At 66.3% G+C, this 54,155-nt stretch carries 62 protein-coding genes, 2 pseudogenes and 1 riboswitch (1 of these 65 cut by a window edge); of the genes and pseudogenes, 24 read left to right on the forward strand and 40 right to left on the reverse strand.

What is annotated here, in order from left to right:
- Both F1D05_RS19485 and F1D05_RS19490 read left to right on the forward strand, forming a co-directional pair.
- Nucleotides 1–276, forward strand: partial view of a DUF5919 domain-containing protein gene (locus F1D05_RS19485; RefSeq protein ID WP_185441635.1) — the 3' end only. The gene continues 573 nt to the left of window position 1, outside the view; only the last 276 of its 849 coding nucleotides appear in the window; the start codon falls outside the window, past its left edge; the stop codon is at nt 274–276.
- Nucleotides 273–1,082 (forward strand): inositol monophosphatase family protein, encoded by an 810-nt coding sequence (locus tag F1D05_RS19490; RefSeq protein WP_185441636.1) that lies wholly within the window; start codon nt 273–275, stop codon nt 1,080–1,082. The genes F1D05_RS19485 and F1D05_RS19490 overlap by 4 nt, the downstream gene beginning before the upstream one ends.
- 34 nt (nt 1,083–1,116) lie before the next feature.
- On the opposite strand, the gene F1D05_RS19495 is transcribed toward F1D05_RS19490, so the two are convergent.
- From F1D05_RS19495 to F1D05_RS19510, 5 genes are all read right to left on the reverse strand, one after another.
- Nucleotides 1,117–1,548: a hypothetical protein gene (locus F1D05_RS19495; RefSeq protein WP_185441637.1), complete on the reverse strand. Its 432-nt coding sequence runs from the start codon at nt 1,546–1,548 to the stop codon at nt 1,117–1,119.
- 150 nt (nt 1,549–1,698) lie between these two features.
- Nucleotides 1,699–2,223 carry a DUF5753 domain-containing protein gene (locus F1D05_RS40445; RefSeq protein WP_246485767.1) on the reverse strand — a complete coding sequence of 175 codons (525 nt, stop codon included), beginning with the start codon at nt 2,221–2,223 and terminating at the stop codon, nt 1,699–1,701.
- A complete protein-coding gene (locus F1D05_RS40450) occupies nt 2,192–2,548 on the reverse strand; it encodes a helix-turn-helix domain-containing protein (RefSeq protein ID WP_246485768.1) in 357 nt (118 codons plus the stop codon). The genes F1D05_RS40445 and F1D05_RS40450 overlap by 32 nt, the downstream gene beginning before the upstream one ends.
- Nucleotides 2,529–3,047 carry a DUF6879 family protein gene (locus tag F1D05_RS19505; protein WP_185441638.1) on the reverse strand — a complete coding sequence of 173 codons (519 nt, stop codon included), beginning with the start codon at nt 3,045–3,047 and terminating at the stop codon, nt 2,529–2,531. Before F1D05_RS19505 ends, F1D05_RS40450 begins: the two co-directional genes overlap by 20 nt.
- A 7-nt stretch (nt 3,048–3,054) precedes the next feature.
- The gene (locus tag F1D05_RS19510; protein ID WP_185441639.1) at nt 3,055–3,249 is read right to left on the reverse strand and encodes a hypothetical protein; all 195 of its coding nucleotides are present in this window, start codon (nt 3,247–3,249) and stop codon (nt 3,055–3,057) included.
- A gap of 95 nt (nt 3,250–3,344) precedes the next feature.
- Between F1D05_RS19510 and F1D05_RS19515 the strand changes: the two genes are divergently transcribed.
- The gene (locus F1D05_RS19515; RefSeq protein ID WP_185441640.1) at nt 3,345–4,001 is read left to right on the forward strand and encodes a hypothetical protein; all 657 of its coding nucleotides are present in this window, start codon (nt 3,345–3,347) and stop codon (nt 3,999–4,001) included.
- A gap of 2 nt (nt 4,002–4,003) precedes the next feature.
- Entirely contained in the window at nt 4,004–4,471 is a 468-nt protein-coding gene (locus F1D05_RS19520) for a hypothetical protein (RefSeq protein WP_185441641.1), read from the forward strand.
- A gap of 252 nt (nt 4,472–4,723) precedes the next feature.
- On the opposite strand, the gene F1D05_RS19525 is transcribed toward F1D05_RS19520, so the two are convergent.
- The 4 genes from F1D05_RS19525 to F1D05_RS19540 all read right to left on the reverse strand — a co-directional run bounded on the left by F1D05_RS19525 (nt 4,724) and on the right by F1D05_RS19540 (nt 11,056).
- Complete coding sequence (locus tag F1D05_RS19525) at nt 4,724–5,842, reverse strand: hypothetical protein (protein ID WP_185441642.1); 1,119 nt, start codon at nt 5,840–5,842, stop codon at nt 4,724–4,726.
- Nucleotides 5,843–6,085: 243 nt separating this feature from the next.
- Complete coding sequence (locus F1D05_RS19530) at nt 6,086–7,795, reverse strand: hypothetical protein (RefSeq protein WP_185441643.1); 1,710 nt, start codon at nt 7,793–7,795, stop codon at nt 6,086–6,088.
- 536 nt (nt 7,796–8,331) lie between these two features.
- On the reverse strand, nt 8,332–9,507 hold the full coding sequence (locus F1D05_RS19535) for a VOC family protein (protein ID WP_206685762.1): 1,176 nt from the start codon (nt 9,505–9,507) through the stop codon (nt 8,332–8,334).
- Nucleotides 9,508–9,670: 163 nt separating this feature from the next.
- Entirely contained in the window at nt 9,671–11,056 is a 1,386-nt protein-coding gene (locus tag F1D05_RS19540) for a glycosyl hydrolase family 18 protein (protein WP_185441644.1), read from the reverse strand.
- 153 nt (nt 11,057–11,209) lie between these two features.
- Between F1D05_RS19540 and F1D05_RS19545 the strand changes: the two genes are divergently transcribed.
- A complete protein-coding gene (locus F1D05_RS19545) occupies nt 11,210–11,725 on the forward strand; it encodes a DinB family protein (protein WP_185441645.1) in 516 nt (171 codons plus the stop codon).
- 15 nt (nt 11,726–11,740) lie between these two features.
- Nucleotides 11,741–12,454, forward strand: coding sequence for a pirin family protein (locus tag F1D05_RS19550; RefSeq protein WP_185441646.1), 714 nt, complete (start codon nt 11,741–11,743; stop codon nt 12,452–12,454).
- 321 nt (nt 12,455–12,775) lie between these two features.
- Here the strand turns inward: F1D05_RS19550 and F1D05_RS19555 are convergent, their stop codons facing one another.
- Nucleotides 12,776–13,099, reverse strand: a complete 324-nt coding sequence (locus tag F1D05_RS19555; protein WP_185441647.1) for an L-rhamnose mutarotase — start codon at nt 13,097–13,099, stop codon at nt 12,776–12,778.
- Between the two features lie 126 nt (nt 13,100–13,225).
- Here F1D05_RS19555 and F1D05_RS19560 point away from each other — a divergent pair, with 126 nt between their 5' ends.
- Together F1D05_RS19560 and F1D05_RS19565 are read left to right on the forward strand one after the other, a co-directional pair.
- The gene (locus F1D05_RS19560) at nt 13,226–13,993 is read left to right on the forward strand and encodes a VOC family protein (RefSeq protein ID WP_185441648.1); all 768 of its coding nucleotides are present in this window, start codon (nt 13,226–13,228) and stop codon (nt 13,991–13,993) included.
- A 72-nt stretch (nt 13,994–14,065) separates the two neighbouring features.
- Nucleotides 14,066–15,973, forward strand: a complete 1,908-nt coding sequence (locus F1D05_RS19565) for a penicillin-binding transpeptidase domain-containing protein (protein WP_185441649.1) — start codon at nt 14,066–14,068, stop codon at nt 15,971–15,973.
- A 58-nt stretch (nt 15,974–16,031) separates the two neighbouring features.
- Here F1D05_RS19565 and F1D05_RS40455 read toward each other — a convergent pair whose 3' ends face one another.
- Nucleotides 16,032–16,826: an AAA family ATPase gene (locus tag F1D05_RS40455; protein ID WP_246485769.1), complete on the reverse strand. Its 795-nt coding sequence runs from the start codon at nt 16,824–16,826 to the stop codon at nt 16,032–16,034.
- Nucleotides 16,827–17,127: 301 nt separating this feature from the next.
- Nucleotides 17,128–17,796: pseudogene (locus F1D05_RS42585) on the reverse strand (AAA family ATPase); the annotation flags it as partial.
- Nucleotides 17,797–17,932: 136 nt separating this feature from the next.
- On the opposite strand from F1D05_RS42585, the gene F1D05_RS19575 reads away from it, so the two are divergent.
- A complete protein-coding gene (locus tag F1D05_RS19575; protein WP_185441650.1) occupies nt 17,933–18,190 on the forward strand; it encodes a zf-TFIIB domain-containing protein in 258 nt (85 codons plus the stop codon).
- Here F1D05_RS19575 and F1D05_RS19580 read toward each other — a convergent pair whose 3' ends face one another.
- Nucleotides 18,191–18,505 (reverse strand): WhiB family transcriptional regulator, encoded by a 315-nt coding sequence (locus F1D05_RS19580; protein ID WP_185441651.1) that lies wholly within the window; start codon nt 18,503–18,505, stop codon nt 18,191–18,193.
- 212 nt (nt 18,506–18,717) lie between these two features.
- Nucleotides 18,718–21,111, reverse strand: coding sequence for an immune inhibitor A domain-containing protein (locus F1D05_RS19585; protein WP_185441652.1), 2,394 nt, complete (start codon nt 21,109–21,111; stop codon nt 18,718–18,720).
- A 235-nt stretch (nt 21,112–21,346) separates the two neighbouring features.
- On the opposite strand from F1D05_RS19585, the gene F1D05_RS19590 reads away from it, so the two are divergent.
- The 3 genes from F1D05_RS19590 (at nt 21,347) to F1D05_RS19600 (ending at nt 23,824) form a co-directional block, all read left to right on the forward strand.
- Entirely contained in the window at nt 21,347–21,817 is a 471-nt protein-coding gene (locus F1D05_RS19590) for a GNAT family N-acetyltransferase (protein ID WP_246485771.1), read from the forward strand.
- 197 nt (nt 21,818–22,014) lie between these two features.
- A complete protein-coding gene (locus F1D05_RS19595) occupies nt 22,015–23,070 on the forward strand; it encodes a DNA polymerase IV (protein WP_185441653.1) in 1,056 nt (351 codons plus the stop codon).
- Nucleotides 23,071–23,188: 118 nt separating this feature from the next.
- Nucleotides 23,189–23,824, forward strand: a complete 636-nt coding sequence (locus F1D05_RS19600) for a hypothetical protein (RefSeq protein WP_185441654.1) — start codon at nt 23,189–23,191, stop codon at nt 23,822–23,824.
- 164 nt (nt 23,825–23,988) lie between these two features.
- Here F1D05_RS19600 and F1D05_RS19605 read toward each other — a convergent pair whose 3' ends face one another.
- Genes F1D05_RS19605 through F1D05_RS19630 form a run of 6 tightly spaced genes read right to left on the reverse strand, consistent with a single transcriptional unit; the run spans nt 23,989 to nt 30,710 of the window.
- A complete protein-coding gene (locus F1D05_RS19605; protein WP_246485772.1) occupies nt 23,989–24,882 on the reverse strand; it encodes an amidohydrolase family protein in 894 nt (297 codons plus the stop codon).
- Nucleotides 24,879–26,393 (reverse strand): sugar ABC transporter ATP-binding protein, encoded by a 1,515-nt coding sequence (locus F1D05_RS19610; RefSeq protein ID WP_185441655.1) that lies wholly within the window; start codon nt 26,391–26,393, stop codon nt 24,879–24,881. Before F1D05_RS19610 ends, F1D05_RS19605 begins: the two co-directional genes overlap by 4 nt.
- Complete coding sequence (locus F1D05_RS19615) at nt 26,390–27,358, reverse strand: ABC transporter permease (RefSeq protein WP_246485773.1); 969 nt, start codon at nt 27,356–27,358, stop codon at nt 26,390–26,392. The genes F1D05_RS19610 and F1D05_RS19615 overlap by 4 nt, the downstream gene beginning before the upstream one ends.
- A 35-nt stretch (nt 27,359–27,393) precedes the next feature.
- Nucleotides 27,394–28,479, reverse strand: coding sequence for an ABC transporter permease (locus F1D05_RS19620; RefSeq protein ID WP_185441657.1), 1,086 nt, complete (start codon nt 28,477–28,479; stop codon nt 27,394–27,396).
- Nucleotides 28,476–29,576, reverse strand: coding sequence for a mandelate racemase/muconate lactonizing enzyme family protein (locus F1D05_RS19625; protein ID WP_246485774.1), 1,101 nt, complete (start codon nt 29,574–29,576; stop codon nt 28,476–28,478). The genes F1D05_RS19620 and F1D05_RS19625 overlap by 4 nt, the downstream gene beginning before the upstream one ends.
- A 36-nt stretch (nt 29,577–29,612) precedes the next feature.
- The gene (locus tag F1D05_RS19630; protein WP_185441659.1) at nt 29,613–30,710 is read right to left on the reverse strand and encodes a sugar ABC transporter substrate-binding protein; all 1,098 of its coding nucleotides are present in this window, start codon (nt 30,708–30,710) and stop codon (nt 29,613–29,615) included.
- A 151-nt stretch (nt 30,711–30,861) separates the two neighbouring features.
- Between F1D05_RS19630 and F1D05_RS19635 the strand changes: the two genes are divergently transcribed.
- Genes F1D05_RS19635 through F1D05_RS19650 form a run of 4 tightly spaced genes read left to right on the forward strand, consistent with a single transcriptional unit; the run spans nt 30,862 to nt 33,537 of the window.
- Nucleotides 30,862–31,557, forward strand: coding sequence for a GntR family transcriptional regulator (locus tag F1D05_RS19635; protein ID WP_246485775.1), 696 nt, complete (start codon nt 30,862–30,864; stop codon nt 31,555–31,557).
- A gap of 17 nt (nt 31,558–31,574) precedes the next feature.
- Nucleotides 31,575–32,423, forward strand: coding sequence for a fumarylacetoacetate hydrolase family protein (locus F1D05_RS19640; RefSeq protein WP_185441660.1), 849 nt, complete (start codon nt 31,575–31,577; stop codon nt 32,421–32,423).
- Nucleotides 32,424–32,471: 48 nt separating this feature from the next.
- Nucleotides 32,472–33,113: a class I SAM-dependent methyltransferase gene (locus F1D05_RS19645; RefSeq protein ID WP_206685763.1), complete on the forward strand. Its 642-nt coding sequence runs from the start codon at nt 32,472–32,474 to the stop codon at nt 33,111–33,113.
- Between the two features lie 22 nt (nt 33,114–33,135).
- Nucleotides 33,136–33,537: a VOC family protein gene (locus tag F1D05_RS19650; protein WP_185441662.1), complete on the forward strand. Its 402-nt coding sequence runs from the start codon at nt 33,136–33,138 to the stop codon at nt 33,535–33,537.
- A gap of 578 nt (nt 33,538–34,115) precedes the next feature.
- Here F1D05_RS19650 and F1D05_RS19655 read toward each other — a convergent pair.
- From F1D05_RS19655 to F1D05_RS19675, 5 genes are all read right to left on the reverse strand, one after another.
- On the reverse strand, nt 34,116–34,496 hold the full coding sequence (locus tag F1D05_RS19655) for a hypothetical protein (protein WP_246485776.1): 381 nt from the start codon (nt 34,494–34,496) through the stop codon (nt 34,116–34,118).
- Between the two features lie 55 nt (nt 34,497–34,551).
- Nucleotides 34,552–35,799: an alpha/beta hydrolase gene (locus F1D05_RS19660; RefSeq protein ID WP_185441663.1), complete on the reverse strand. Its 1,248-nt coding sequence runs from the start codon at nt 35,797–35,799 to the stop codon at nt 34,552–34,554.
- Nucleotides 35,800–35,876: 77 nt separating this feature from the next.
- Nucleotides 35,877–36,431 carry a histidine phosphatase family protein gene (locus F1D05_RS19665; protein ID WP_185441664.1) on the reverse strand — a complete coding sequence of 185 codons (555 nt, stop codon included), beginning with the start codon at nt 36,429–36,431 and terminating at the stop codon, nt 35,877–35,879.
- Nucleotides 36,428–37,195, reverse strand: a complete 768-nt coding sequence (locus F1D05_RS19670; protein ID WP_185441665.1) for a CbtA family protein — start codon at nt 37,193–37,195, stop codon at nt 36,428–36,430. The genes F1D05_RS19665 and F1D05_RS19670 overlap by 4 nt, the downstream gene beginning before the upstream one ends.
- A gap of 68 nt (nt 37,196–37,263) precedes the next feature.
- Nucleotides 37,264–37,467 carry a CbtB domain-containing protein gene (locus F1D05_RS19675; RefSeq protein WP_185441666.1) on the reverse strand — a complete coding sequence of 68 codons (204 nt, stop codon included), beginning with the start codon at nt 37,465–37,467 and terminating at the stop codon, nt 37,264–37,266.
- A gap of 50 nt (nt 37,468–37,517) precedes the next feature.
- Nucleotides 37,518–37,588: riboswitch (adenosylcobalamin (AdoCbl) riboswitch) on the reverse strand.
- A gap of 135 nt (nt 37,589–37,723) precedes the next feature.
- Here F1D05_RS19675 and F1D05_RS19680 point away from each other — a divergent pair.
- A complete protein-coding gene (locus tag F1D05_RS19680; protein ID WP_185441667.1) occupies nt 37,724–38,362 on the forward strand; it encodes a LysE family translocator in 639 nt (212 codons plus the stop codon).
- A gap of 2 nt (nt 38,363–38,364) precedes the next feature.
- Here F1D05_RS19680 and F1D05_RS19685 read toward each other — a convergent pair whose 3' ends face one another.
- From F1D05_RS19685 to F1D05_RS19700, 5 genes are all read right to left on the reverse strand, one after another.
- On the reverse strand, nt 38,365–39,768 hold the full coding sequence (locus F1D05_RS19685; RefSeq protein ID WP_185441668.1) for an MFS transporter: 1,404 nt from the start codon (nt 39,766–39,768) through the stop codon (nt 38,365–38,367).
- Nucleotides 39,769–39,833: 65 nt separating this feature from the next.
- The gene (locus tag F1D05_RS19690) at nt 39,834–40,202 is read right to left on the reverse strand and encodes a DUF1304 domain-containing protein (protein WP_185441669.1); all 369 of its coding nucleotides are present in this window, start codon (nt 40,200–40,202) and stop codon (nt 39,834–39,836) included.
- 76 nt (nt 40,203–40,278) lie between these two features.
- Complete coding sequence (locus F1D05_RS19695) at nt 40,279–41,190, reverse strand: phosphotriesterase family protein (RefSeq protein ID WP_206685764.1); 912 nt, start codon at nt 41,188–41,190, stop codon at nt 40,279–40,281.
- Between the two features lie 161 nt (nt 41,191–41,351).
- Nucleotides 41,352–41,537, reverse strand: a complete 186-nt coding sequence (locus tag F1D05_RS40465; RefSeq protein ID WP_246485777.1) for a helix-turn-helix domain-containing protein — start codon at nt 41,535–41,537, stop codon at nt 41,352–41,354.
- A gap of 3 nt (nt 41,538–41,540) precedes the next feature.
- The gene (locus F1D05_RS19700; protein ID WP_246485778.1) at nt 41,541–41,909 is read right to left on the reverse strand and encodes a helix-turn-helix transcriptional regulator; all 369 of its coding nucleotides are present in this window, start codon (nt 41,907–41,909) and stop codon (nt 41,541–41,543) included.
- A gap of 71 nt (nt 41,910–41,980) precedes the next feature.
- Between F1D05_RS19700 and F1D05_RS43055 the strand changes: the two are divergent.
- Nucleotides 41,981–42,549 (forward strand): annotated as a pseudogene (locus F1D05_RS43055) (DUF6069 family protein).
- A gap of 136 nt (nt 42,550–42,685) precedes the next feature.
- Here the strand turns inward: F1D05_RS43055 and F1D05_RS19710 are convergent.
- Entirely contained in the window at nt 42,686–44,224 is a 1,539-nt protein-coding gene (locus F1D05_RS19710) for a DEAD/DEAH box helicase (protein WP_185441672.1), read from the reverse strand.
- Nucleotides 44,225–44,792: 568 nt separating this feature from the next.
- Between F1D05_RS19710 and F1D05_RS19715 the strand changes: the two genes are divergently transcribed.
- Nucleotides 44,793–45,152 carry a DinB family protein gene (locus tag F1D05_RS19715; protein WP_246485779.1) on the forward strand — a complete coding sequence of 120 codons (360 nt, stop codon included), beginning with the start codon at nt 44,793–44,795 and terminating at the stop codon, nt 45,150–45,152.
- A gap of 3 nt (nt 45,153–45,155) precedes the next feature.
- On the opposite strand, the gene F1D05_RS19720 is transcribed toward F1D05_RS19715, so the two are convergent.
- Genes F1D05_RS19720 through F1D05_RS19730 form a run of 3 tightly spaced genes read right to left on the reverse strand, consistent with a single transcriptional unit; the run spans nt 45,156 to nt 46,752 of the window.
- The gene (locus F1D05_RS19720; RefSeq protein ID WP_185441673.1) at nt 45,156–45,824 is read right to left on the reverse strand and encodes a TetR/AcrR family transcriptional regulator; all 669 of its coding nucleotides are present in this window, start codon (nt 45,822–45,824) and stop codon (nt 45,156–45,158) included.
- Entirely contained in the window at nt 45,796–46,227 is a 432-nt protein-coding gene (locus F1D05_RS19725) for a DCC1-like thiol-disulfide oxidoreductase family protein (RefSeq protein ID WP_185441674.1), read from the reverse strand. Before F1D05_RS19725 ends, F1D05_RS19720 begins: the two co-directional genes overlap by 29 nt.
- A gap of 3 nt (nt 46,228–46,230) precedes the next feature.
- A complete protein-coding gene (locus F1D05_RS19730) occupies nt 46,231–46,752 on the reverse strand; it encodes a hypothetical protein (RefSeq protein ID WP_206685765.1) in 522 nt (173 codons plus the stop codon).
- Nucleotides 46,753–47,062: 310 nt separating this feature from the next.
- Here F1D05_RS19730 and F1D05_RS19735 point away from each other — a divergent pair, with 310 nt between their 5' ends.
- Complete coding sequence (locus tag F1D05_RS19735; RefSeq protein WP_185441675.1) at nt 47,063–48,499, forward strand: ankyrin repeat domain-containing protein; 1,437 nt, start codon at nt 47,063–47,065, stop codon at nt 48,497–48,499.
- 45 nt (nt 48,500–48,544) lie between these two features.
- Here the strand turns inward: F1D05_RS19735 and F1D05_RS19740 are convergent, their stop codons facing one another.
- Nucleotides 48,545–49,717 carry a calcium:proton antiporter gene (locus F1D05_RS19740; RefSeq protein ID WP_185441676.1) on the reverse strand — a complete coding sequence of 391 codons (1,173 nt, stop codon included), beginning with the start codon at nt 49,715–49,717 and terminating at the stop codon, nt 48,545–48,547.
- 72 nt (nt 49,718–49,789) lie between these two features.
- On the opposite strand from F1D05_RS19740, the gene F1D05_RS19745 reads away from it, so the two are divergent.
- Nucleotides 49,790–50,296, forward strand: a complete 507-nt coding sequence (locus F1D05_RS19745) for a GNAT family N-acetyltransferase (RefSeq protein WP_206685766.1) — start codon at nt 49,790–49,792, stop codon at nt 50,294–50,296.
- On the opposite strand, the gene F1D05_RS40475 is transcribed toward F1D05_RS19745, so the two are convergent.
- A complete protein-coding gene (locus F1D05_RS40475; RefSeq protein ID WP_246485780.1) occupies nt 50,293–50,463 on the reverse strand; it encodes a VOC family protein in 171 nt (56 codons plus the stop codon). The two genes, F1D05_RS19745 and F1D05_RS40475, sit on opposite strands and share 4 nt — an antisense overlap.
- A gap of 21 nt (nt 50,464–50,484) precedes the next feature.
- Between F1D05_RS40475 and F1D05_RS19755 the strand changes: the two genes are divergently transcribed.
- A complete protein-coding gene (locus tag F1D05_RS19755) occupies nt 50,485–51,354 on the forward strand; it encodes an SCO6745 family protein (RefSeq protein ID WP_185441678.1) in 870 nt (289 codons plus the stop codon).
- Here the strand turns inward: F1D05_RS19755 and F1D05_RS19760 are convergent.
- Both F1D05_RS19760 and F1D05_RS19765 read right to left on the reverse strand, forming a co-directional pair.
- A complete protein-coding gene (locus tag F1D05_RS19760) occupies nt 51,351–51,548 on the reverse strand; it encodes a hypothetical protein (protein ID WP_185441679.1) in 198 nt (65 codons plus the stop codon). The genes F1D05_RS19755 and F1D05_RS19760 overlap by 4 nt on opposite strands.
- Before the next feature lie 30 nt (nt 51,549–51,578).
- Nucleotides 51,579–52,166: a TetR/AcrR family transcriptional regulator gene (locus tag F1D05_RS19765; protein ID WP_185441680.1), complete on the reverse strand. Its 588-nt coding sequence runs from the start codon at nt 52,164–52,166 to the stop codon at nt 51,579–51,581.
- Between the two features lie 60 nt (nt 52,167–52,226).
- On the opposite strand from F1D05_RS19765, the gene F1D05_RS19770 reads away from it, so the two are divergent.
- On the forward strand, nt 52,227–52,451 hold the full coding sequence (locus F1D05_RS19770; RefSeq protein ID WP_185441681.1) for a hypothetical protein: 225 nt from the start codon (nt 52,227–52,229) through the stop codon (nt 52,449–52,451).
- Here the strand turns inward: F1D05_RS19770 and F1D05_RS19775 are convergent.
- Nucleotides 52,402–53,289 (reverse strand): LysR family transcriptional regulator ArgP, encoded by an 888-nt coding sequence (locus tag F1D05_RS19775; protein ID WP_185441682.1) that lies wholly within the window; start codon nt 53,287–53,289, stop codon nt 52,402–52,404. The two genes, F1D05_RS19770 and F1D05_RS19775, sit on opposite strands and share 50 nt — an antisense overlap.
- 72 nt (nt 53,290–53,361) lie before the next feature.
- Between F1D05_RS19775 and F1D05_RS19780 the strand changes: the two genes are divergently transcribed.
- Nucleotides 53,362–53,958 (forward strand): LysE/ArgO family amino acid transporter, encoded by a 597-nt coding sequence (locus tag F1D05_RS19780; RefSeq protein ID WP_185441683.1) that lies wholly within the window; start codon nt 53,362–53,364, stop codon nt 53,956–53,958.
- A gap of 29 nt (nt 53,959–53,987) precedes the next feature.
- On the opposite strand, the gene F1D05_RS19785 is transcribed toward F1D05_RS19780, so the two are convergent.
- Complete coding sequence (locus F1D05_RS19785; protein WP_206685767.1) at nt 53,988–54,140, reverse strand: hypothetical protein; 153 nt, start codon at nt 54,138–54,140, stop codon at nt 53,988–53,990.
- Between the last annotated feature and the right edge of the window lie 15 nt (nt 54,141–54,155).

The following is a 54,155-nucleotide window of genomic DNA, read 5'->3' on the forward strand; positions in this document are numbered from 1 at the left end:
TCCATCGGCAACATCAACATCATGAGACGTCTGCGCGAAGACCTGCCGCCAGAGGCCGCCGAGCGGCTTCAGCTCCGGATGTACGACGAGACGATCCGTTTCAACCTGATGTTCATCGACAACGAACTGGGCATCATGCAGACCTACCTACCGGCCCTGCGCGGACTCGACTCCCCAACGTTCATGATGCGGCCGACCGGTCCTGACGGCACCGACCTGTACTCCGTGTACGCCCACGTCTTCAGCTCACTCTGGGAACGAGGCAAAACCCTGTGACCGACCTCCCCGCACTCCTGGCGACAGCTAGCGAGGCCACCGACAGAGCCAGCACGATCATCAGATCCCGTCAGCCCGGCGACCTGACAGCCAAGGGCGATCGCGACATGGCCTCCGAGGTCGACTACGCCGTAGAACAAGCCCTGCGGTCCTTCCTAGCCGATGCAACGCCGGAGATTGGCTTCCTCGGTGAAGAAGAGGGCCGGACCGCAGGCAAATCCGATGAACTGCTGTGGGTTCTCGACCCGGTCGACGGAACCGTGAATTTCGTGCACGGCATGCCCCTGGTCGCCGTGTCGCTCGGCCTGGTCGCCGGAGACCGTTCGATCCTCGGCGTTATCGAGATGCCCTTCCTCGGTAAGCATTACGCCGCCGCAGACGGCCTAGGCGCCACCTGCAACGGCCAGCCAATCCACCGCAGTACTTGTGCCAGCCTCAGCGATTCCCTCATCGCCATAGGTGACTACGCCGTTGGAACCAGCGCTCCCGAGCGCAACCAAGTACGGCTCGCATTGACCGCACTGCTCGCTGCGAACGTCCAGCGCATCCGGATGCTAGGCACAGCCGCAACCGATCTCGCGTGGGTTGCTGAGGGCAACCTCGACGCCTCAGTGATGTTCACCAACAAGCCGTGGGACACCAGTGCGGGAGTCCTTATCGCCCGTGAGGCTGGCGTCCAGGTGCTCGACGTCGACGGATCGCAGCACACCTTCAATTCGACCGGCACAGTGGCCGTCGCAACTCCGCTCGCAGCCGAACTGATGGACCTCATCCAGCAAGCCCAGTCGGCGACAGTTCCGCACTGAGCGTTGGTTCGGCGTGGCGGCGTCGATGCAGGGATCAGGACGCCGTCACACCTGCTCTGTAAGACACCACCTCAGGCACCGCGAGCACGCGCGTCTTCGTGAGGCGCTCGAAGTGACGCTTGATCATCGGCGGCGGTCCGAGGACGGAGAAGTGCAGCATGCTGGGCAGCAGAACCGCGCTGACGCTGTCTTGCATCGCGTCGGCAACGAGTGCCTCGAACGCGGCGGGCCAAGTTTCGATTTGCTCGACGTACAACGTGCCAAGCGTGAAGCCTTCCACCCGGGCGAAGTAGGCCAGGCGTTCTTTCGCGTACCGGGCCTCGGTCTGTGTCATCAACAGGTGCTGGCGCATATAGCCGATCACCACCAGGCCGTCACGCTCGTCAGCGGTCGTCGTCTCGGAGACGCCGGAAGTGATCGTTGAGTCGCCGGAGCCATCGGGATAGAAGCTGTCGGAGTCGTTCACGCACTATCGCCCCGCCATGTCGCGTAGGCAATCGACAACCATCAGTACGGCGAGCAAGCCGGTTGCGATCGAAAGCACGACCATTTCCGCATTCATGGCATGAGCCTAGAAATTGGCGGCCGTCCACAGCTACGGAATCGCGATTAGTTGCTATGCGATCTCGTCAAGAATGCTGACAAGTAAACTTCTCGCCTCACGCCCATAGAGGGCGGGCAGGCGCAGGCGTTCGAACATGCGCAGATACAACCCGATTTCTTGTGGCTGGGTGACATCGATACTCGCGGTCGGCGTTTCGAGCTGCACCAGCTTGTCGTCATAGATCCAGAACCCTGTCGAACCGACGACCTTCCGGTCCGACCGCAGCGGCACAATCCCCACCGAAACATTCGGCAGGGACATCACGGACATAAGCCGGTCGAGTTGGCCGGCCATCGTCTCCGATGAACCGAACTGGGTCCGAACCGCTGCCTCTTCGAGGACCACCGAGAACCGCTTGTCGCTGCGGTAGAGCACCGATTGACTCGCCATCCGGGCTTCCACGGCGGCGTCTAGGTCGTTGCGGGTGTCGAGGAACTCGATCCAGAACGACAGCAACGCCCGTGCGTATCCGGCCGTCTGGAAGATCCCCGGGATGACGTTGTGCTCATAGACCAGGAACCGGCCCTGTCCGCTCATGACGGGCTGACAGGGAATGAATGAGCTGCCGCAGTCCGGCTCGGGTCTGGCGGCGAAGTTCCAGATACATCGACTCGACCGTGCGTGCCTGGGCGATGAGGTCAGGCACCTCGTCATCTGCGCCACAGGCAGCGCACCACATCCGGATGTCGAGATCCGACAGGCCTTGAACGCCGGTCTCCATCTTGCTGACACGCGTGAAATGCCAGCCTGTCGCGGCCGCGATGTCGCGACCGGACAGACCGGCATCCTTGCGCAGTTCCCTGAGCCGTAGCCCGAGAGCTTCCTGCGCCTGTTTCGCTGCGCTAGATGGGGTCGTACTCACTGTGAGGTATCGCCAGCGCCCATACAGCGTCGAACGCGGTACGGCATAGCTCGATGTCCCTTGAATCGGTCGATGTCGTGAACGCCGTGTTCAGCCCAGCTCCGGAATAGTGCAAGAACACGACCAGCTCGTCGTCGAGTAGATAGAAGTCGTTCCCCGGCAGACACGTCGACGAGGTTCGCCGTCGCGGAACCCACCGAATATCCTCACCCGCCTCCACCATCGGATGGGCGATGCTCCGCGACCACCGCTGATACTCACTCAACGGCTCAGACACGACCCTGGCCCGGCGCACCGACCGGCCAGCCTTCACGTGCTCCCGCAGCTCCGCACACCACTCATCCAGCCACGCGAGATCATCCGGCTCACCCGCAGCCCACTTCGCCATGTACGGAAGCTCGGTCATCGTGCCGTAGGCATCACGGGTCTCGAGGTGAGCCGAACTCTCCTGAAACGAGTCCAGCAGCCTGGAAAACTCGCCCTCCGAAATCTCGTGCACGATCCTCCTACTTGAAGAACTGAATCATCCGATCCGGAATCTCCACCGCCGACTCCCCAGCCGGAAGATTCAGCGTAGCCAACGCGTCCGGATCATCAATGACCCACCCCTGCACCACCCAACTATCCCGATCCGTCTTGTAAATCGTCGGCGAGTTCTTCGGATTCGACGCCGGATCCCCACCAACAAACGTGAGCTCCATAATCCCCAACCTCCCAATGAAATTGCACTTTGTTGACGCCAACCAGCCTGACGTCCCCAACAGTTGCCCGTCAAGAGGGATTGCGAAAAGTTGCGATGAACGATTTTGAGTTTGCTCACCATGGAGATACCTCGCGGCTGAGCAGAAAGGTACGGTCACCGCATATCGGCGCTCGCCCAGAAGCCAGGGTCCACTCAGTCATCGACTGGCGAGGCGGTAGCGTTCCAGCCATGACATTGATGGCGTGGTTCTCGGCCTGCTGGGGACGGTCGGTGGATTGGGGATCAGTTGCCGAGTGGGTCGGTGGACTCGGCACTACCGGTGCCCTGCTGCTCGGCCTTCGCATCCTCGCTCGCGACCAGAACAACGCCGAACGAGCGCAAATGGATCAGATCGGCTGGTGGTACGGCACGCACAAGGTCCGGTGGGGCTGGATCGTCGCCAACAACAGCACCCTTCCGGTGCACGTATGGTTCGAGCCATCCACGACCGAGACGCCCCTCTTCTTCAACGGCCCCGTATCCACGGGTGCCCTCGCCAGAACCGGACAGGTCGTCGGCCCAGGCGAAACCTTCGTCTTCTATGTTGCCGATGCTCAGGGCCGTCGCGACGCTAGCCAGAAGATGGCGAAGCGCTCAGTTGTCATAGACAACGCGGGTCGTCAGTGGGAGCACCAGTTCGGGAAGGGCTGGATCTTGCTGCCAAAACGCCGGTCCATCACGATTGAACTCGACACTGAAGTTGGGGGCTGATCGTGAACAGCAAGAAACACAGCGAGAGCGAAACAGCAGGCGCAGTCGCTGGGATAATCGCAGAAATAGCATCTAAAGGGACACCGGGTGTCGGGCCAGCCGTCGCATTGACGATATCCGCCGTGCTTAAATCTGTCCAAATCGCGCGGATCAAACGAATGTCAGAGACCATTGAAATAGCAATGGACCTGATGGATGTCGGACTTGAGATATTCGAGGAACGCGCCGCAGAATACGACTCCCGCCTAGAGTTGCTCGCGCAGGTTCTGGAGACCGCAACACACACCACAATGCCAGAAAAAATCCGCGCACTAAGCAAGATCTTGGCCCACGGTTTCTTGGATGACCAGGACGGGATTGCACGGGCGCGCATACTTGCTGCAGCCTTGGGCGACATTGAAGGACCCCACATCCGCGTACTTGCATTGCTGAAGTCGGAACCGCATCCCCGGCCCCGGCACGACTCATGAAGCGATCGCGACAATTCAAGACGGCGACCCCGAGCCCCCGCCCCCGGCTGGGTGGAACGTCGACGAACTCGGTGAACGACTCGCGCAAGACGCAGTGATAATGCCCGCGATACTGGCGGTACTCTCCGGCCACGGATTAGCGACCACGGGCGTCCCTGGGCCAGCGGAAATGTGGGAGATCGTCGCGACTTACCGAGTCACACCCCTCGGATCTCTTTGCCTCGACTTATTAGAACTTTAACGTCTGCGGAATCACTGCGGGAGGGCATTCAACCAGTCGACCAAGGCGTCAATAGTTCGCGGCATGAAGCAGTCAAGAGCCGTGAGCTCTGCTGAGACCTGCACAGCATTCCGGGCCGCCTTGTCCGTGATAACCGCGTCACAGTACGCGACGGCGACACTCAAAGCGTCGATATCGTGTACGTCGTTCACTTTCCACGGGTGAAGCGGGTTCGCGTGATATCTCGTCTTAATGCTGACAGCAACACGGGTCGAGGGCATCGATTCGACGAAGTTGCGGATTCGATCGCGCTCGATTGCCGGGTCACCTTCAAGAACGTCACCAATAGTGGTGGAGCGGCGAATCATACTGCGTGTCAACGCATCATTCCATTCGTGGATAAGTTCTCGGGCGGCCACCGCATCACGCAATCGGCCGGCGCGCCAGTTGGTGTCTTTATCAGCATTGAGAATCCTTACGAGTTCTCTCTCGAAGTCGACCCTCGACTCAGCCCCCTTGGCGATCTCCTCTGGTGCATAGCCATTCGCTCGAAGCGAAACGAGGTCTGCAGTCGACGGGCCAGCGAGGAGTGCGCGAGTCAAGGACCGCTCCGCAGACGCCAACATTCCATCGAACTGACCAGCGCCAATCGTGTTCCTCATTTCTTCAGTAACATCAGCTACACCCCGACGAACGCGGAATCCCCTTAAACCGAGTGCCGAACTAATTCCGAAGCCGACGAGTGGCACAGGCGCGAGTAAAGTACGCGTTCCTAGGATTCGATCAAGGACAGCTTCAATCTCCATCTCAGCAATCCTTGACCTGGTAGGAAGCGCATCGAAATCGCTGATGTCCTCCATAACTTTCGTCACGTCAGCGCGTTGTCGAGGGCTCCCGTTCTGACCCATTTCGATAAAATGAATCATAGAGAGCGGAAATCTGGCGCGGCCTGCTGCCTTTGCCCGCAAAATAGCGTCCAAGAGGTCGCGATAGACGGGCGGAACATCCGGATTGCCCTTAATTAGTTTTGCGAGATTGATGAAATGGTTCAGGTCTAAGTAGACGAGCCTGGCCGGACTATCGCGCTGGAGATCCGCCGGCCAAACGAGGTCGGGCGGTTGATCTGCGCCAGAACGACGGCTGCTAGACATTCTTTGCCCCCTGAATTCGGATCCTTGATTCTGACTGTCCGACGATCTCAAAGCAAATTGTTTTGCCTGAGCGAAGGACGAGGCCAACCACGACGCGCGAGCCTACGCCCAGCCGATAGCCCGCCGTCTCGTCGAACCGACCCTCTGGCGGCGGATCTGCCGACCCGACCGGGTATGAATGTGGGAGTCATCCGCGGCCGTGCGCAGCCTGCTAATGGCGCCATTCGACTCGCAGATTGTGAGTTATGGCAGCAGAGTATCGGCCGGATCATTGAAATCCTCGAGTCCCCACCCTACGGGCCGGGGCCATTCGTCACCTGATCCATTCCAGCGCTCAGGCAGATAGGTCCAAAAGCTCTCGGTGCCGTCCGGGACAACTTGGAGCTTGAATCCATCCGCCTCACCAGCCTCTAGCGCCCTGACAGCATCGGCCGCATTAGTGAGCTTGGTTCTCAGGCTGAATGTTCTAGCTGGGCCAAGCATAAATGAGTGTCCGAACATCTCGAATCCGAATATCTCATTCTCCATCATGAATACTCCCGCTTCCGATTCGAGAACAGTCCGCAGGCCATCGGAGTCGGCCCCATTTAGATGGACGGTGAGATTGTTCATGCGCGGAACAACGGCGCACTTCCCCTCGATCAGTAGGCGTGCACACCGGAGATACAGGCGATCTTCGCCACTCACATCTTCAGGCATTGGGAAATAGGATTCACAATGACGCTGTACGATATTGAGATCATCCGCAAAGAGTCGAAGGCGTTCGAAATCTGCTCGAGATGATGCCGGAATCAATGATCGCTGGCTATTCAGCATGATCTTTCCGAGCGAATTTCCATCAACCTTCATGGCGGCGACCACACTGTTCTCAAGCGCGTCGATGAGTTGGAGCATTCGCAGCACAGTGAACGGATCTGCGCCCTGGAAATCCAGCGACATCTTGATCTCGCCGCCAACGGAGGCGTCGTGTGGAAAGAGTAGGGTCAGGGTGATCGCATCGTAGAAACAAACGACGAGCGATCTGCCGCGTGTCGCTTCGGCCGCGGAGCGGGTCACTCCAGTGTGCGACGAGAGCGTGCCTGAGTTCGCGTCCTGGAACTCAAAGACGAACGGCAACCGAGGCGACTCAGCGGGATAGAGGGTCACTTCTACCCCCTCCCCGCGCCATGCGAGCAACTCTGGGCCTGTGACCTCGAATGAGGCGACGACATCAGGCGGAAGTGTTACGCGCTCAGTTATCCCGTAATCGACCTGGCGTCGAAAGATTGACTCAAGGCTCTTTTGGTCAGGGCCGAATGTGGTTGTCATATTAATGCCGACTGGGCTGACTTCGGCCGCTCGACTGTGCTTGGCGCGAATCACCTGGGTTACTTCGCCATTGCGGCTGCTGAAATCTAGCCCCCAGTTAAGGTCGGCATCATCGATAACGCTGTGGAGAGCGCGTATCCGCGCCTCGACGTCCGCAACTCCCCCTGTGAGGAGATCCTTCTCACGGTTGTAGATTAGCGCTTTTGTGATTGAGTCGTCTCGGGTGAAGTAGGCGACTATGTCGAGGTGTGCTGACAGTCGTTCGTTAAGGCGCGCTTGATCCACATAGTCGACTCTAATCTTTGAATCGCCCTTAAGACCATCCACGTATTTCTGCTCGGATTGCGTCAAGTTGCATGGTACTACCAAGATCCATTCATATGGCGCATCTTCTAATGCAGATGCGAAGGACCTTTTGATTTGGTCTCTTCGTTTGACATTAATTTTTGAGAAGCCTTCAGGGAAGTACTTTAATTGAATAATGCGAACCCGCCCGCCTTGCCTCACATATATGTCTTTTCCTCCGTCACCCCCTCGGCCGTCGTAGACACGAAATTCATCAGCACCGTCATACAGTCGGGTAAAGAGAGCCTCGACGATTCGGTCAAACTTATCCCGCCCGATCTTGGCCCACTCGATCTCCACGACGATCTCCCCTTGGATGGACTCATTAGGTGCGCTTATGTTTACACCATCCATCTGTCATACGAACAGATGCAACGCGGCCCACAAGTCTGGCCTCAATGCCCTCAGCCACGATCAGAACATCAGTCATACTCCGCGTCGCTGGTTGTCGGTTCTATCGGTTTCAGGAGCTGTCGGTGGCCGGATGGAGGTTCTCCGCCTCGCCACCCGGCGGGGTGATCCTTGCACTGGGGCGACCGTTACTGATGTCGTCAATCTGGCGAGCCTTCGCGCTCCGGAGGCACACCCTTAGATGAGGGCCACGCCCGGCGGCCCCTTCGTAAGAGATTGCTCCCCGAACTCCGGTGGGAATCACCGGATGACGAGGGTCTCAAAATGGGTCTCATTCGCCTCCGTACAGGTCCGTTCGCTGGGGTTCATCTCCCAGACCGGTTGCGCTCGGCGAGCGCTTCCGGTTCTCGCCAGACGCCAGTACGACGACCCACCGAGCGGCCGCAGTTCTGTTTTGTCGAGCTTGTACTACGCCCCGCGCGGGCTCATGCCCCGGTGACGATCACCAGTTCGTTGCCTTCGGGGTCGGCGAGGTGCCACCGGTTCTCTGACTCGTCGAGGAGCCGGCCGCCGGCTGCGATGGTTGTGGCGAGGCGGGTCTGCGCGAGGTCTGACGGCACAGCGAGTTCGAAGTGGATGCGGTTGCGCTGCCGGCGCCGCTCGATCTCCGAAGCGTCGAGCTCTTGGAATACCAGTACCGGGTTCAGCCGCCGCGGATCGTGGATGTCGCTGACCCCGGCTCGCCGGTCGTGGGTGTACCCGAGGACGGCGACCCAGAACGCGCGGACCGCGGCGACGTCGGAGGCGTCGAGGAAGAGCTGAGCGAAGCGCGGCAGCCCCGGGTCCGCAGTGGCCCCGAGTTCGCGGGCAGCGGTCTGGAGGTTTCCGGCGAGGTCGGTGAAGTCGAGCTCGAGGCCGTGGGCGTCGTCCTCCCACTGGTCCTTACCGCTGTCGATGATCACGAGCCCGGGGCGCAGGTCGACCAGCAGCGGGAAGCCCGTCTCGTCGGCCAGCGCCGCCGCTGCGGCGGCCAGGTCACGCTGCTGCGTCGGCGAGGTGATGCGGTAGCACGCCATCGCGCTGAACACCGCCTGCCAGTCGGCTGTCCCGATCTTCTCGCCGAGCACGTCGCCTGGCACCAGGTCGACCTCGTTGCCGTCGGGGTCGGTGTGACAGACCCCGTACGGTCCCGACGCCTCACCAAGACTCGCCTGCTCGACCGCCGCGGCCGGCCGCACTACGTCAAGGTGGATGCGGTTTCGCAACGGCCGTGGCTCGGTCGACTGCCGGATCCGTACTGCGGGGTCGCGCCGCAACGGATCCGCCAAACCGCCGTCCTCCCCAGGCGCGTAGTCGAGTACGCGCTGCCAGAAGCCCCTCACCACAGGCGGGTTCGCGGATTCCAACACGACGCTCAGGCGCTGCAGCACGGCAGGGTTCGCGGCCAGCTCGAGATCCCGCGCGGCCGCCGACACCGCCTCGGCGTGTTCGGGTGAGTCGAGGCGCACCTGCAGGCCTGTCGCGCGCAGGTCGACCAAGATCTCGGCCGACAGCTCCACGATGCGTCCGGCCAGCGCAGCCCCCTCGATCAGCGAAGGCGCGTCGAACCATGCCGTCGCCACGCCATCGACCATCCGCCAATCCGATCCGATCTCTGTCATGCCCGGCACTGTAGAGCCCATTCCGGACGATCTCCTTCCGGATGACGATCATTCGGAAAGATCCGCACAACCCGGCTGCGGCGAGCGGCTGTGGTTCTGTTTTGGGTTCTGCCTGGAGGCGAATAGGCGGGGCGCCAGACCTGCGGCCCCGCCCAGGGTTCGGTCAGCGGCCCTGGAGGGACTTGACGTTGTCGCCGAAGGTCCAGTTCTTTGAGCCGTCCCAGTTGATGGACCAAGTCATTAGGCCCTTGAGGGAGCCGTTGAAGCTGTTCCAGGACTGGGCGACCAGGGATGGGGACATGTAGCCGCCGCCGGCGCCGGGTTGGGCTGGGAGGCCGGGGACCTGCTTGTCGTACGGGACTCGGATTGTGACGCCCTGGATGACGAGGCCGGTGTTGAGACAGGTGGTTTGGGCTACGAAGCCCTGGACCGTGCCTGCGGAGTACGAGTCGCCTGAGCAGCCATACATGCTGCCGTTGTAGTACTGCATGTTCAGCCACCACAGCCGGCCGTTGTCGGCGTACTTCTTGATGATGGGGAGGTAGGAACCCCAGATCGAGCCGTAAGTGACGCTGCCGCCGGTGACGTAGGCCGTTTCGGGTGCCATGGTCAGGCCGAAGTTCGATGGCATCTGGGCCAGGACACCGTCGATGATCCGGATCAGGTTGGCCTGCGAGGTGGACAACTGGTTGATGTTTCCGCTGCCGGTAAGGCCAGTTTCGATGTCGATGTCGATGCCGTCGAAGTTGTACTTCTTGAGCAGCGGCACCACGGTCGCCACGAACCGGTCAGCGACGGTGGACGAGCTGAGGTCAATACCTGCGGCCGCGCCGCCGATCGACATCAGGATGGTCTGACCTGCTGCCTTCGCCTGACACATCTCGGCGGGGGTGGCGATCTTCACGGTCGCGTCCATGCCGTCCTCCCACTTCACCGTGCCGTCGGAGAGGATCACCGGGAACGCCGCGTTGATCACGTTGTAGCCGTGCTGAGCGATCCGCGAGTCGGTGATCGGGGTCCAGCCGAAGGGCGGGTGTACGCCGTTGGAGGAACCGTCCCAGTTCTCCCAGTAGCCGTGCAGCACCTTGCCCGTCGGCCGGGACTTCACCGCGCAGGTCTCCGGTCCAGTCGGCGGGGTCGTGGGCGGCGTGCTGGGTGGGGTCGTCGGCGGAGTCGTGGGTGGGGTCGTAGGTGGCGTGGTCGGAGGAGTCGTGGGCGGTGTGGGCGGCGGGGTCGTGGGCGGCGTGGTCGGTGGGGTCGTGGGCGGCGTGCCGTCGCAGGCACCGAGGTCGAGCCACAGCGACGCGGCCGCGACCGGATTCCAGCCGGCGCCGGGCGGCGCGGTGTGCGCGGTACGGGCCTCGTACGACCGGTTCAGGTAGGTCACCTTGGCGCCGACGGAGTAGCTGACCCCTTCGGCCCACGCGGGAGCGGTACACGCCACTTGTACCGACGACTGCTCGGCCTGGGCCGCCACCAACCCGGCCGACCCGAGAAGCAGTCCGGTTGCAATGGCACTCGCTAGCACAGTCCCGACCCGACGGTTCATGGCCACTCCCATCTAATACGCAATGACCTTTCGTTTATCCACGTTAGGGGGCCGAACCCTCACGCCGCCACGACATGTCGGAAACCCGCCTCAGGGCCGGGGCGCCGTTAATTGCCGTGCTAGGCGAGGTTTGGCCGGTTAGGGTCCGGCAGTATGACGATCTCTCGGGAGCGGCCGCCGTTCGTGGCTGATGAGCGGACTCAACTGGTCGGCTGGCTGGATATGCAGCGGGCGCTGGTGCGGCGGAAGTGCGAGGGCCTCGCCGCCGCCGATGAGCAGCGGGTGGTGCTGCCGAGTTCGCCGCTGATGACGGTGGCCGGGCTGGTTTCGCACCTGCGGTGGACCGAGCACTGCTGGTTCAACGTGCTCTTCCTGGGCGAATCGTTCGAGGGCAATCCGCAGTTCCAGGAGGAGCCCGAGGACCTCGACATGATGCCGGGCGACGTACCGCTCGCTCAGTTGCTGGACGAATTCGAGCAGCAGTGCGAGGAGTCCAACAAGATCATCGCCGCGCATTCGATGGATGACATCGGCAAGCACCCGGACTTCGGCTCCGCCAAGGCGACGCTGCGCTGGATGCTGATCCACATGGTCGAGGAGACCGCCCGGCACGTCGGCCATCTGGACACGGTCCGCGAGCTGCTCGACGGCGAGAAAGGCTACTACTGAGCCACACTGGTCCGCATGAGTGTGGATATCCGACGGGCGGCTGACCGATTCCGGACCGAGAGCGAGTGGCTCGATTCACACCACTCGTTCTCCTTCGGGCCGTACTACGATCCCGCCAACGTCGGCTTCGGCCTGTTACTGGTACACAACGACGAAGTGGTTGCCCCCGGCACCGGATTCGACACGCATCCGCACCAGGACCTGGAGATCGTCACCTGGGTACTGCGCGGCGCTCTGGTGCACCAGGATTCCGAAGGCCACAACGGCATCGTCTACCCCGGCCTGGCCCAACGCATGAGCGCCGGCAGCGGAATCCACCACTCGGAGAAGAACGACGCGGGCGAACCTGTCCGATACGTCCAGATGTGGGTCCGCCCCGACGAGGTCGACCTACCCCCGTCGTACCAGCAGGCCGAGGTCGACGACGCCCTATCCACCGGCGAACTCGTCCCAATCGCCTCCGGCCTCTCCAAACACGCGGGCACGACGGCCGTCCGCATCAACCAACGCAACGCAGGCCTGTACGCCGCCAGGCTCACCCCCGGCGCAAGCGTCGCCCTCCCCACGGCCCCTTACGTCCACCTCTTCGTAGCCCTCGGCACCATCACCCTCGAAGGTGCCGGCGCCCTCGGCCCCTCCGACGCCGCCCGCCTGATCGCCTCCGACGGACCCCAGGCCACCGCAAGCGCCGAGGGCGCAGAAGTCCTCATCTGGGAAATGCACCCGTAACCCGCCCGCCGTACCTCAGTCCGCCACTCTCCTCGCTTCGCGCAGACGCGGTGCTTCCCACCTCCTGTCGGGGTTACCCCATCGGTATGCCAGTGGGGGAACCCCCACACCAGGGGCGAACCCCCACATCAGTGGGTTGAGCACACCCAGCCGCTGCAGCGACGGAAGGTGGAGCGCGAGGCACCCGACGGGGCCAGCCTTGGCGGCGAGGAGCCCCTGAGCGGCGACGGGGAGCTGCGACTACGGGGCGACGGAGGAGCCCCTGAGCGGCGACGGGGAGCTGCGACTACGGGGCGACGGAGGAGCCGCGAGGCGTAGTACCTAGTCGGTTTGTTCGGTGAGGGTCCAGACGTGGTTGAGGGGCTGGGTGCCGTCCGCGTTCGTGGCGAAGGATTCTACGAATTGGCTCATGTGGGTTTGCCAGCGCTGGTCCACCGGGTCGTTCGCGAGTTGAGCGACCGCGGCTGGATAGTCATCGCAGTCGACCAGATGGAACAGATCGCGGCCGCTGCGCCAGATGCTCCAGTCGCGGATGCCGGCTCGGTTCATCACCGTGATCAGCTCGGGCCAGACTCGGGCGTGCTCGAGTTCGTAGGCCTCTTCGGTACCGGGGATCAGCCGGCTGTGCAGTGCTAGGCGGGTCACAACGCAGCAGAATACGCCCGGGGAGTGATCGAACCGTTATTCGATCTCAGCGTGATCGCCTCGACGTGGCTGATGCTCCCTGGCAGGGTTTGGGGGCTGTCTGGCAAACGACTTCCCGGAGGGTCGATGGTCGAGCGGAACACGCCGTGGCCGCCTGGTACGCCGAACTGGGTGGACCTGGCCGCGGACGACCCTGCTGCCGCCGCGGAGTTCTATGTCGGCCTGTTCGGCTGGAACTGTCAGCACCGGAGTTCCAGCGACTACTTCGTCTGCGGCCTGGACGGCGAGGATGTAGGCGGGATCGGGCCGAAGCAGCCCGGCATGGAGCAGTTGCCGAGCCGCTGGACCACCTACCTCGCCACCGACCAGGTCGAGCACACGCTGGACGTCGTACGGGCTGAGGGTGGGCGCGAACTGGTCGCGCCGCAGGACATCGCCGTACAGGGCCGGATGGCGATCGCAGCCGATCCGAACGGCGCGATCTTCGGACTGTGGCAGGCCGCTGAACACATCGGCTCCGAGCGCCGGTCCACGCCGGGGTCGCTGGTCTGGAGCGAAGCGCTCAGCCGGGACCACGCCACCGCCAGGAAGTTCTACATGGCGGTGTTCGGCTACCGCTCCGAGGAAGTCGGCGGCTACGACACGCAGTACGCCGCCCTGTACGCCGCCGACCGCCCGGTGGCCGGGACCGGTGAACTCCATCCGGACATGCCGCCCGACACGCCACCGCACTGGCTGCCGTACTTCGCGACCGCAGCCGTCGACACAACAGTGGCGCAAATCGTCGCCGGTGGTGGAGCGCTCATCGGCAGTCGGCTGGACACGGATTTCGGCCGGATGGCGGTACTCGCCGACCCGGAAGGCGCCCGCTTCGCGGTGATCCAGCTCGGCTGATCATTTTTCTTTGCATGGCACGCTGGTCACTTGTTCTGAGTGTGTACCCGTCGCCATGCGAGAGTGGAGAGCGTGAAGCGAACTGCTGCGATCGTCTGCCTGAGTGCCGTGCTCGTCACCGCCGGCTGTTCCGACAGCAAGTCGGGCAGCGATGGAAAACCCGACCCCAACAACGAAAAGCAGGCCTCCGCGTCGGCCGTCAAGGCCTTCGCCGCCGCCTGGGTCAAGGCCTGGGCGCCGGACGGCAAGCCGGACGAGGCGGCCGCGCTCACCGACGCGCCGACCACGTTCGGGCCACGACTGGACTCGGTCGACACCGCTCTGGTCGCACAGTCCGTGACCGTCACCCCACAGGGTGACCCGAGCTGTTCGGACGGCTCCAACTGCACCCAGGACCTCGCCGTCGAGGCGATCCTGCGCGGCATCGGCACGATGAAGTGGACCAGCAAGGCGACGGTGGTGAAGACCGGCGACGCGTGGAAGATCAAGGCGTCCGGCGACACGATCTACCCGGGTCTCGGCGACGCGAACTACCTGAAGCGGGTCCGCACCGTCCCCAACCGTGGCTCGATCGTCGACCGCAACGGCAAGCTGCTGACCTCGAACCGGCCGGTCGTGATCGTCGGGGTTGCCTCTGGCAACGTCGCCACCGCCGCGACGTACGCGGCCTTCACCAAGAACCTCGACGTCGACGGCGCCAAGCTGTGGAAGCGGGCCAAGGGGCTGCCGACCGGCCAGTTCGTCGACGCGATCACGATCCGCGCCGAGGAGTGGGACAAGCTCCGCGCCACGATGGGCAAGCTGCCCGGCATCCTGACCATGGGCGGTACGGCCTCCCTGCCGGAGAGCCCGACCTTCGCCCGGTCCGTGATCGGCACGATGAAGACGGCGACCGCGGAGACCCTGAAGAACGCGGGTCCGACGGCGTCCAGCTCCGACCAGGTCGGCACCACCGGTCTGCAGTACTCGTTCCAGCAGCAACTAGCCGGTACGCCGGGTGGCACTGTCACGCTGCGAGACGGCAAGACCAAGATGGCGGTCAAGGAGGTCTTCAAGCAGACCGGCAAGCCCGGCGCCGCCGTGAAGACCACACTCGACACCACCCTGCAGCACTTCGCCGAAGCCGCCTTGGCGACGAGCAAGCTGCCCGCGTCGCTGGTCGCGGTACAGGCTTCGACCGGGCAGGTCCTGGCCGCGGCGAACGGCCCGACCGCGACGAACTACAACCGGGCGTTCCAGGGCCACTACGCGCCGGGGTCGACCTTCAAGATCGTCACCTCGGCCGCGCTGCTCGGCACCGGTGAGACGCAGAACTCTGTGCTGCCGTGTACGAACACGATCAACGTCTTCGGCAAGACCTTCAAGAACTACGACGGGCTCGCGCCGTACGGCAACGGCACCATGGAAAAGGCGTTCAACCAGTCCTGCAACACCGCCTTCATCTCCCAGCACGGCAAGCTGCCGGCCGACGGGATGACCAAGGCGGCCGCGATGTTCGGGATCGGCCAGGAGCTCAACCTCTCGATTCCGGCGTACGGCGGGGAGGTGCCGGCCCCGAAGGACGATGTCGCCGAGGCCGCGTCGATGATCGGCCAGGGCACCGTCACGGCGAGCCCGCTCGGGATCGCGCTGGTCGGCGCGGCGGTGAAGAACGGCACCGCGATGAAGCCGGTTCTGGTGCCGGGCAAGGATCCGGCCGGACCGGCTGCGGGAGCGTTGCCCCCGGCAACCACCAACGCGCTCCGGGCGATGCTGCGGAGCACCGTCACCAACGGCACCGGACACATCCTGGGCGGCAGTGGCGTCGTCTCGGCCAAGACCGGTACGGCGGAAGTCGTGTCCAACGGCAAGGTGATCACCAACGGCTGGATGGTCGGCTACCGCGGCGACGTGGCCTTCGCCGTCATCGTCGAAGGCGGTGCCTCCGGCGGCAAGGCGGCCGGCCCGATCCTTCAGAACTTCCTCAGCCGCTTCAAGTAAGCAGCAAGAAACCAAGAACCCTCGTCCGGCCGGACGAGGGTTCTTGCTGATTCCAGGATCAGAAACTCAGGATCTCGGTGCTGGCGGCGGTGAGGTCGGGCATGGTGATGGTCACCAGGTCGAGGTCGGTCGGGTGGCCCGGAGACTGGAAGAGGCGCAGGTCTCGGTGTTTGCCGGCTGATTCCAGCATCGTGCGGATGAAGCGGGCGTTGCCGAGTTCGTCGATCCGGCCATCGGAGCAGACCTGGTCGAGGACCCCGGTGAGTGCGGCCACGCCGTCATCGGTGAGGTGGTCGCCGTTGTTGTGGGCCAGCCGGAGCGCGATCTCGCGGAGCTGGTCGGCGGTGTAGCGGGGGAAGTCGATCCGGGTGGAGAACCGGCTGCGCAGACCTGGGTTCGCCTCCAGGAATTCGGCCATCGGCTCGGAGTACCCGGCGACGATCACCACCAGGCGGTCGCGGTCGTCCTCCATCCGCTTCAGCAGGGTGTCGATCGCCTCGGTGCCGAAGTCGTTGCCGCTGCGCTTCTTCCGCAGCGCGTAGGCCTCGTCAACGAACAGCACGCCGTCCAGCGCGGAGTCGACGACCTCGTTCGTCTTCACCGCCGTCTGGCCGATCCACTCGGCGACCAGGCCGGACCTGTCGGTCTCGATCACCGTGTCCGCGGCGAGCAGCCCGAGTGCGCAGTACAGGCGGGCCACGACGCGGGCGACGGTGGTCTTGCCGGTGCCGGGTGGGCCCGCGAAGATCAGGTGGCCGCCGAGCTTCGCGGTCGGCAGGCCGCGCTCGGCCCGCATCAGCCCGGCCCGGACCTGCGCGGCGACCGCGGACACCTGACGCTTGACGTCCTCCATCCCGACATTGCGGTCGAGCTCGTTGAGGATGCCCTGGACGGCGCCCCAGTCGGGCTGGCGGTGCAGGGTCGGCTTGCTCGGCTGACCGCGACGGATCTGCGGCGCGGCCGGGCCTGTACTGCGGGGTGCCGGGCGGGTGTCGAGTTTCAGGTCCGAGTCCGCGAGTGCCTCGGCGACCTGCCGGTGCGCGTTGTTGCGTTCGTAGACCCACTCGAACTGGCGGAGCGCGTTCTCCTCCCGGGCCGGTGCCGCGGTAGACGAATCCGAGGTAGTACTCCGCGTCGACCTGCACCAGGTGGTTGAGGTGCTGGCCGGCCGCTTGCCGCAGTACGGTCTCTGCTTCGCTCCACTGCTCGACCGTGGCCAGCACGACGCCGAGCCGGAGCATCGCCTCGACGCCGATGTGGCCGTCCGGCGGGACCTGCCGCAACTCGGCGATGGTGACCTCGTACTGCTTGCGCAGCATCGCGACGGTGCTCTGCAGGAAATGCCTGCGGGTGTCCTCGATCACCTCGGCGACGGCTTTCGCAGTACCGTCCGCATCTCCCGCGGCGAACCGGCGGAGGGCCTCGGCGTGCCAGACGTGGTCCGTGGTCTCCAGCGAGTGGGTGAACCACCAGCCCGCCTGGAAGTTGGAGCTCAGCCGGCGCTTGTCCGCGTCGCGTTCCTCACCGAAGCGTCCGACGCCGGCGACCAGCTTGTCCAGAGCCGTCTCGTGATCGCCGCCGGCCGCGTGGAATCCGAGCCAGGCATCCGTCATTCCCGGGTCCAGCTCCACCGCCCGGGTGAAGGTGTCGAGCGCGGCCGGCTTGTCCGGCGTCGCCGCCTCCTCGCCCGCCTTGGCGAAGCCGAGCTGCTTGGCGCCGCGTACCCACAACCCCCGAGCCCGCCGTCGCCCCAGCAACCCCGCCGACTGCTCCGCCATACCGACTACTCCCTGTCCGAGGTGAGACCCCGAGCATCCTCTCATCCGAGGGGTGCCGAACGGGCAGGGACGGACAGGTTGAGGAGTAGCTGAGAGTTCGCTCAACTGACGGTGAGACGGGGGATTTCGTCACCTAGAGTTGCTGAATGGAGACCCTGACCTGCCCAAGTGCCAAGGCTCGATGCGGACGTACGAGCGCAGCGGCATCACCGTCGACCAGTGCACGGAGTGCCGCGGCATCTTCCTCGACCGGGGTGAACTCGAGCGGCTCGTCGACGCCGAGGTGGCCTTCAACGCCCCGGCTTCAGCCCCTCTACAGCAGCAGCCGCGGTACGAGGAGCGCAAGTACGATAAGGACCGGCGCGACGATCGGAGCTACGGCAACCAGCAGTACCCGCGCAAGAAGAAGAAGTCCTTCTTCGAGGAACTCTTCGACTGATCAGTGCGGCCGGCAGTGCAGCGCCGGTTCGCGTTCCTCTTCGGTGCTGCCGCCCCACACGCCGTACATCTCACCGACGAGATCGGCGTGCCGCCGGCATTCCCGGCGTACCGGGCAGGTGCCGCAGAGCGACTTGGCGAGCATCTCGCGGGCATGTTTTCGCATCCCTCGCTCGGACTCGGCGGCGAAGAACAACTCGGGGTTGACGTCCTTGCAGGCGGCGTGATCCTGCCATTCCCAATGCTCGACAAGCGGGTAGGGCAGGCCGTCCGGCGCCTTCGTGACCGCGCCTGCGGGCGGCTTGCGCCGGGTCATGGGCGGATCCGGAAGAGCTGGGCCATCGACAACACCTCAGACTGATCGACAAACCCCACGGCTGTCTGCAGAACCGCGGGCTCCATCTCTGGTACCCGCTCACAAACGTCTTCACACCGGCTCCAACCAGGCTTCACCCACGGTGACGGGGCCGGAAGACGGCAACGAAAAAGGGGCCCAAGGCAAGCGCCTTGGGCCCCTGGGTGATCAGCTCACTTGCTGATCAGGATCCGCATCGACGTGCCCTGCTGGGTGACGACCCTGATCTTGACGCCCGCGTGCGGTACCTTCACGCCGTACGACGGGACGTCGGCCGACCAGAAGTCCAAGCGGTCGTCGAAGACCGGCACCGCGGCCGCACCACGAACGTAGTTCTTCTGACCGTTGATCGTCAGGTTGAACGAGTCCGACTTCTGCAAACCGAAGGTGGAGTCGTAGCTCTGCACCGCCGTCTTCCAGAACGCGCCGGTCAGGTTCACCCGCAGCGTCGGGTTCGCGTCGATCGGCAGCCACTGGCCCTCACCCGGATGCACCGCTGTCTCATTGTCCTTCTGCGAGGTGTCCCAGTACGAGACGAGCAGGCCGTCCTCGTACGGGTAGTGCTCCACCCAGTCCGGCCGCGGCGTACCGACGAAGCTGTACGGCCCGTACTTCAGGTACTTGTTGAACGAGCTGTAGGTGTAGTTCGACGCCAGGTAGAAGTTGTCGTACTCGTTGGTGACCGAGTCGCCGACCGCCTGGAACCCGGTCGCGGTCCAGCCGTTCGCACCGTTCTCGGCCCCGTCGTCGACGAGAGTCTGCCCACCCGCGGTGAGCTTGATGTCGTCGGCGAAGAATCCGAGCCCGTGGGTGCCGGCGTCGGTCGCGTACCGCAGGCGCAGGTCGATCGTCTTGCCCGCGAAGGTGGACAGGTCGAACTCGGCCGGCTTCCAGCCCTTGCTGTCACCGTCGATCCCGTTCGCCTCGGCGGCCTTGGTGATGCTGCCCGGGACGGCCTTCCAGCCGGACCCGTCGTTCACCTCGACGTAGGCGTAGTCGCAGGGATCGGGTCCGCAGTCCTCGATCTCCCAGTTCGCCTGGAAGGTCAGCGACGCACCCCCGGGCGGCAACGTCACCTTGCGGCTGAGCGTGTTGTTCAGCTTGTCGTCGGCGCCGCTCCACCACGACTTCGTGCCGGTGACCGGCTTGGCCAGCTGGGTGGTGACCTTCTTCTTGGGCAGCACCACGACCACGCCCTGGGCCTTCTTCGAGTTGAACTCGTGCGGGCCGAGGTCGATCGACCGGGTCTGGCCGGCCTTCACCGTCTCGTAGTCGAGCCAGCCCAGCTGCAGCTTGTCCCAGGTGCCCAGGTCCTGCGGCTTCAGGCCGATCCCGATGTCACCCTTCGCACCGGCCCGGTTCTGCGCCATCACGCTCCACCAGTTCACCGGGTTCTGGCTCGGCTTGCCAGAGGTGTCGTAGTGGTCCGGCAGGCCGAGGTCGTGGCCGTACTCGTGCGCGAAGACGCTCATCCCGCCGTTCTCGGGCTGCATCGTGTAGTCGCCGATCCAGAGCCCGGTCGAGCCGACCTGGACGCCGCCGAGTTTGTTCGCCGACGGGCCACTGGAGTTGTTCTGGAAGGCGTACCAGCGGTGCGACCAGATGGCGTCCTCGCCTTGGTGCGGGTCCCCATTGGCCTGGTCGCCGCCGGAGTGGACGATCTGGAAGTGGTCGATGTACCCGTCCGGCTCGTTGAAGTTGCCGTCACCGTCGAAGTCGTAGCGGTCCCACTGGTCGTACGACTTGAGGGTTGCCTTGATCTGGTCGTCGGTCTTGCCGGCCTTCTGCTGGTCAGCAACCCACTGGTTGACCGCGTCGGCGATCAGGTTCCAGGAGTTGGAGCAGATGTTGCTGGCGCACGGCGTCCCGTTGCTCCGGCCGTAGCGCGCCTCGTTGTAGGGCACCTTGACCCAGTCCGAGACGGTGCCGTCGACGGAGTAGCGACCCGAGGACTGCTTCTCGTAGTACGTCTTCACCGAGTCGCCCTTGCCGAAGTACAGGTCCCGGTAGTGCGCGGGAGAGTAGTCGGCCTGCCAGACGGTCGAGTTGTCCTTCGACCGGTCCGGCGCCGGGATCGCGTTGTGCAGCGGTCCGTCGTACGTCGAGGGGCCGTCGGTGTTCGGGTCGGTGTCCTTGTCCGGGAAGTCCGGGTGCCGCTGGTTCCCGAACTCGGCCAGGATGACGAAGATCTTGTCGGTCTTCTCGCGGGCCAGCTCGACGTACTGGTTCTTGCCGATCCCGGCCGCCTTCAGCTTGCCGCGGGCATCGCGGGCAGCCGGCCTGGCGACCTCCTGGCCGACCTTGACGACCTTGCTGGTCCCGCGCTGCTCGACCTTGGCGGCACCGGTGAGCACATTGGTCATCGCCTCCTGCCGCAGGTCGCGCCGCTTGTCCTCGAGAGCGTTCGGCAGCTCGTCCGGTCCGGCCTTGACTGCCGCCGGCCCTGTCGGCGCGCTGCCGTCGGCGGGCGCCGGGCTCGCGACTGACTGTGGCACCTGGCCCAGCCCGGCTACCAGGGCGATCCCCAGTACTCCGAGGGCCGTCGTACGTGCGGGCTTCAGGCGCACGGTTCCTCCTCATCGGTTCCGCCGAGCTCCCCCGGCGCAGCAGCGTCTCCGGCAGGAGGTAGCCAAAGGCAACGACCTTGCCGGAGACGTAGACGCTGTGACACTAGGCGAGTGCGGTGGGTGTTCGGAAGACTCGTCGCCGCGGGTTAACCCTTGAGCTGCCCTTCGTGGTGAAAACGCGACGAGACCGCAACGAAACTGCCATTTCGACCCCGTCGCGGTTATCGTCAGGCGGGTGAGCAACGCACCGCAGATCACCCTGCGCCTGATGACCGATGAAGAGCTCGCCGGCTGGCGCGAGTACACCGAGGTCGGTTACGCCGACGCGATCGGACCGGCCCGGGGCCTGACGCCCGAGCAGGCACTCAAGCAGTCCCGCAAGGAGATCGGCGAGCTGCTGGCGGAAAGGGAGACGGCCTCGGAGCACCTGATCTGGTCGGCCTGCAGCCCCGACGGGACCGTCGTCGGCAATCTCTGGATCCGGGCCAGGAAGCCGGTCCCGTTCGTCTTCAACATCGAGGTGAACGAGGATCAGCGCGGCCACGGCTACGGCCGGGCGATCATGCTGGCCGGCCAGGAGGAATGCCGCCGGCTCGGTTTCGATCGCCTCGATCTCAACGTGTTCTACAACAACCAGACGGCAGTCAACCTGTACACGTCACTCGGGTACGTCGTGATCTCCCAGCAGATGCGCAAGGAGCTTTAGCTCCCGGCGGCAATCTCCGCTACTGCGTCCAGGTGCTTCGGCTCCCAGCCGAGTTCGCGCCTGGCCGATGTAACCGGATCCTCCGGTCAGAAATACCTTCATGACTTTCACTTTCCTTCCTTTTCGACGCTTCCACTCTGCGTTCGTGACGTCGCGTGGTCCAAGACCTGATCGGTCGGCTGTGATACCCCTGAGGTATGAGCCGCCGGTGGGTCCTGCACGTGGACATGGACCAGTTCATTGCCGCGGTCGAGGTCCGTCGCCGACCGGAGTTGCGTGGGTTGCCGGTGGTGGTCGGCGGCTCGGGGGATCCGAGTCAGGCCCGGCAGGTCGTCGCGACCGCGTCGTACGAGGCCCGTGCCTTCGGGGTGCATTCCGGGATGCCGCTGCGAGCGGCCGCGCGGAGGTGCCCGGACGCGGTGTTCCTGCCGACCGACCCCGCGACGTACGACGCTGCGTCGGCAGAGGTGATGGACACGTTGCGCGAGTTCCCTGTGGTGGTGGAGGTCTGGGGCTGGGACGAGTGTTTCGTCGGTGCGACCACCGACGATCCGGAACGGCTCGCTTCGGAGCTGCGGGCCGCCGTACTGGCCAGGACCGGACTGACCTGCTCGATCGGGATCGGCGACAACAAGGTCCGCGCGAAACTCGCCACCGGCTTCGCGAAACCGACCGGGCCGCCGGCTGTCGACGACGTCGCGCTCTATCGGCTGACTGCGGACAACTGGGCCGAGGTGATGAACCACCGTGGAGTCCGTGAGCTGTGGGGTATCGGCAGCCGGATGTCGGCGAACCTCGCCGAGCTGGGGCTGCACACCGTGGCGGAACTGGCGGCCGCCGATCCCGACGTACTACGGCAGCGGTTCGGGCCGAAGATGGGCGGCTGGTACGTCGCGCTCGGGCGTGGTCTCGGCGACACGGAGGTGACCGACGTACCGCGTGAGCCGGTGTCGCGCAGCCATGAGGTGACCTATCCCGAGGATCTCGCGGATCCGGTCGAGATCGCGGACAAGGTGCGGGAACTGGCGATCGCGCTGACCAAGGAGGTGGTCGCCGAGGGGCAGTCGGTCCAGCGGGTGCACGTGAAGGTCCGGTTCATCTCGTTCTACACACCGATCAAGAGCCGCAAGCTGAAGGAGACCACCCAGGACCCCGAGGTGGTGGCCGCGGCGGCGCTCGCCGTACTGGCGAAGTTCGAGCTGCGGCGGCCGGTCCGCCTGCTCGGCTTGCGGGTCGAGTTCGCCCGGTCCTGAAGGGTCTTTGACGTCGGTCAGGGCTGGAAAGTTGGTGGCGAGATTCTCTGAACTTTCGTTGCGGGCAACGCATCCAAGGCTACGTAGTCAACCGATCTGAAGCCATGGGGGCGTCACCATGAAGTTCAACCTCACCCGCACCGCCGGCCTCGCCGCCGCCGTCGCACTCCTCGCCGGTGGGGGGCTCGCCACCGCCGCCGTCGCCAGTACTTCTGGTCAGGCCAACGCCACGGTCGCGAACACGCAAGCCGCGGTCCCGGCGCTGAAGCCGGCACAGCTGAGTTTCGTGGAGAAGAGCTGGGGTGACCCGAAGACCGACGTCGGCGTGATCACCCTGACGCCGAAGGGCTGGGCCATGGTGAAGCTGTCGACCTTCGAGGCGAAGTTCACCAGCCCGAACAAGCTGTGGAATCTGCGCATCCACGGCAACGCCGCCTCCACGCCGATGAAGCAGGCGGTCGCCGCCAAGCTCAAGGAACTCCATGCCGTCAAGGGTTTCCAGCTGATCTCTCAGACGAACAGCAGCGTCAAGTCCACCAGCCCGTACATGGAGGGTGAGACGTACACCTACGCGACGATCGTCTACTCCTACCCAGACGGCCAGCGTGGCACCCGCCTGGTAGTCGAGCGCATCATCTCCACCTACGCGAACACGCAAGAGTTCGAACTAGCCGCCGGCGGCCGCCCCCAGGACCGCCCCGGCCTAGAGGCCACAGCAAACGCCGCCACCCGCGACTACGTCCGACTGCCGTAACCAGCCCCGGGGGCTGCTCCACGGGGGATGGTCACAGGCCGGGGCCGCGACTCGGGGGAGGTCGCGGTCCGGGTCTGCGGCTCGGGGGGATGGTCACAGGTCGGGGGGCCGCGACTCGGGGGAGGTCGCGGTACGGGGGGCCTGTGGCCAGGGGGCGGGGGGCGTTAGAGGTTGTAGATGCGGCGGGCTGTGGTGGTGAAGATTGCGTTTTGCTCTGCGGGGGTTAGGGCGGCTGTGAGGGTTTCGGCTGCTTGGACCACCTCGGGGTAAGAGGCGGCTAATAGGCAGACCGGCCAGTCTGAGCCGAACATCACTCGGTCGGGACCGAACTCATCGAGGACTACATCGACGTAGGGCTTGAGGTCTGAGACTTTCCAGTCCGGCCAGGATGCCTCTGTGACCATGCCGGATAGCTTGCAGGATACGTTCGGGTGAGCGGCGAGCGAGCGTAGTTCGGTTGCCCAGGGCTCTGGGTCCGCACCGATCACCGGCTTCGAGATGTGGTCGACCACGAAGGTCAGCTCCGGCAGCGCGGCCGCTGTCTCCACCGCGGCAGGCAGGTGCGGCGTCTTCGTCAGCAGGTCGTAGACCAAACCGGCCTCCGCCACCGCCTTCAGGCCGGCCCTTACGTCGTCCCGGCAGAGCCAGCGCGGATCCGCCTCGTCGTGCACCTGGTGCCGGATCCCCTTCAACCATGACCCGTCCGGGCGCTCCTTCAACCCGCTCAGCGCGTCCGCGACCTCGGCCGAGGTCAGATCCACCCAGCCGACCACACCGGCAACCAATTCGTTGCTAGCGGCAACTTCAAGGAACTCGTGTGTCTCCTCCAAGAGGCTGACTGTCTGCACCACCACGGTCGCGGTCACCCCGGCCGCTGCCGCCAACGGCGCGAGATCCTCGACGGAGAAGTCGCGCCGGATGGGATCCAGCTCTGCCCCCACCATCCAGGCCTGCTCCCGAACCGACAGATCCCAGACATGATGATGCGCATCAACCCGCCCACCGCTCCCACCACCATCGACTCCCGCGCTCATGCCGCCATCGTCCTCCGCGCTCATGCCGCGGTTGTTCCTTCTGCGTGGATCAGGCGGATCACCTGTTGGCTCATCGTGTCGTAGTCGTGGTCGTTCGCTACCTCGCCCTGGACTCGGTGGTCCCGCATCACGACCACGCGGTCGGCCAGCGTGATCATCTCGGGGAGGTCCGAGGTGATCAGGAGGATCGCCAGCCCGTTGGCCGCGAGGTCCCAGATCAGGGTGTGGAAGGCGTCCTTCGTGCGGACGTCGATGCCGACCGTCGGCTCGTCGATGATCAGGATCTCCGTCTTCGCCGCCAGCCATTTCGCCAGCGAGACCTTCTGCTGGTTCCCGCCGGACAGCGTCCCGGCCAGCTGCGCGGGCGACGCGATCCGGATCCCGAGTTGCTCGACGTAGTCGGCGACCATCGCCGCCTCGGCCTTGGCCGGCACGTAACCGAGTGCCTTCCGGAGCCGGTCCCAGACCGTCACCGCGATGTTGCGGCTGACCGACTGTTCGAGGAAAACCCCTTCCTCCTTCCGGTTCTCCGTGACATACCCGATCTTGTGGTTGCGCAGGGCATCCCGGACATTCCGGATCCGCACGACCTGCCCGCGCACCTTGACCTCACCCGCGGTGATCCGGTCCAGCCCGAGCAAGGCCTTGGCGAGCTCGCTCCGGCCCGCGCCGACGAGCCCGTAGAGGCCGACGATCTCCCCCGGCCGGACGCTGAGATCCACGTCGGCGTGACCGGTCGCAGTACTGACTCCGGACAACTCCAGCAGCGGAGCTGACTCGGGGACGGTTCGCGGCGGCAGCGCGAGCGCCTCGTGGACGCGGCCGACCATCAGGTCGACGACCTGGTCGCGGGTCAGGTCGGCCAGCGGTCCGGACTCGAGCACCGAGGCGCCGTCCCGCAGCACCGTCACGGTGTCGCAGATCTGGAAGACCTCTTCGAGCTTGTGACTCACGAACAGCACCGAGCGGCCGTCGTTCTTGAGCTTCGCCACCACCCGGAACAGCCGCTCGGCTTCGTTCGGCGTGATCGAGGCGGTCGGCTCGTCCAGCAGCAGCACCCGGCTCTCCACTGACAGCGCCTTCGCGATCTCGACCAACTGCGCCTGCGCGACGGACAATTCGGTCACCGGCTGATCCGGATCGAGGTCCAGATCCAGCTCGGCGAGCCAGCGCGCGGCTTCCGACCGGATAGCACCGCGATCGACGAGCCCACGGGACGTCGGCAGCTTCTGCAACAGGATGTTCTCGCCGACCGTGAAGCCAGGAATCAGATTCCGCTCCTGGTGCACCACGCCGATCCCCGCCGAAGCCGACTCGTGCGGCGACCCGAACTGAACCTCTGAACCGTCGAGAACCAGCCGGCCACCGTCAGGTTTGTAGAGCCCGGTGATGACCTTGATCAGCGTGGACTTGCCCGCGCCGTTCTCACCGAGCAGCGCGTGCACCGACCCGGCTTCGAGCTTGAGCGTCACGCCGTCGAGCGCGCGCACGCCAGGGAACAGCTTGTCCACCCGATCAGCGAGGAACAACGTCATGACACACCTCCGGCCACGGCCGCGTCCGGCGCTTTGACGACCGTACGCCGTTCCTGTCGGCGGGTGCGGACCTGTCCGAGCACCACCGACCCAAGCACCACCGCACCGACCACGAAGTTCACCCAGCTCGGCTCGAGCGAGAACTCCGCTCGGGCGGTGTCGACGAAGCGCACGATGAAGGCGGCGAGCACCGTCCCGAGGACGACCGCGGATCCACCGGTGAGCAGCGCTCCGCCGATGATCGGAGCGGCGAAGCTCGGCAGCAGCCAGTCGCCACCGATGCTCTTGTTCACTCCGGGCGACGACGCGACGGTCAGGATCGCCGCCACGCCGAGGATCGCACCGGACAACGTGTGCGCGATGATCACCGACCGGTCGTTCGAGATCCCGGAAAGCCTTGCTGCGATGGGATTCCCACCCGAAGCGAGCAACTGCCGGCCAGGCACTGTACGACGCAGCATCACCGCGAGCAGCGCCGCGACCACCAACGCCACCAGGAAGATCAGCGGCAGCACCCCGAAGACGGCGTACGAGCCGAAGCTCTTCAGGCCCTGCGGATAGTCGTCGACCGTCCTGGTGCCGACCACGCGGTACTGCACGCCGAGGAGGACGGTCATCGTCGCGAGCGTGACGATGAACCCGTTGATCCGCGTCAGCACCACGAGCAGCCCGTTCACCAGCCCGGCGGCCGACGACAGCAGGAACCCGATCAGCAACGCCAGCGGCACCGGCACACCGTGCTCGGCCATGAGCACGCCCATGGAGACCGCGGCGAATCCACCGATCGCACCGACGGCCAGGTTGAGTTGTCCCACAGCCAGAACCACCATCTGAGCCAATCCGATCAGGACAGGCACAGCAAGGAACTGAAGCAGCACTCTTAGGGAATTCGCTGAGAGCAGGTCACCGTCGGAGGCGATCACCAGCCCGACGAAGAACACCACGCAAATCACCAGCAAGGTCATCTCGGTCGTCCTCGCAAACGTCGAAGCGAAGCGTTTCATCGTTTCCGCACCCCCTGCCGGTCGGAGAGCACCGTTCGGATCCGGTCGGTGGACAACGCGACCAGCAGGATCAGGCCCAGGTAGATGTTGAGACTCTCCAGCCCGACGCCGAGCAGGTCGAGGCCCTTGCGGATCACCGTCGTCAGCGCGGTCCCGAGCAGTGTTCCCCAGACCGAGATGAACCCGCCGGCCAGCAGCGTTCCGCCCAGAATCGGGCCGAGGAACGACGGCAGCATGAACTCCTCACCGATGGTCGCCTTGATAGACCCGGTACTGACGGCCAGCATGAACCCGGCGAGAGCCGCCAGGCAGCCGGACATCGCGTGCGCTGTGATGACACGACGAGCGGTCGGGATGCCGGACAGCTCAGCGGCCTTCACCGACGTCCCCGTCATCAGCAACTCACGGCCGAGCTTGGTCCGGCTGTAGATCCAGCCCACCACGACCATCGCGATCACCGCGAACATCGTCAACTGCGGGACCGCCGGCGAACCGCAGACATTGCCGATGCAGACGTCCGCGAGCGAGTAGTTGCGCAGTTCGCGCATCCCCGGCGGCTTGGTGACGAAGGCCGCGTTGTCGGTCAGCCCCGTGTAGACGAGCGGGATCAGGCCGAGCAGCAGGAAGTCCAATGCCAGCGTGACGACGAACGAGTTCACCCCGGTCCGCGCGATCACCCAGCCCGCGAGGGCGCCGATCGCGGCTCCAGCGACGAGGCCGACCAGCAACCCGGCGTACAGGCTGAAGTGCCACAGATCGTACGAGATGCCGGTGATCATCATCGAGAAGGCGGCCATCCGGCCGACCGCCAGATTCATGTGGCCGATCGAGAGCACGCACAACTGGGCCAGCCCCACGACGGTGAACATCGCGATGTCACGCAGCAGCGGGAAGACGACCAGCTGCTGGTTGAAGAAGGCTGGTCGCAGGATGCCGAACAACGCCGACAGCGCGACCACCAGGATCAGCAGGCAGACCCGCTGGTTCGCCCACCACGGCGTCCGGCCGCCGCGCGGCTGCTCGGTCGGAGCATCCGGCTCCTGCAGCGCCTGGGTCGCGGTCTCCGAGACCGGTGCGCTCACGAGACCCGCCGGTCGTCGATCGCGTCGCGGTCCCAGTCGATGCCGAGTCCCGGCTCGTCCGGCGCGACCGCATGCCCCTCGACGATCTCCATCTCCTGGTGCGTGATCGCGCGCAGCTGCGGGATGTGCTCGACGTACCGCCCGTTCGGTACTGCGGCGGTCAGGCTCACGTGGATCTCCATCAGGAAGTGCGGGCAGACCTGCAGGTTGAAGGTCTCCGCCAGATGCGCGACCTTGAGCCACGGCGTGATGCCACCGACCCGCGCGACGTCCACCTGGACGATCCCGGCCGCTCCGGAGGCGACGTACTCGCGGAACTGCGAGATGGAGTACATCGACTCGCCGACCGCGATCGGGATCGAGGTGGACTCGGCCAACCGGATGTGCCCGGTCAGATCATCGGCCGGCAGCGGCTCCTCGAACCAGGTCAGGTCGATCGGCTCGAAGGCATGGGCGCGACGCTTCGCCTCGGCGTACGTCATCGACTGGTTCGCGTCGACCATGATGTCGAGGGCCGGACCAACCGCGTCCCGTACTGCGGACAGCCGCTCGACGTCCTCGTGGACACGGGATTTGCCGACCTTCAGCTTCACCCCTGGCCAGCCGGCTTTCTGCGACTCGAGCGCGCCCGCCACCAGCTGGTCCGTTGTCAGGTGCAACCAACCGCCCTCGGTGTCGTACAGCGGCACGTTCCGGCGATAGCCACCGGCCAGCCGCCACAAGGGTTCACCGGCTCGCAGACAGCGCAGGTCCCACAGCGCGGTGTCGACCGCGGCCAGCGCCAGCGAGGTGATGGCGCCGACCGTGGTCGCCCGGGTCGAAGCGAACAGGTCGAACCAGATCGCCTCGATGTTGCGCGCGTCCGCGCCGACCAGCCGCGGCAGCAGGTGATCGCGCAGCATCGCGAGCACCGCACTGCCGCCGGTACCGATCGTGTACGAGTAGCCGAAGCCGGTCAGGCCCTCGGTGGTCTCCAGTTCGACGAAAACCGTTTCCTGCTTGAGGAACGACTGGACCGCATCGGTCCGGACGGTCTCGACCTCCAGATCGACTCCGAAGGCCTCGGCGCGGGTGATGGTGGTCTTGGGCAAGCTCATCGGTCCGTTCATCAGCGGGAAGGCGGTGGGTTCGGACTACTGGCAGCTCAGCTGAGCGGCGAACACCTTCTGCAGATCCGCCGTCTTCGCCTTCCGCTCGGTGTCGTAGCTGTCCACGTTGGCCTTGGTGACGATGAAGGAACCGGAGTCGACGGTCACGCCGGGCGTTTTCATCGTGCACTGCTTGGAGCCGAGCAGGGCGAGCAGCCAGCCACCGACGTACGCCTGACCGACCGGGTTCTGCGCCACGGTCGCGGCCACGCCACCACTCTTGATCCCGGCCAGGATCTTGGCGTCGTCGTCGATCGCGACCACCTTGATCGGCAGCTTGCTGCTGGCCACTCCGTCGGCGGCGGCGACGGCAGGGTTGTACGCCGTGGTGACGATCCCCTTGATGTCCTTGCCCTTGGACGCGAGCAGGTCGGCGACCGCCTTCTGCGCGGTCTGCAGGTCCTCGTCGATGTCGGTGACCACGGCCAGCTCGGTCACCTTGCCACCGGTCTCGGCGATCGCCTTGCGGACGCCGGCGATCCGGCGCTGGGTGTTGGAGTCGACGTTGTTGCCGGTCAGGTGCACCAGCGCGCCCTCGCCGCCCATCGCCTCGATGGTTGCCTTGGCCGCCTTGTACGCCGCTGCCTCGACATCCGTGGACAGGCAGAAGTCGGCCGAATTGGTGTCACCAGCGGGGCAGGACGCCAGCGAGCCGACCACGAAGCCCTTGGCCTTCAGGTCCTCGAAGGTCGAGTTGATGTCGGTCGGCGACACGCCGAAGATGCCGAACGCGTTGTATCCCTGGGCCGCCAGCGAGTTGAGCACGTTGTTCTGCTTGCCCTGATCCCACTCGCCGGTCTCGTTGAAGGTGGCGCCGGCCAGCTTGAACTCGGTCTTGTCCTGGTCGGCGGTCGTCTTCCAGGGCTGGAAATAGGGGTGCGCGCCGCCCGGGACCAGCGCTAGCTTCACCTTGGAACCGTCCTTGAGCACCACCGGCCCCGCCGACGTACCGCTCGAGGCGTCGTCACCGGCGGTTCCACCGGTGGTGTCACCGGTGTTCTTGGTACTGCAACCGGTTGCGACCAGCGCAACGAGGGCCAGCCCGGCGGCGGTCCTGCGATACAGCGAAGATGGGGTGCTCATGGGCCGACTCCTCATAGATCCTATAGGATATTGCGTAGCTGATGCTGCCGCTTCACACTGGTGCCGTCAAGGGTTACGCCGGCAACGACTGTGTATACCCCCGGCCGGCTGCGAGTCGGGCAGAATGAGGGCTTCGGGAGGAGGAGCGACTGTGACAGATGCTCATGTGGGTCTGGCGGGCCAGCTCAGCCGCCTGCCCCAGCGCCAGGTTCTGAGCGACGACGTCTACGAGACCGTCAAAGGCCTGATCATGGACAGCGTGGTGGAGCCGGGGACCCGGCTGAACATCGACGCGCTGACCCGGGAGCTGGGGATCTCGCAGACCCCCATCCGCGAGTCACTGGCCCGGCTGGAGTCGGACGGGCTCGTGATCAAGGAACCCCTGCGCGGCTACCGGGTGTCGTCCCGGCTGACCCGGGCCGAGTTCGAGGACCTCTTCGAGTACCGGCTGCACGTCGAGCCGTGGGCCGCCGGCCGGGCTGCCGAGCGAGCCGGGGCTGAGGACCTGGTCCGGCTCAAGGACGAGATGCTCAGCTACACCGACGTCCCCGACCGCCCGGACTACGACAGCTACAAGGCGATGGCCGCCCACGACCAGCGATTCCACGACCTGGTGCTGGAGCTGTCCGGCAACGACACCGCCCGGCAGTCCTTCGCGCGCACCCACTGCCACCTGCACCTGTTCCGGCTGTACTACGGCGGCGGGATCGCCACCAAGGCGCTGCGCGAGCACAAGACGATTGTGACGGCGGTCCGCAAGGGCGAGCCGGAAGAGGCGATCGCGACGATGCGGTCGCACATCGAAGCCTCACGGGCGCGACTGCGTCCCGTGTTCGACCAAGAGTGAATCCCTGAGGAGTTTTTGTGGAACTGCTGCGCCTCGGCGCGGTCGGTGAGGAGCGCCCGTACCTGCGCGACGCCGATGGCACCGTCTACGACCTGAGCTCCGTCACCGCCGAGATCGACGGCGCCTTCCTCTCCTCGGACGGGATCGCCCGGGCCCGGGCCGCGCTCGCGGCCGGCTCCCTGCCGGCGGCCTCCGTCGACGGCCTGCGGATCGGCGCCCCGATCGCGAAGCCCGCCGCGGTGGTCTGCATCGGCCAGAACTACGCGGCCCACGCGGCCGAGTCCGGCTCCGAGCCGCCCACCCACCCGATCGTCTTCTTCAAGCACCCGAACACGGTCGTCGGCCCGTACGACGAAGTACTGGTTCCGCGCGGCAGCACCAAGACCGACTGGGAGGTCGAGCTGGCGGTCGTGATCGGCAAGACCGCCCGGTACCTCGAGACCGACGAGGAGGCACTCGCCTGCATCGCCGGGTACACGGTCTCCAACGACGTCTCCGAGCGGACCTTCCAGATCGAGGTGTCCGGCGGCCAGTGGTCGAAGGGCAAGTGCTGCGAGACCTTCAACCCGCTCGGGCCGGCCCTGATCCCGGCCGACGAGGTCGACCCGACGAACCTCGGACTCAGGTCCTGGGTCAACGGCGAGGTCCGGCAGGACTCGAACACCCGGGACATGGTCTTCTCGGTGGCGGCGCTGATCCGCGACCTTTCGCAGTACATGACCCTGGATCCGGGCGACCTTCTCAACACCGGTACGCCGGAAGGTGTCGCGCTGTCCGGCCGGTTCCCGTATCTGTCGCCGGGTGACACCGTCGAGTGCGAGATCGACGGCCTCGGCAAGCAGAAGCAGGCTCTCGGCAAGGCCTGAGTTGCCTGGGCGCCGAAACTGTCGGTGCCCCGTTCTAGCCTCTGCGAGGTGACTTCCTACCTCGACGAGATCCGGGTTTCCTACGACACCGTCGCGACCGACTACGCCAAACTTGTCGGCAGCGCCGGGTCGTGGGAGATCCCGTTGCTGACGAACTTCGCCACACTGGTCGGCTCGACCGGGGCGGTTCTCGACGTCGGCTGTGGACCCGGGCGCGTCACCGGGCTGCTGCAGTCCCTCGGCCTGCCCGCCTTCGGCATCGACCTGTCGCCGGGAATGATCGAGGTCGCCCGCCGCGACTACCCGGACTTCCGCTTCGAGGTCGGCTCCATGACGGCGCTCGACCTGCCCGACGGCGAACTGGGCGGCATCGTCTCCTGGTGGTCCAGCATCCACCTTCCGCCGAACGCGTACGAGACCGCCTTCGCCGAGTTCCACCGCGTGCTGAGACCAGGTGGACAGCTACTCGTCGGCTTCCACGAAGGAACTCAGACCAGACACGTGACCTCGGCGTACGGCGGTCACCCGATGTCGATCTACGTCCACCACCGCACCCCCGACCAGGTCGCGTCCGTCGGTACGGCGGCCGGGTTCACCCCTCACTCCACCTTCGTCACCGACCTGGACAGCACCAGACGAGGCGCCTGCGTCTTCTTCCGCAAACCGGACAATTCGGTGGCAGAGAGCTAGCCGCTTGCAGGAGACTCCGCAGATGACCTCCAAAGTGCGCACAGTCACGTTCGACACCCAGGACCCGCACACGCTGGCAACCTGGTGGGCCAAGGTGCTGAACGGCAAACTCGGTGACGACGATTTCCCCGGTGATCCGGGCGTCTCGGTCACGACCGACTCGATGACCCTGCTGTTCTGGCAGAACCCGGACCCCAAGGCCGTCAAGAACCGCCTCCACCTGGACCTCGAACCAAACACCACCCGCGACGAGGAAGTCGAGTGGCTCCTAACCCTCGGCGCCACCGTCTACGACGACTGGCGAGCCCCGGACGAACGCGAACCAAACGCGCCGGCGGGCTCCGGCTACGTTGTCATGCTCGACCCCGAAGGCAACGAATTCTGCGTCCTCCGAGGCACCAGCGAACGCGCCACCACCAGCTAGCACTACGCCCTCCCCGGCTCCTCCGTCGCCGCCTCGGGTCGCTGAGGTGAGCCGGGCCGGTGGTGCTCCGGCGAGGCGAGCCGCGTTGGTGGCGCTCCGGCGAGGCGAGCCTGGTTTCGCGGTCTCCCGCGGAGAGGAATGAGCCGCCCGGGCGTCGTTGGCTTAGCTGGCTGGATCCTGGGAGGTGAGCGCTGCTCGGGGTGGGCGGTCAAGTCGGCCGAAGGCTTGGGGGAGGCGATCGTGGTCTTGTTGCTGGGGGCAACTGCTGGTGGGGTGGGTTTCGCGCTAGCTGGAAACCTTTTGTCTGCAGGTGCAAGTTTGTTTCCACTGAGGCGCCACGCAGGCCGATTCGGGTCCGATTCGGCCGTGATCGGGTTCGTCGAGAGCGACCCCGGCTCATTTCGGGGTGGACCGGACCGCCAGCAAGGCAGTCGTCGGCCAGTAGCCGACCAATACCCAGCCGGCCACGCTCATTCCCGCCTGATCCCGACCAATCCCGCCTCGGCTCGGCAGCCGTTTCGAGACGACTGCCTGGCTGGAGGTGCGGTCGGCGGACCAGGAGGTGGCATGGGGCGGGGCTAGGCGGAGTACGGGGTGTCGCCGGTGAAGGTTATGCGCCAGTCGGTGAGCCAGGCGTGGACGGCGACCGTGTAGCCCTCGCGGGTGGCTGCCAGGCGGTGGTGGCCGGCTTCCTGGGGGGCGATCTCGGTGGTCCAGCCGCGGGCGGTCAGGGCGGAGGCTGCGGTGGTGATGGCAGCCGCTGGGTCTGGAGTCACGTCGGGTTCACCGGTTTCGACGGTAATTGAGCAGATCGTGGCCGGGCCGCGGCCGTCGAAGAGGGCGCCAGGGTTGATCGGGCCGGGGTCGTGGGTGATGACGGGAGTTTGACCCGGTACTACGGCTGCCGCGACTGCGAGCAGTTCGGTACGGAGCACCTCGCGTGCTTCGGGCAGTGTCATCGCGTCGGCTCCACCGCTCGTGCGTCGGTGGAGGTCGACCCCAACGCACACGCCGTCATCGGCTTGGCCTTTCTGGACGCCGCGTATGGGCGCGGCCTACCGGCTTCGACGGGATTCGGCCGGGGCGGCTTCCGTCTGCGTTCGCGCGTACCTGGTTCGGGTGGGAGCGTTTGGTCAGGGACACGACTCCGTCATACACCTTGCCGGCGGCTGCCGCGGCGCTGTTGAACGGGTCGGCCCAGGAAACTCCCAGTGCCAGCTTCGACTCCTGTGACCGGCTGGTGTCGGTGGTGGTGATGTGCGCCAGGTCGCCGCGGACCACCCGGCCGATGTTGCGGAGCGCCTCGCTGTTCTGGCGGTAGTACTCGTTGTGCCAATGCACCGAGACGGCCTCGTCGTTCGTCGCCATCCGGATCGCGTCCGGGAAGGTCGCCGGGTCCGGGCCGTGCCACTCGCTGTAGGACACGTAGTCGCCGGGCGCGCGTTCGACGTACAGTCTGGTCGGCTCCGGGACGAAATCCGAGGCCTGGTTGACGAATTTGGTGATTCCGGGGCTGCCGGTGAGTACCACCCGGTCCACCCGGACGCCCTGCATCATCCCTTGACCGACCACATCTGTACCGTAGCTGTGCCCGACCAAGGTGACCTTTGCCTCCGGCAACCTCTCGGTGTCCAGGCCGGCATTGAATCGGCGCAGCGCCGGCCCAGCCTGAATCGCGGATCGCTTACTCGCCGCCTCCCGCAGACCCTGCGGCGAGTCGTAGTCGAGCCACAGCACCGCGGCCGTACCGGGCCCGGCCTCATGCCGGATCAGATCGGCCCGATCCACCTGCCCACGCAGCGTTTCGAGGTTGTTGCCCATCCCCGGAACCAGGACGGCGATGTTGCGCGCCCGATCGAGATCTCCCAGTACTTCGACCGCCCGGCCCTGCCCGTCCGGCTGGATCGCGAGGAACTGACGGTCCCGGAGCACCTTCGCAACGTTGCCTGAAGCATCTACCTCGGCGCTCGCGACCGGCGTCAGCAGCTCGTCAAGGGTCTCCAGCCGCTTGCGCTCATGCTCCCCCACCGGCCCCGCGGCCCGCAGCCGATCGCGGGCGTCGACGAGCCGGAGGTGGTTCGCGCGATACCGGAGTACGGCCGGTGCGCCGTCGAGCGAGCCGACCTCGTCGGGCCGCGTCTCCGCGAGCCGAAGCGCGACGTCAGGTGCCAGCGAAGCGAAGTACGAACGTGTCTCGTACGCCGCTACCTCGGCGGGCAGCTCCTGCACCCGCCGGACCAGCAGCTCGAACTCGTCCGCCATCGCGACTCCCCGTCAGCGCTCCGTGACTCAAAGGTCTCCGAAGTCTGACATTGGAACTCTCTAACGGGAAGACCCGATTATCCGAAGACGAGTGACCAAGCTCCGGTGTGGGCGGACAGGTGGACCACCGAAAGCGGTCGCACGTCGACGTGCCGGAGGGATTCAGCCGGCGCTTCGAGCACGTACAGAACCGCCGCTCGGACCACCGCCGGATGCACGACCGCGACCACGTTCTTGGCGCCATCCTCGGAGGCCGAGGACAAGTCACCCAGCCAGTCGGCGACCCGGATGAGCACGTCGTTCGCGCTCTCGCCGCCGGGCGGTGCCGTGTGCGGATGCTCCAGCCAGCCGCCCACCTGCTGCGGATCCGCGGTCAGCAACTCCTCCAGGCTGCGCCCGGTCCAGTCGCCGTACTCGCGGTCCCGCAGCGCCACCTCGACCTTCGGGGTGAGTCCGAGCGCCTCCGCGGTCTTCACCGCGGCCGGTTCCGGCCCTGCGAACACCTCGTCCGCGTTCAGCTTCAGCTCGCGAGCAGCTTCGAGACTGGCGGCATCCGGCTCGGCAGCGCCGCCGAGGACAAGCCCTCGCAGCGCCGGAGTGAGCGCGTGGGCGACCAGAGTCAGTGCGGTCAAGCGGCGACCACCTTCGAGTCAACGGCTACCGGCGTACGACGGTCGACCGCCGCAGCGTATCCGATTCCGAGCAGCGTCCACAGCACCGTCTGCGTCCCCAGCGAGGCGAGTCGGAACTGCCAGAGCAAGGTCGCCGGGAAGGTGTCGGGCACCTCGTTGATCTTGGGCAGGATCAGGTACCCCACCACGACGGTCGCCACCAGCGCAACGCCACCGCCGGCCAGCCGGATCCACGGCAGCTCGCCGAACCGCTGCACCCACCGCGACGCGGTGACACCGGCCCAGACAGCGAGCAGGCCGATCACCAGCGTGAGCAGGTACGTCACCGTTCGCTTGGTGATGGTGTCCGGATCACCGACCGCGGGCGGGTTCGGCGGGTACTTGAAGAACGGCACGAGCACGATCCCGATGTAGCCCGCGGCGGCCAGGCCGAGCGCGGCGTACGTGTCGCTCTTGGTCCGCAGCTTGCGCCGGAGCAGGGTGAAGCCGACGGCGAAGATGCCGCCGAGCGCCACGCCGTACAGGGAGGTGGCGAGGAAGAGTCCGGCTCGCTGACCGTCACGGCTGACGAGTGGCTTCTCCCCCTCCGCGTGCTCGTGCTCGGCGCCGGTGTCATGGGAGTGCGCGGACGCGTTGGCCTCTTCGATCGCGATCGCGGAGTCGATCCGCGGCTCGCCCGTCACGTAGGCGAAGGTTCCGGCCAGCAGGCCGGCGAAGAGTCCGACGATCAGTCCGCGCACCAGGAGGGATCCGAAGGTACGCATGGCAGACCTGTCTTTCCGAAGGCCCGAGTCCGGGCCGAGGACGTACTGAGGGTGGTTAGACAGAACTGCTAGTGGCAGGGCACGCCGAGCAGGTGGCGGCCGTCGTGCATCAGCTCGTGCATGTACATGCCTGAGCGGGACAGCGCGCCCTGGTCGAAGCCGACCAGGTAGGCGAGCATCAGCGCCAGGCCCACGGTCAGCAGGGCGAGTGCCAGCAGACGCGGCGAAAGAGCCGGTACGGCGACAGACGTGGCGGAAACAGGTGTGTTCATCTGGACCTCCTAGGGAAGTGCGCGTCCCCTTCGAAAGGCTGCTGGTGTCCGAGCGTCCTGACTTACGAGCTGAGCTCGCTCACAGTGGCGCGGCCGTACCGGACTTTCACCGGTTTCCCTCATGGCACCGCAGGTTGTCCCCCGAACCGTAGCCGTCGCGTTCCGTCAGGGTCAACGGACCGCGGCGCGGCGGGTGATGTTTCCCACCCATCGAAACCCAGCTGCAAAGTGCTGCGACGGAGCTTACGGTTGGCAGATGCCGTCAGCTCACCACCTGATCGCCTTCGCGATCACCGCCCTGATCATCATCATCGTGCCGGGCCCGAGCGTGCTGTTCATCGTCGGCCGGGCGCTCGCCGTCGGCCGCCGTGAGGCGGTGCTGACCATGCTCGGCAACACCGCCGGCGCCTCCGTCATGCTGGTCGCCGTCTCACTCGGCCTCGGCACCCTGATCGCCGCGAGCGCGATCGTGCTGACGATCGTGAAGCTGGCCGGCGCGGCGTACCTGATCTATCTCGGCGTCCACGCCTTCCGGACTCGCAAGTCGCTCGCCGCGGCACTGGCCGGCGAGGTCAAGCCGGGCAGCGCCAGGCGCGTACTACGGCAGGGCTTCCTGGTCGGCGTCACGAACGCCAAGACCGCTGTCTTCTTCGCCGCCGTCCTGCCGCAGTTCGTCGACAAGGAGGCCGGATCCGCGACGCTTCAGATCCTGCTTCTCGGCCTGATCTTCATCACCATCGCGCTGTGCTCCGACGGCCTGTGGGCCCTGCTGGCGGGCACCGCTCGCGAATGGTTCGCCAGCTCCCCCCGCCGCCTCGAGCTGGTCGGCGGCACCGGCGGCCTGATGATCATCGGCCTGGGCGCCAGCATCGCCGTCACCGGCTCGAAGGAGTAGCACTACCGGGCTGTACGCCGGGCAGCGAGAACGCCGACGAGGGCGATGAGTGCCGGCAGTCCGAAGGCAGTCAGGTAGGCCGCGATCGGCCAGTGCGGCTCGATGACGGCGAAGACCGAGCCGCCGATGGCGAGCACAGTTGCCGTGGCCAACGAGTCGCTGAGTGACAGGGCCGAGCTGTTCGCGCCCTGCTCCTCGCGGCTCGAGTACTCCAGGACCAGCACCGACACGGTCGGGAACACCGTGCCCATCCCGAGTCCGGTGAGGCTCCAGCCGAGCACGCCGACCAGGACCGGCACGTTCGGGTTCAGCGTCAGTGTCGCCGTCACGATGCCGAGCACGATCGAGACCATCCCGGCCTGCAGGAAGACCGCGTGCGAGAACGGCTGCTTCGGACGTCCGCGGTACCAGGAGGCGGCGGTCCAGCTGAGTGCGCTCACCGTCAGAACCAGCCCGGCGTACGTCGGCGACAGTCCACGCTCACGGGTCAGCATCAGCGGCAGGAACACCTCTGCACCGAACCCGGACGCAGCCACCAAACCCCGCAGCGCGATCACCGAAGGAAGTCCCGACGCCAGCTTGAACGTCCCACTCGGCAACAGCTTCGGCGCGAACGCGACAACTCCGGCCAGACCCGCTATGAGCAACGCAACCTGCAGTACGCCGTGCTGCTGCCCGCCGTAGCTGAGCACTCCGACACCGACCGCCGCGACGACCGCCCATACCGCCTGCTTGCCCCAGATCCTCTGATCGCGCTGCTCGGTCACGGTCCCCGCGTGAGCCAGACCCGGTCGCATCACCAGCGCCGCCGGGATCGCCATCGCCGGTACGGCGAGGAAGACGATCCGCCAGCTCGAGTGCTCCACGATGAGCCCGGCGATGACGGGTCCGACCAGGGACGGCACGACCCAGCCAGTGGCGAAAGCGGCGAAGATCTTCGGCCGGAGCCTGGCCGGGTAGAGGTGACCGACCACGACGTACATGGCGACCGTGAGCAGGCCTGCCCCGAAGCCCTGGACGAAACGGCCGATGACGAGGACCTCCATCGACGGCGCGAGGCCGGCGATCAGCAGGCCGGCCAGGAACCAGCCGGTGCCGTGCCACAGCGGGCGGGTCGGCCCCTTCAGATCGCTCCAGGTGCCGGAGACCACCATGCCGACGACGCCGGATGCCAGCGGTCCACCGAAGGCGAGCGCGTAGAGCGGCAGACCGTTCAGCGCCTGCGCCACCGTCGGCATCGCGGTGGCGACCGCGAGCGCCTCGAACGCGACCAGCACGGTCAGCGCGACCATCCCGATCGTGAGAGCGCGGTACTGCGGCGCAAGCACGCCTGGCAGACGGCCGGCGCCGCGCTGATCGATGGCGGGCTCTTGCTGGTCGGCGGGGAGTTCAGCTGTCGCGGTCATGCCGAGAAGACTCGGCGTTGAAGTGCACTTGAAGTCAACCCTTCGACTTCAAGTGCACTTGAAGATCAGAGGACGGCGGCGAGCACCAGCGCGATGATCGGCGGACCGGCCTGCAGGACCGCCGAGCGGAGCATCTTGCGGTTCGACGCGACCAGGACGATGCCGGCGCCGGCCATACAGGCACAGGCGAACAGCGCGATCGCGTGTCCCTTGTCGCCACCGCCGATCAGGCCGCCGAACGCGCCGAGCGCGAGGAACAGGTTGTAGAAGCCCTGGTTGAACGCCCACGGCTGGGCGATCGCGGCCTCGGTCTCGTTCGGGATCAGGAAGCGCCGGTAGGTGCTGGGCTTCCGGAACAGCAGGCTCTCCATCACGAACACGGCCAAGTGGAAGGCGCCGGCGAGGCCGACGAAGATCTGCGCGACGGTATTCACGAGCGAACCGTACCGCCCCCGTGCCTCCGGCAACAGATTTCCCACGCCCGGAACCCGGCCCTGCACCGACAGGCAGTCATCCGGCCCACGGAGCCGCGAAGGCGCGGGCGGGATTGGCGACGAACATGTCGGCAGCGAACTCCTCGCCGAACCGGCGAATCAAGCGCGGCCGGAGCCCGGTGAGCAGATAGGGCATCCCCGGTCCCTCGCCGGTCGCGCCCCGCGCTTTCGCGGTGGTGGTGTCGCCGCCGAGCAGGAGCTGACCGGCGTACCCGGCATCGACCAGCGCGCCCAGGCACTCGAACAGGTGCGGATCCGTCGCGTTGTTCGCCCGCGACGGCCCGTCGAAGGCCAGAAACGCGCCACGGGCGGCCACTTCGAGATGCAGCTCGTGATCGGGGAAACGGTTCAGGTGCCCCAGGATCACGCTCGTCGGCGGCACACCCCGGTCGTCCACCAACAGCTCCAGTACCGCGTCGGCGCCGCTGCCCAGTTCATGATGGATCCCGATCGGCGCCCCGGTCGCGTGATGCGCCTCCGCGGCGGCAATCAGGACCTCGCGCGCATGAGCATCGAGGACGTGGAAACCCCCGGCCACCTTGATCATCCCGGCCTTCACACCGGTATCGCCGATCCCGTCTGTCAACTCCCGAACAAACAACTCCGCCAGCCTCGGCCTGACTTCGGCGACCACCTCGGCGGCGTAATGGTCGGCCCGATGAAACCCGGTCGCCGCGACCACGTGCACCCCAGCCGACTTCGCGATCTCCGGCAACCACTCCGCGCCCCGCCCCAGCCCGTACGGCGTCCACTGCACGATCGTGCGCCCACCGGCAGCCGCAAAATCCTTTGCCTCTTGCAACGCCGCCTCAGGATCATCCAACTCCTGCCCTGGAAGCAGCGCACTACGAAAGAACAGATGATCATGCGAGTCGGTAACTCCCAACTCACCGGCCGACAGATCCCCAAGAACTGTACGTACCTTCACCACCCCATTGTGGCTGAGCCCGCCCAACCCACGCCGCCGCCAGAGTGAGCTCGGCGACTGCTTTGCCCCAACCGTCTCTTCAGCTCGGCGGCCTCGACCGGTCCGTAACGCTGGTGAGCAAGCTGTGTCGTGTGGCCGCCAAGCAGCTGGCTGAGGTGTGGTTACGCCCAGGTCTGTTGTTTGTTCCCGGTTCCCGGTTGGCGGTGGCGGCGGTATCTGCCGGGTGCGGTGCCGTACTGGCGTTTGAAGGCGTTGGCGAAGGCGAATTCTGAGGTGTAGCCGGTCTGGGCAGCGACGTGCCTGAGCGGGGCGTCGGATCCGTGGAGCATCCGCGCCGCGGTGGTCACGCGTCACCAGGTCAGGTAGGCGAGGGGCGGTTGGCCGATCAGTGCGGTGAACCGCTTGGCGAAGGCCGCGCGGGACAGGCCCGCCTGTGCGGCCAGTGTCTGGAACGTCCAGTGGTGGGCGGAGTCGCGGTGGATGGCGTGCAGCGCGGCGCTGATCGCAGGGTCGGCCAGTGCCGCGGCCCAGCCTGCGGTGTTGCTCGGTTCGGGTTGTTCGTCGAACCAGGCTCGCAGGATGTAGAGGAGCAGCGAGTCGAGCAGGGCGGGCACGATGGTGTCGGTGCCGAGGCGGGGGTGATCGAGTTCGACGGCGAGCAGGTCGACGGCGGCGCGGAGTTGGGCGCGGTGTCCGAAGCGGGCGGGCAGGTGGACCATGTCGGGGGTCCCAGAACACCAGCCCCAGTGCTCAGCGCCGGCCCGTCAGAGCGGCTGCCGTCGGTGGCGCGGTGCTCGCCACCAGCCTGCTCTGGCTCATCGCCCGCCTGCTGGGAGCCGACCTGAGCGTCGATCAGCACAATGGACAGGGGTCTCAGGCCATCGGCCTGCCTCTCATCGCCGGCTTCACGCTCGTGATCTCCCTGCTCGGCTGGGGTGCGCTTGCCCTACTGGAGCACTACACCCTCCGGGCCACCACCATCTGGAGCGTGCTCGCGCCTCGATACTTCTGCTGTCCTTCGCGCCGATCCTCCTCGCCGGAGCCACCACCGGCACCAAGACCACGCTCTGCCTGATCCACCTCACCGTCGCCGCCGTACTCATCCCGACGCTGCCCACGGAAGGCCAGTACACCAACCGCCTAACTGGCGCCGACGGCACCGACCGACGGCCGTACGACCACCGCCGCAATCGGCAATGCTCGCTCGGATGGCACCAGGATCCCCTAACGGACACACCCCTCAGCAGCTCTCGACAATCCCCGGGGGCCAGCCTGGCCAATCGTTGGTTTTGTGCTGGAGCTACGCAGAGCGGCTGCGACGGAGGCGGCCGTGGCAGGGTGGTCGCGCCTTGCTGCTAACCATGACGAAGCTACATGTTCGGCGTGCTTGTGTGGCAGCAAACTTCCGGATCATGAGGGGCCGGCGTGGGCTGGACGACCCAAGCGGAAGGGGCCCAGCCGATTCGGCTGGGCCCCTTTCTGCAAGCTGGTGCTACTAGCGGCTGCGGCGGCTGCCCGCCGAGAAGGCTGCGGCGCCTGCTGAACGGCTGCTCGCGCCCGGAGTGCTGGTGCTGTAGGTCTTCGGAGCGGCCGAGCCACCGCGACCCTGGGAGCGGGTCTTGGTTGCCTGACCCGCGCCGCGTTGGCCGCCACCGGAGCTTGCGCCCCGGCTCTGACCGCCGGAGCTCGCGCCTCCACCGGCTGCGCCGCGACCGCCGCCAGCGCTGCGTGCGCCAGCAGTACCGCGAGCACCGCCAGTGCGTCCGCCGCGACCGCGACCGGCAGAGCCGCGACCGCCTGAGCCACCGCCGGTACGGCGTACCGCATCGTCGCTGACGACCTTGACGGTCGGTGTGACGAAGGTGCGCTCACCCGGAGCCAGCTCTGCGAGCAGCGGGTCGCCGACGCGGAGCTTGGTCACCTTGGCGGCGATGCCGGCCTTGCGGGTCAGGTCCCGGACGTCGCGGACCTGGTCGTCGGTCATCAGCGTGACGACGGTGCCCTCGGCGCCTGCGCGCGCAGTACGGCCCGAGCGGTGCAGGTACGCCTTGTGCTCGATCGGCGGGTCGGCGTGGATCACCAGGGTGACGTCGTCGACGTGGATGCCTCGCGCCGCGATGTCGGTCGCCACCAGCGTCTTGGCGGAACCGTCGGAGAAGGCCTCCAGGTTCCGCGTCCGGGCGCCCTGGGACAGGTTGCCGTGCAGCTCCACGGCTGGGACACCCAGCGCGATGAGCTTCTTGGTGAGTGACTTGGCGCCGTACTTCGTCCTGGTGAAGACGAGCGTGCGGCCGGGTGCGGCGGTCAGGTCGACGAGCACCGGCAAGCGGGTGTCGGACTGGACGTGCAGCACGTGGTGGCTCATCTTGGCGACCGGCGACTGGGCCGAGTCGACGCTGTGGGTCACCGGCGACTTCATGAATCGCTTGACCAGCACGTCGACGCCGGCGTCCAGGGTGGCCGAGAACAGCAGCCGCTGGGCGTTCGCCGGAGTGGCCTCCAGGATCCGCCGGACGGCGGGCAGGAAGCCGAGGTCGGCCATGTGGTCGGCCTCGTCGAGCACGGTGATCTCGACCTGGTCGAGCTTGGCGTGACCGGTCTTGACGTGGTCCTCGAGCCGGCCCGGGCAGGCGATCACGATGTCGACGCCGCGCCGCAGCGCGGTGATCTGCGGACCGGCGCCGACGCCACCGAAGATGGTCATCGTGCGCAGGTCGAGCGCGTCGGTCAGCGGCGTGATCGAGGCCTGGATCTGGGTCGCGAGCTCGCGGGTCGGCGCCAGGATCAGCGCGCGCGGCTGGTTCGGCCGGCGCTTGCTGGTGCTCTGGGTGAGCCGGGCGAGCACGGGCAGGACGAACGCGTAGGTCTTGCCGGAACCGGTCCGGCCGCGACCGAGGACGTCCTTGCCTGCCAGCGAATCCGGCAGCGTGGCCGCCTGGATCGGGAACGGCTTGAGGATGCCTGCCGAGGCCAGCGCCTTGACCAGTCCGGCCGGAACGCCGAGGTCGTCGAAGGTCAGGTTCTCGTCGATCACCGCGGCGGCGACCTCGGTGTACGTGTTGGCTTGATTGCTCTCGGCAACGCCAGCTGATGTGCCGGCGGCGCGCGAACTCTCAGTACCGGAGTTGTTTCCTCCTGCACCGGTACGGCGCCGGCGGCGGGGACGCGCCGGGGCCTCACCCTGGGCGCGCGGGGGCCGTGCGGAACTAGAAGAAGCGGAATTGGGCGTGGTGCTGCTGGGGCGGCGTGCCGCCATGAAGTACTCCAAAAGATCGGGGGGTCGTCCTGCCCGGCGCAGCCATAGGGCCGCGGCGCGTGGTGGTCGACTGCTAGCGCAGCGTATGCACTGGATCGGCCGAGGCAGAACTGGGCGGCCGTCACAGCTAGTGTACGGCACTGCTGGACCATTGGCAGAGAGTTACCGATCTGTTGAACTTCAGCCGTGTCTGACGACGAGAAGTTCCGAGTGGAACCACCCACTACTGCGAGTGAACGAGAGCTGCTGCAAGGGTTCCTCGACTACCACCGCGGCACCTTGCTGTGGAAGACATCGGGGCTGACCGGCGCGCAACTGGCCGCGGGCCGGCGTGGAGCCGTCCACGATGAGCCTCCTCGGACTTGTCCGGCACCTGACCGAGGTCGAGCGCTACTGGTTCCAGATCTGCCTCGACAAACGCCCGATCTCCCCCGTGCTGTGGACCGACGAGCATCCCGACGGGGACTTCGACCTGGTCGATCCTGCCCTCGTGGAGCACGACGTCGCGCAGTACCAGGAGATCGTCAAGCTGTCCGACGAGATCGGCGCCGGCTATGACCTCGACCACACCTTCCACCGGCCGCGCCGAGAGACCGAGCTGTACTCCGTGCGCTGGCTCTACCTCCACCTGATCGAGGAGTACTCCCGCCACAACGGCCACGCCGACCTCCTCCGCGAACGGATCGACGGCCGGACCGGCGAATGAACCTCAGGGCCTGATCGAGCGGATCAGGGCGACGATGTCGTTGGTGACGCCGCGGACGCCGGGGATCCGGGTCAGCCGGAGCAGCTTGTCCACGAGTGGGACCGAGCGGTCGATCAAGGCCTTGGTCCGGCGCAGACCGTCGCTGTCGTCGTGGACCCAGAACAGCACGATCCCCATCTGCATCAGCCAGAGCAGCTCCGGCAGCTCGGCCTTCAGATCCGCAGCCAGCTTGAGGTCCGACCCTTCGACGACCAGCCGGAAGACCTCGACGCTGGCGTCCCGGGCAGGCCTCGACTGCTCACTGAACGGCGACAGCGGACTCTTCGGCTCCGCGGCGCTCTTGAAGAACGTCCCGGCGAACTCGTGGTACGGCTCGGACACCTCGAGCCAGCTGTGCAGCACCTCACCCAGTCGCTTGGCGAAGGTCTTCTCCCGGGCCAGGATGTCCCCGACGGCTTCCCGGTGCAGGGCTTGCAGGTGGTCGTAGTACGCCTGCATGAGGTGCTCTTTGGAGCTGTAGTAGTAGTACGCGTTGCCGACAGAGACACCTGCCTCGGCGGCGATCACCCGCATGGTGGTCTTGCCGTACCCCTGCTCGCGGAACAGCCGCAGCGCGGTCGACAGGATCAGCTCACGCGTCTGCTCACCCTTGGCGGTCGCACTGTCCGTCACATCCGTCAGCGTAGTCACCCCCTGCCGGATCACTCCGCAGTGTGCTCCAACTCCGCAGCCCGGCCGCCGCCTGAACCATTGCCTTGGCCACTGGCCGCATCGCCGGACTAGCAAGCCGTACTGCGGTGTGCCGGTGCTCCGAGGTCGCCCAGAGGCAGACGATCCACGCCCGGTCGCCGACGTACACGGAACCGTCATCGGCGACCACTGTCACCTCGCGCAGCGTGGCCTCGTGATCCAGCGTCGGGTAGAGCCTTCTCGCGTCTGCCGACCCCGCCGCGACAAACCCGAGCTGGACTACCCCGCCACTGCCGTTCCTAGCCGGCCGCTGCACCGCCAGCCACTCCTTGAACCGGCGGCAGAGGCCGCACTGCGCGTCGTACAGAACCACTAGCGCCTGCATAGCTCAGTAGCCGCCAGGCATCGGGTACTGCGTTCCGGTGAACGGCACACCCGGCCCCTGAACCGGCTGGAACGGGTTGTTCTGGAACGGGCCCTGGGGACCGTTCTGCCCTTGCGGGATGACGTTGTTCGGCGGGACCGGCGGAGTGGTCATCTCCTCCTGCCGGCTGCGGCGGCGGATCGCGTTGAAGATCCAGACGTTCAGCAGGTGCAGGATGCCGAGCACCACCAGCACGGTGCCGAGCTTCATGCTCAGCTGCTCGATCGCGCCGCGGGCGTCGGCGACGGTGTCCCGGGTCCGCAGGAACAGGGTCACGAAACCGAGGTTGACCAGGTAGAAGCCGACCACCAGCAGCCGGTTCACCGCGTCGGCGAAATCGTTGTTGCCGTCGAACACGTCGATCAGGAACACCCGCCCGTTGTGGCTCAGGGTCCGCGCCACCCAGATCGTCAGCGGCACCGAGATCACCAGGTAGACCAGATAGGCCAGCACTGTCATCGCACTCACATCCTCACTCTTGAACATGTTCAATTCTGGGTCGTGACGATCGTAGGCCGAAGTTTTGAACATGTTCAAGTCAGCGCCGCGGTGACCCGCGTCTCATCGCCGCCGCAGCTAGCGGACCCGCGCCCAGCGCGTCATGCCGACCATCGTGCCCTGCTCAGGTCAAGGCCTGACAACCGTCGGCGGGCCGGAGTACAGTCGTCGCAGGCACTCAGGGTGCCACCGGTCCGCGGGAAGGGCTCAGCCCACCTGGATACAAGGTTGTGCGGTATTGCCCACCTCCTTTCTCGCCTGACGACGCGGACAGCAGGCTCGTAGAGAGGAGGTCGCCATGCCGACCCGAAATCTCCCGAACGACCCGAGCCTCGAGCACCTGAAGAAGCAGGCCAAGAGCCTGCTGAAGAAGGTCCAGGCGGCAGATCCCGAGGCGCTGGCACTGGCCGCGGAGTTCCATCCCACCGGCGTCGACGGTCTTGCCGGAGCGCAGCTGGTGATCGCCCGAAGCTACGGCTTCGCCAGCTGGGCGCGACTCGTGCACCACATCGAGCTGGTCGGCCACTACAGCCGATCGCCACATCAGCAGTCGGTGGGCGGCCCGCTGGACACCCCGGAGCAGCGGGCCGACGAATTCCTCAAGCTGGCCACGCTGCACTACGGCCAGGATGATCCAGCCGGCCGAACCACCGCCCGCTCGTTGCTGAACGACTTCCCAGAAGTTGCTCTCAGCAACATCTACACGATGGTGGTCGCCGCCGAGCCGAGCGTGGTCGCTGCGGCACTGGCAGCCGATCCGGCATCAGCTTCCCGCGAAGGTGGTCCGTATCGCTGGGAGCCGCTGCTCTACCTCACCTACTCCCGGCTCGAGGTCGACGGTCGCGTGGCCGTCGCGAAACTCCTGCTGGACAACGGCGCCGACCCGAACGCCGGCTATCTCTGGCAAGGCATGCCCTCGCCGTTCACCGCTGTCACCGGCGCTTTCGGCCGTGGTGAAGGCGATCAGCCGCCGCACCCGAACCGGCTCGACCTCGCCCGGCTGCTGCTCGAATCCGGCGCCGACGCGAACGACAGCCAGACGATGTACAACTGCGGCCCGGGCTGTCCCCCGCCGTACGACGATGCGCATCTCGAACTGCTGCTGGAGTTCGGGCTCGGCAAGGGCGACGGCGGTCCCTGGCACGAGCGGATGACCACCGCGCATCCGACCCCGCGGCAACTCCTCGAAGACGAACTGGTCTTCGCCTCGCACGAGGGCCTGCTGCATCGCGTCGAACTCGTGCTCGCGCAGGGAATCGACCCCGACCGGCGCGGGACCGAGCACCCGATCTTCGCGGGCCATCGCGCGTACGAGTTAGCTGCGATCCAAGGCCACACCGAGATCGCGGAACTCCTGCTGGAGAAGGGCGCGACACCTCTCGACGATGTCGGCGAGCTCTATGCCGCCGTACTGCGGGGCGACCCCGTCGACGCGGATCCGGATCTCGCCGCCCGGGCCGTCGCTCGCAACCCACTGCTGCCGATCCGCGTCGCCGAGATCGGTGCGACGCACGCGCTGCGACCGCTGCAGGAGTTGGGGTTCGACCTCAACGTCGGCCGGATGAGGACACCGTTGCACCTGGCCGCACTGCTCGGGCACCTCGACACCGTGCGGAAGCTGATCGAGCTCGGCGCGGACCCGACCGTCGAGGATCCGCACTACCACAGCACCCCGCGCGGCTGGGCCGAGCACAACAACCAGCAGGAGATTGTCGACTACCTGGACACGTTGTAGCGGATCTCCAGCATCACGCAGCCGTCATCCGTGCGTACTCGGCTTTCACGGGCTCACCGTCAGGAACAGGAACGAGCCGAAGATCATCAGGTGTACTGCGCCCTGCAGCAACGTGGCCCGACCGGTCGCCAGGGTCAGCATGCTCACCACGACGGTCAGTGCGAAGAGCACCATGTCCTTGCCACTCAGGCCGAGCACCAGCGGCCCGTCGAGCCAGATCGATGCGATGGCGATCGCGGGGATCGTCAGTCCGATGCTCGCGAGTGCGGACCCGAGGGTCAGGTTCAGGGTGGTCTGCAAGCGATCCCGCAACGCGGCCCGTACTGCGGCGACCGTCTCGGGCAGCAGCACCAGCAACGCGATCACCACGCCGACGACCGCGAGCGGCGCACCGGCCGACTCGACCGCTGACTCCAGCTTCGGCGACACCGTTTTCGCCAACCCGACGACCGCGATCAGGCAGACGAACAACAAGGCCAGGCTCGTCAGCGCCACTCGCGAGCTCGGAGCCGCCGCGTGCACCACCCCGACCCCGTCGTCCTCGACGTCCTCGTCGGCTTCGCCTGTCGCCTTACCGCCGGCCGCAGAGACCGCGGTCATTGCGGCAGGAGTCTCCGCGGTAGGTATCGGAAGGAAGTAGTCGCGGTGCCGGATGGTCTGGACGAACACAAATACGCCGTACATCACGAGCGAGGTCACACCGGCGAACGCGAGCTGCGCCGAGCTGAAGGTGGCCCCCGGCGTACTGGTCGTGAAGGTCGGCACCACCAGGCTCAGCGTCACCAGCGCGGTCATCACCGCGAGCGCGCTGCCGGACGCGTGCACCCGGAACGCCTGCGTCTTGTGCCGCAGCGACCCGACCACCAGTGCAAGACCGAGGATCCCGTTGCAGGTGATCATCACCGCGGCGAACACGGTGTCGCGTGCCAGCGAGGCGGCCTTGTCGCCGCCCGACGCCATCAGCGTCACGATCAGGGCGACCTCGATGATGGTCACCGCGAGCGCGAGGATCAGCGTGCCGAACGGCTCGCCGACCCGGTGGGCCACCACCTCGGCGTGGTGGACGGCCGCGATCACCGCGGCACCGAGCCCGGCGCAGACCAGGATCAGCAGTAGCGCACCTAGGTCCCGGCCCCAGGACAGCACCAGTACGACGAGGGCGAGTGGGGGCACGGCCAGACTCCAGCGCGGCAACCCATGGACAACCGTCTCTGTCATCCCCAGCGAGTGTATTAGGCCGACAGGAATCCAGTTGGCAACTGGCGCTGCGGAGGTGATGCTTTTCGCATTATGGAAACTGTGCAGATCAGGGAAGCCGTCGCGAACGACTGGGCCGCGATCTGGCCGTTCTTCCGCGAGATCGTCACCGCGCGCGAGACCTACACCTACGACCCGGAGCTGACCGACGAGCAGGCCCGCTCGCTGTGGATGTCACCGTCGGGCTCGAAGCTGAGCCGGACCACGGTCGCCGTCGATGCCGACGGCACTGTTCTCGGCAGCGCCAACATGTACCCGAACCGGCCGGGACCCGGCTCACACGTCGCCAGCGCGAGTTTCATGGTCGACGGATCGAAGCGGGGCCGCGGCGTCGGCCGGGCGCTCTGCCAGGACATGATCGACTGGGCAGCCGCGAGCGGCTTCCGGTCGATCCAGTTCAACGCGGTGGTGGAGGCCAACGAGCGAGCGGTCAGGCTCTGGCAGGACCTCGGCTTCCAGATCATCGGCACCGTGCCGGAGGCGTTCCTGCACCCCACCCACGGCTACGTCGGCCTCCACGTGATGCACCGGCCGCTCTAGAACGAAGCCAGCTCCTCGGGCGTGAAGGCACGGAGTACGCAGAACTCGTTGCCCTCGGGGTCGGCCATCACGACCCAGGAGACGGACTCGTCCTGGCCGACCGACACCCGCTTGCCGCCGAGCGACTCATGGCCGAAGGCTCGCCGGAGGCGACGGGTTGGGTCCAATCGTTTGGTTAACTCGGGGGTATGTCGGAGACGCGCGCACGCCGGATGTGGAAAGCCCTCGAGCCGTACCACGCGATCAGCTACTTCGCCCCCGAGACGCGGCAGGCGACCGACGCACTCGGATTGCGCGGTGGCTGGATGAGCTACTTCGCCTGCCGCGCCGCTCCGCTCGGCCAGGTCGGTCCCGAGGTGGTCACAGCCGTCTTCTACAACTTTCACCCGTCGATGGTCGCCCGCGCCCTCCCCGACGCCTGGGGACTCGCCTCGCCCGACCAGGTGCTGAAGGCGCGGATGGAGGCCGTGGACCACGCCGTACGCCGGATGCTGCCCGACGCGGGCACGGTCCTTCGCCGTACGGCGGAATTGGCCCGCCAGGCAGCCGAGGTGGCACCCGTCGCCGGCCGGCCGATCGGTGCCGCGAATGCCGCCCTGCCCTGGCCCGGCGAGCCGCATCTGGATCTCTGGCACGCCACCACGATCCTCAGGGAGTCCAGAGGCGACGGCCATGTCTCAGCGTTGGTCACTGCGGGCATCACCCCGTGCCAGGCGAACATCACCATGTCCGCGGCGGGTGGCCCGTCCAAGGCGGTCTACCGGGCTGCCCGGCGGTGGAGCGATGACGAGTGGGCCGAAGCCGAGGAGGACCTCAGGTCTCGGGGACTACTCGCGGCCGACGGCACCCTGACCGAGCAGGGTCGAGCGCTTCGCCAGCAGGTCGAGGACACCACCGACGCATTGGCCGAGCAGGGCTGGTCGAGGCTCGGCGACGCCGCGACCGAAGAACTTGACCGGCTGATCCGCCCGTTCACCGGCGCGATCATGGCCTCGGGCCTGATCCCGCCCGACAACCCGATGGCTCTGCGCTGGGAGAAGAACGAACTCCCGAGCTAGCGCCGTTTCTCCGGTCCGCGGAAGGTCACGTAGATGAGGGCGACGCCCAGGGCCGCGACTATCGGGCCGACGATCGCCCAGAGACTCTGGCCGCTCATCGAACTGCCACCGATGTACCCGAGACCTTGCAGTGCCCACACCACCCCGGCAACCGTCAGCAGCACCCCGAGCGCGGTCAGCACAACCTTCTTCATCCCAGTCCCTTTCGGCAGACGCTGTTGAGACTAGCTCGCTTGGATGCGGGTGGAGACCAGCTCCAGGGCTTTGGCGAGATCCTCGCCTGTAGGGGCCTTGGCTGGGTCGAACAGCCACAGCACCACCACGCCGAGCAGTAGGGCTTGCATGAACGATCCGACGAGCTGCACCTCGGACTCAGGTGTCTCGGGACCCACGGCACCGAACAGTGTCGCAACGCCCTCCCGCGCTTCTCCCCGCAGGTTGGACAGCTCCCGTAGCAGCTCCGGCTGATGCGCTCCCTGGCTGAGCACCTCGAACTGGGTCAGCCACAGCGCCCGCGTAGTAGGTGTCGACAGCGTTCCCACCGCGAGCCGCCAGGTCTCCACGAATCGCTCACGAGCCCCCGCTGCTGCGCCGAGCCCGGCCGCCATCGCCGTACCGACCTCCGCGCCCCACTCGTCCAGGGCCTCTCGCATCGCCTCGTTCATCAGGTCGTCCTTCGACCCGAAGTGGTAGCCGATGGCCGCCAGGCTGACGCCGGCCGCGGTCGCGATGTCGCGCGCCGTCGTCCGGCTGTAGCCCTTCTCCATCAGGCAGGTCTTGGCGCCCTCGATCAAAGCCTCGCGGTTTCCCATGCCGACCACTCTATCGCCGTCTGATACGAACGTCTTGTACGGGCGTCTAAGACCATCGTGATGCGGGAGGTCGACGAGGCCTGTCAGAAGCGGGGGGTCGACGGGGCGAGGTGGTTCATCCCGGGCAGCCGGTGGTTCGCTGCCTTTCGTAACCTGAATTTCCGGCTGATGCCCTACCTGCCGTGGCGCAGGCTGATCGAGGAGATGCCGCTGAAGGTCGGCAACAAGGTCGAGCTCAGGGACTACGCAGGCCCGTCGCGGCAGCCCGCAGTACGGCGGTGGTGAGTGCGTCCAGGACGGCGGAGTCGAGCTTCCAGTGCTGCCAGTACAGCGGTACGTCGACATACTTGCCGGGGGCAACTTCTACCAGGCAGCCGGCCACCAGGTCTGCCTCGACCACCTCCTCCTCGATCATCCCCCAGCCGAGGCCGAGCCGGATCGCCCGGACGAACGGCCCCGGCGCGGGGATCGAGTGGACCGGCGGGTCGAGGCGGCGCCGGGTCACCTTGCGCATCAACCGGTGCTGCAGCGTGTCTTTAGCGTTGAAGACGATCATCGGCGCGGTCTGCATAGCGTCCACGAGCGGCCGCCCGGTCAGCCAGCGCTCGGCGAACTCGGGCGTGGTGATCGACAGATATCGCATCTTCCCCAAGGCCCGAACCCGGCAGCCCTGCACCGGCCGCGGATCGGCTGTCACCGCAGCAAGCACGGTGCCGTTGCGGAGCAGCTCGGCCGAGTGATCTTGGTCCTCTTGGCGCAGGTCGAAGGCCGTCACGAGCTCCGGCGGTACGTCGAGCAGGGCGGGCAGGAACCAGCCGTTGAGCGAGTCCGCGTTCACCGCGATCGGTAGCCGTAGCCCTTCCACCTTGCCCTTGACCGAGGCGATCGCCTCGGTCTCCAGCAGGTCCACCTGCCGGGCCAGCCGCAGCAGCGCCTCGCCGGCCTCCGTACTCCGAGCCGGCTTGGTCCGCTGGATCAGGACATGACCGAGCCGGCTCTCCAGAACCTTGATTCGCTGGCTCACTGCTGACGGGGTGATCCGCAGCCGCCGGGCGGCCGCCTCGAAGCTGCCCTCGTCGATCACGGCCGCGAAGGTGTCGAGCTGTGCGGAGTCGATCTGCATGATGAAGCAATGCTAATGCCGGTGAAGAATCTTTAGCTGGTCTGCTGCGACTCCGAGCCATACGGTCGAGTCATGCCCCTGCTAGCAGGTTTTGCCACGTCGCTTTCCCTGATCGTCGCGATCGGAGCGCAGAACGCCTTCGTCCTGCGCCAGGGACTGCGCGGCGAGCACATCCTGCCGGTGGTCCTGACCTGCGCCGTCTCGGACGCCTTGCTCATCTCCGGCGGGATCGCCGGACTCGGCGCCCTGATCGAGAGCAGCCCGACCGCGCTGAACATCGCGAAGTACGGCGGCGCTGCCTTCCTCTTCACGTACGCCGTGATCGCCGCGAGGCGGGCCTTCAACCCGGGGGCGATGAGCCCGGCGGATCACGCACCGGCGGCGCTGCGGAGCGTAGTACTGACTTGTCTTGGGTTCACGTATCTCAATCCGCACGTGTACCTCGATACCGTTGTCCTGCTGGGTTCGCTTGCAAACCAGCGCGGTACGGACGGGCGATGGCTTTACGGTCTCGGCGCGGTCGCGGCCAGCTTCGGCTGGTTCTTCGCGCTCGGCTATCTCGCCCGCAAGCTGGGACCGATCTTCGCCCGGCCGCGCGCCTGGCAGTTCCTCGACGGCGGCATCGCGCTGGTGATGGCCACACTCGCGACCTGGATGGTCATCCCCTGATCGCTCTTCGCCGACGAGGAGTGCGCCGGTCAGGCCGCGTGCTGGTAGGCGGGGTAGGTCAGGTAGCCGGTGTCGCCGCCGGCGTACCAGCTGGCTAGGTCGTCGGCCGCGATCGGCAGGTCCAGGCGTAGCCGCTCGACCAGATCCGGGTTGGCGATGAAGGCCCGGCCGAAGCTGATCAAGTCTGCGCCGAGACC

The organism is Kribbella qitaiheensis (assembly GCF_014217565.1).
Lineage (GTDB): Bacteria > Actinomycetota > Actinomycetes > Propionibacteriales > Kribbellaceae > Kribbella > Kribbella qitaiheensis_A.

What these genes read in the sequence shown, in the direction of transcription:
- F1D05_RS19715 (WP_246485779.1), top strand. Translation starts at nt 44,793, where the DNA reads ATGAGCCTCCTCGGACTTGTCCGGCACCTGACCGAGGTCGAGCGCTAC.
- F1D05_RS19580 (WP_185441651.1), bottom strand. Translation starts at nt 18,505, where the DNA reads ATGACCCGGCGCAAGCCGCCCGCAGGCGCGGTCACGAAGGCGCCGGAC.
- F1D05_RS19740 (WP_185441676.1), bottom strand. Translation starts at nt 49,717, where the DNA reads ATGACAGAGACGGTTGTCCATGGGTTGCCGCGCTGGAGTCTGGCCGTG.
- F1D05_RS19540 (WP_185441644.1), bottom strand. Translation starts at nt 11,056, where the DNA reads ATGAACCGTCGGGTCGGGACTGTGCTAGCGAGTGCCATTGCAACCGGA.
- F1D05_RS19560 (WP_185441648.1), top strand. Translation starts at nt 13,226, where the DNA reads ATGGTCGAGCGGAACACGCCGTGGCCGCCTGGTACGCCGAACTGGGTG.
- F1D05_RS19675 (WP_185441666.1), bottom strand. Translation starts at nt 37,467, where the DNA reads ATGAACACACCTGTTTCCGCCACGTCTGTCGCCGTACCGGCTCTTTCG.
- F1D05_RS19615 (WP_246485773.1), bottom strand. Translation starts at nt 27,358, where the DNA reads ATGACCTTGCTGGTGATTTGCGTGGTGTTCTTCGTCGGGCTGGTGATC.
- F1D05_RS19760 (WP_185441679.1), bottom strand. Translation starts at nt 51,548, where the DNA reads ATGAAGAAGGTTGTGCTGACCGCGCTCGGGGTGCTGCTGACGGTTGCC.
- F1D05_RS19660 (WP_185441663.1), bottom strand. Translation starts at nt 35,799, where the DNA reads ATGGCGGACGAGTTCGAGCTGCTGGTCCGGCGGGTGCAGGAGCTGCCC.
- F1D05_RS19655 (WP_246485776.1), bottom strand. Translation starts at nt 34,496, where the DNA reads ATGACACTGCCCGAAGCACGCGAGGTGCTCCGTACCGAACTGCTCGCA.
- F1D05_RS19735 (WP_185441675.1), top strand. Translation starts at nt 47,063, where the DNA reads ATGCCGACCCGAAATCTCCCGAACGACCCGAGCCTCGAGCACCTGAAG.
- F1D05_RS40455 (WP_246485769.1), bottom strand. Translation starts at nt 16,826, where the DNA reads ATGGAGGACGTCAAGCGTCAGGTGTCCGCGGTCGCCGCGCAGGTCCGG.
- F1D05_RS19515 (WP_185441640.1), top strand. Translation starts at nt 3,345, where the DNA reads ATGAACGATTTTGAGTTTGCTCACCATGGAGATACCTCGCGGCTGAGC.
- F1D05_RS19605 (WP_246485772.1), bottom strand. Translation starts at nt 24,882, where the DNA reads ATGAGCGCGGAGGACGATGGCGGCATGAGCGCGGGAGTCGATGGTGGT.
- F1D05_RS19745 (WP_206685766.1), top strand. Translation starts at nt 49,790, where the DNA reads ATGGAAACTGTGCAGATCAGGGAAGCCGTCGCGAACGACTGGGCCGCG.
- F1D05_RS19700 (WP_246485778.1), bottom strand. Translation starts at nt 41,909, where the DNA reads ATGGTCCACCTGCCCGCCCGCTTCGGACACCGCGCCCAACTCCGCGCC.
- F1D05_RS19600 (WP_185441654.1), top strand. Translation starts at nt 23,189, where the DNA reads ATGAAGTTCAACCTCACCCGCACCGCCGGCCTCGCCGCCGCCGTCGCA.
- F1D05_RS19765 (WP_185441680.1), bottom strand. Translation starts at nt 52,166, where the DNA reads ATGGGAAACCGCGAGGCTTTGATCGAGGGCGCCAAGACCTGCCTGATG.
- F1D05_RS19670 (WP_185441665.1), bottom strand. Translation starts at nt 37,195, where the DNA reads ATGCGTACCTTCGGATCCCTCCTGGTGCGCGGACTGATCGTCGGACTC.
- F1D05_RS19650 (WP_185441662.1), top strand. Translation starts at nt 33,136, where the DNA reads ATGACCTCCAAAGTGCGCACAGTCACGTTCGACACCCAGGACCCGCAC.
- F1D05_RS19545 (WP_185441645.1), top strand. Translation starts at nt 11,210, where the DNA reads ATGACGATCTCTCGGGAGCGGCCGCCGTTCGTGGCTGATGAGCGGACT.
- F1D05_RS19685 (WP_185441668.1), bottom strand. Translation starts at nt 39,768, where the DNA reads ATGACCGCGACAGCTGAACTCCCCGCCGACCAGCAAGAGCCCGCCATC.
- F1D05_RS19755 (WP_185441678.1), top strand. Translation starts at nt 50,485, where the DNA reads ATGTCGGAGACGCGCGCACGCCGGATGTGGAAAGCCCTCGAGCCGTAC.
- F1D05_RS19680 (WP_185441667.1), top strand. Translation starts at nt 37,724, where the DNA reads ATGCCGTCAGCTCACCACCTGATCGCCTTCGCGATCACCGCCCTGATC.
- F1D05_RS19630 (WP_185441659.1), bottom strand. Translation starts at nt 30,710, where the DNA reads ATGAGCACCCCATCTTCGCTGTATCGCAGGACCGCCGCCGGGCTGGCC.
- F1D05_RS19550 (WP_185441646.1), top strand. Translation starts at nt 11,741, where the DNA reads ATGAGTGTGGATATCCGACGGGCGGCTGACCGATTCCGGACCGAGAGC.
- F1D05_RS19780 (WP_185441683.1), top strand. Translation starts at nt 53,362, where the DNA reads ATGCCCCTGCTAGCAGGTTTTGCCACGTCGCTTTCCCTGATCGTCGCG.
- F1D05_RS19575 (WP_185441650.1), top strand. Translation starts at nt 17,933, where the DNA reads ATGCGGACGTACGAGCGCAGCGGCATCACCGTCGACCAGTGCACGGAG.
- F1D05_RS19770 (WP_185441681.1), top strand. Translation starts at nt 52,227, where the DNA reads ATGCGGGAGGTCGACGAGGCCTGTCAGAAGCGGGGGGTCGACGGGGCG.
- F1D05_RS19625 (WP_246485774.1), bottom strand. Translation starts at nt 29,576, where the DNA reads ATGAGCTTGCCCAAGACCACCATCACCCGCGCCGAGGCCTTCGGAGTC.
- F1D05_RS19510 (WP_185441639.1), bottom strand. Translation starts at nt 3,249, where the DNA reads ATGGAGCTCACGTTTGTTGGTGGGGATCCGGCGTCGAATCCGAAGAAC.
- F1D05_RS19610 (WP_185441655.1), bottom strand. Translation starts at nt 26,393, where the DNA reads ATGACGTTGTTCCTCGCTGATCGGGTGGACAAGCTGTTCCCTGGCGTG.
- F1D05_RS19775 (WP_185441682.1), bottom strand. Translation starts at nt 53,289, where the DNA reads ATGCAGATCGACTCCGCACAGCTCGACACCTTCGCGGCCGTGATCGAC.
- F1D05_RS19535 (WP_206685762.1), bottom strand. Translation starts at nt 9,507, where the DNA reads ATGACAGAGATCGGATCGGATTGGCGGATGGTCGATGGCGTGGCGACG.
- F1D05_RS19595 (WP_185441653.1), top strand. Translation starts at nt 22,015, where the DNA reads ATGAGCCGCCGGTGGGTCCTGCACGTGGACATGGACCAGTTCATTGCC.
- F1D05_RS19730 (WP_206685765.1), bottom strand. Translation starts at nt 46,752, where the DNA reads ATGTTCAAGAGTGAGGATGTGAGTGCGATGACAGTGCTGGCCTATCTG.
- F1D05_RS19725 (WP_185441674.1), bottom strand. Translation starts at nt 46,227, where the DNA reads ATGCAGGCGCTAGTGGTTCTGTACGACGCGCAGTGCGGCCTCTGCCGC.
- F1D05_RS40445 (WP_246485767.1), bottom strand. Translation starts at nt 2,223, where the DNA reads ATGAGCGGACAGGGCCGGTTCCTGGTCTATGAGCACAACGTCATCCCG.
- F1D05_RS19525 (WP_185441642.1), bottom strand. Translation starts at nt 5,842, where the DNA reads ATGTCTAGCAGCCGTCGTTCTGGCGCAGATCAACCGCCCGACCTCGTT.